Origin of the sequence: Senegalimassilia anaerobia JC110 (assembly GCF_000236865.1) — a bacterium.
In the GTDB taxonomy this organism is placed as follows: domain Bacteria; phylum Actinomycetota; class Coriobacteriia; order Coriobacteriales; family Eggerthellaceae; genus Senegalimassilia; species Senegalimassilia anaerobia.
Genome location: NZ_HE611017.1, coordinates 84,356 through 130,716, shown reverse-complemented (window position 1 = coordinate 130,716; position 46,361 = coordinate 84,356). Strand labels below are relative to the sequence as shown.

Annotated in this window: 48 protein-coding genes; 21 read left to right on the top strand and 27 right to left on the bottom strand. The window is 63.2% G+C overall.

Annotated features, from left to right (window positions below; translation table 11 throughout):
- Nucleotides 1–351 precede the first annotated feature (351 nt).
- Together SFHG_RS08875 and SFHG_RS08870 are read left to right on the top strand one after the other, a co-directional pair.
- On the top strand, nt 352–1,182 hold the full coding sequence (locus SFHG_RS08875) for a TrmH family RNA methyltransferase (protein ID WP_042436476.1): 831 nt from the start codon (nt 352–354) through the stop codon (nt 1,180–1,182).
- Between the two features lie 384 nt (nt 1,183–1,566).
- On the top strand, nt 1,567–1,770 hold the full coding sequence (locus SFHG_RS08870; protein ID WP_042436473.1) for a cold-shock protein: 204 nt from the start codon (nt 1,567–1,569) through the stop codon (nt 1,768–1,770).
- A gap of 449 nt (nt 1,771–2,219) precedes the next feature.
- On the opposite strand, the gene SFHG_RS08865 is transcribed toward SFHG_RS08870, so the two are convergent.
- Nucleotides 2,220–3,437 (bottom strand): MFS transporter, encoded by a 1,218-nt coding sequence (locus tag SFHG_RS08865; protein WP_187364766.1) that lies wholly within the window; start codon nt 3,435–3,437, stop codon nt 2,220–2,222.
- 243 nt (nt 3,438–3,680) lie between these two features.
- On the opposite strand from SFHG_RS08865, the gene SFHG_RS08860 reads away from it, so the two are divergent.
- On the top strand, nt 3,681–4,904 hold the full coding sequence (locus tag SFHG_RS08860) for a hydantoinase/carbamoylase family amidase (RefSeq protein ID WP_042436467.1): 1,224 nt from the start codon (nt 3,681–3,683) through the stop codon (nt 4,902–4,904).
- Nucleotides 4,901–6,175 carry a dihydroorotase gene (locus SFHG_RS08855; protein ID WP_187364765.1) on the top strand — a complete coding sequence of 425 codons (1,275 nt, stop codon included), beginning with the start codon at nt 4,901–4,903 and terminating at the stop codon, nt 6,173–6,175. The genes SFHG_RS08860 and SFHG_RS08855 overlap by 4 nt, the downstream gene beginning before the upstream one ends.
- Before the next feature lie 261 nt (nt 6,176–6,436).
- Here the strand turns inward: SFHG_RS08855 and SFHG_RS08850 are convergent, their stop codons facing one another.
- Nucleotides 6,437–6,763 carry a hypothetical protein gene (locus tag SFHG_RS08850; protein WP_052297911.1) on the bottom strand — a complete coding sequence of 109 codons (327 nt, stop codon included), beginning with the start codon at nt 6,761–6,763 and terminating at the stop codon, nt 6,437–6,439.
- Nucleotides 6,764–7,343: 580 nt separating this feature from the next.
- On the opposite strand from SFHG_RS08850, the gene SFHG_RS08845 reads away from it, so the two are divergent.
- Both SFHG_RS08845 and SFHG_RS08840 read left to right on the top strand, forming a co-directional pair.
- Nucleotides 7,344–8,648, top strand: a complete 1,305-nt coding sequence (locus tag SFHG_RS08845; protein WP_162096588.1) for a hypothetical protein — start codon at nt 7,344–7,346, stop codon at nt 8,646–8,648.
- 2 nt (nt 8,649–8,650) lie between these two features.
- The gene (locus tag SFHG_RS08840; RefSeq protein ID WP_042436465.1) at nt 8,651–10,102 is read left to right on the top strand and encodes a hypothetical protein; all 1,452 of its coding nucleotides are present in this window, start codon (nt 8,651–8,653) and stop codon (nt 10,100–10,102) included.
- 367 nt (nt 10,103–10,469) lie between these two features.
- Here SFHG_RS08840 and SFHG_RS08835 read toward each other — a convergent pair whose 3' ends face one another.
- Nucleotides 10,470–11,078, bottom strand: a complete 609-nt coding sequence (locus SFHG_RS08835; RefSeq protein ID WP_148514836.1) for an ATP-grasp domain-containing protein — start codon at nt 11,076–11,078, stop codon at nt 10,470–10,472.
- The gene (locus SFHG_RS08830; protein ID WP_052297909.1) at nt 11,051–12,832 is read right to left on the bottom strand and encodes a RecQ family ATP-dependent DNA helicase; all 1,782 of its coding nucleotides are present in this window, start codon (nt 12,830–12,832) and stop codon (nt 11,051–11,053) included. Before SFHG_RS08830 ends, SFHG_RS08835 begins: the two co-directional genes overlap by 28 nt.
- A gap of 329 nt (nt 12,833–13,161) precedes the next feature.
- Here SFHG_RS08830 and SFHG_RS08825 point away from each other — a divergent pair, with 329 nt between their 5' ends.
- The 5 genes from SFHG_RS08825 (at nt 13,162) to SFHG_RS10245 (ending at nt 17,726) form a co-directional block, all read left to right on the top strand.
- A complete protein-coding gene (locus SFHG_RS08825; RefSeq protein ID WP_148514835.1) occupies nt 13,162–14,166 on the top strand; it encodes a hypothetical protein in 1,005 nt (334 codons plus the stop codon).
- 281 nt (nt 14,167–14,447) lie between these two features.
- Entirely contained in the window at nt 14,448–15,434 is a 987-nt protein-coding gene (locus SFHG_RS08820) for a hypothetical protein (protein ID WP_042436462.1), read from the top strand.
- A gap of 269 nt (nt 15,435–15,703) precedes the next feature.
- Entirely contained in the window at nt 15,704–16,276 is a 573-nt protein-coding gene (locus tag SFHG_RS10250) for a TetR/AcrR family transcriptional regulator (protein ID WP_052297908.1), read from the top strand.
- A gap of 121 nt (nt 16,277–16,397) precedes the next feature.
- Nucleotides 16,398–16,877 (top strand): HsmA family protein, encoded by a 480-nt coding sequence (locus SFHG_RS08810; protein ID WP_042436460.1) that lies wholly within the window; start codon nt 16,398–16,400, stop codon nt 16,875–16,877.
- Between the two features lie 534 nt (nt 16,878–17,411).
- On the top strand, nt 17,412–17,726 hold the full coding sequence (locus SFHG_RS10245) for a helix-turn-helix domain-containing protein (protein ID WP_052297907.1): 315 nt from the start codon (nt 17,412–17,414) through the stop codon (nt 17,724–17,726).
- Nucleotides 17,727–17,877: 151 nt separating this feature from the next.
- Here SFHG_RS10245 and SFHG_RS11015 read toward each other — a convergent pair whose 3' ends face one another.
- The 10 genes from SFHG_RS11015 to SFHG_RS08755 all read right to left on the bottom strand — a co-directional run bounded on the left by SFHG_RS11015 (nt 17,878) and on the right by SFHG_RS08755 (nt 31,078).
- Nucleotides 17,878–19,455: a helix-turn-helix transcriptional regulator gene (locus tag SFHG_RS11015; RefSeq protein WP_042436457.1), complete on the bottom strand. Its 1,578-nt coding sequence runs from the start codon at nt 19,453–19,455 to the stop codon at nt 17,878–17,880.
- Nucleotides 19,456–19,616: 161 nt separating this feature from the next.
- Nucleotides 19,617–20,261 (bottom strand): flavodoxin family protein BilS, encoded by a 645-nt coding sequence (gene bilS, locus SFHG_RS08795; RefSeq protein WP_042436455.1) that lies wholly within the window; start codon nt 20,259–20,261, stop codon nt 19,617–19,619.
- A 259-nt stretch (nt 20,262–20,520) separates the two neighbouring features.
- On the bottom strand, nt 20,521–21,966 hold the full coding sequence (locus SFHG_RS08790) for an MFS transporter (protein WP_202898161.1): 1,446 nt from the start codon (nt 21,964–21,966) through the stop codon (nt 20,521–20,523).
- Between the two features lie 27 nt (nt 21,967–21,993).
- The gene (gene caiC / locus SFHG_RS08785) at nt 21,994–23,550 is read right to left on the bottom strand and encodes a crotonobetaine/carnitine-CoA ligase (RefSeq protein WP_042436453.1); all 1,557 of its coding nucleotides are present in this window, start codon (nt 23,548–23,550) and stop codon (nt 21,994–21,996) included.
- Nucleotides 23,551–23,731: 181 nt separating this feature from the next.
- Entirely contained in the window at nt 23,732–24,946 is a 1,215-nt protein-coding gene (gene caiB, locus SFHG_RS08780) for an L-carnitine CoA-transferase (protein ID WP_042436450.1), read from the bottom strand.
- Nucleotides 24,947–25,019: 73 nt separating this feature from the next.
- On the bottom strand, nt 25,020–26,168 hold the full coding sequence (caiA, locus tag SFHG_RS08775) for a crotonobetainyl-CoA dehydrogenase (protein ID WP_042436447.1): 1,149 nt from the start codon (nt 26,166–26,168) through the stop codon (nt 25,020–25,022).
- A 78-nt stretch (nt 26,169–26,246) separates the two neighbouring features.
- On the bottom strand, nt 26,247–27,239 hold the full coding sequence (aes, locus tag SFHG_RS08770) for an acetyl esterase (RefSeq protein ID WP_042436446.1): 993 nt from the start codon (nt 27,237–27,239) through the stop codon (nt 26,247–26,249).
- Nucleotides 27,240–27,312: 73 nt separating this feature from the next.
- Nucleotides 27,313–28,605 carry an MFS transporter gene (locus SFHG_RS08765; protein ID WP_042436444.1) on the bottom strand — a complete coding sequence of 431 codons (1,293 nt, stop codon included), beginning with the start codon at nt 28,603–28,605 and terminating at the stop codon, nt 27,313–27,315.
- A gap of 134 nt (nt 28,606–28,739) precedes the next feature.
- Nucleotides 28,740–29,528, bottom strand: coding sequence for an enoyl-CoA hydratase-related protein (locus SFHG_RS08760; RefSeq protein WP_042436441.1), 789 nt, complete (start codon nt 29,526–29,528; stop codon nt 28,740–28,742).
- Between the two features lie 440 nt (nt 29,529–29,968).
- Entirely contained in the window at nt 29,969–31,078 is a 1,110-nt protein-coding gene (locus SFHG_RS08755) for a tyrosine-type recombinase/integrase (protein ID WP_042436438.1), read from the bottom strand.
- Nucleotides 31,079–31,525: 447 nt separating this feature from the next.
- On the opposite strand from SFHG_RS08755, the gene SFHG_RS10680 reads away from it, so the two are divergent.
- The 10 genes from SFHG_RS10680 to SFHG_RS10230 all read left to right on the top strand — a co-directional run bounded on the left by SFHG_RS10680 (nt 31,526) and on the right by SFHG_RS10230 (nt 39,805).
- Nucleotides 31,526–32,716, top strand: a complete 1,191-nt coding sequence (locus tag SFHG_RS10680) for a helix-turn-helix domain-containing protein (RefSeq protein WP_042436435.1) — start codon at nt 31,526–31,528, stop codon at nt 32,714–32,716.
- A complete protein-coding gene (locus SFHG_RS08745; RefSeq protein WP_042436433.1) occupies nt 32,704–33,360 on the top strand; it encodes a hypothetical protein in 657 nt (218 codons plus the stop codon). Before SFHG_RS10680 ends, SFHG_RS08745 begins: the two co-directional genes overlap by 13 nt.
- Before the next feature lie 106 nt (nt 33,361–33,466).
- The gene (locus SFHG_RS08740) at nt 33,467–34,216 is read left to right on the top strand and encodes a ParA family protein (RefSeq protein ID WP_042436430.1); all 750 of its coding nucleotides are present in this window, start codon (nt 33,467–33,469) and stop codon (nt 34,214–34,216) included.
- Nucleotides 34,216–35,154 (top strand): ParB N-terminal domain-containing protein, encoded by a 939-nt coding sequence (locus SFHG_RS10240; protein WP_162096587.1) that lies wholly within the window; start codon nt 34,216–34,218, stop codon nt 35,152–35,154. The genes SFHG_RS08740 and SFHG_RS10240 overlap by 1 nt, the downstream gene beginning before the upstream one ends.
- A gap of 264 nt (nt 35,155–35,418) precedes the next feature.
- Entirely contained in the window at nt 35,419–35,778 is a 360-nt protein-coding gene (locus SFHG_RS08730) for a hypothetical protein (protein ID WP_042436428.1), read from the top strand.
- Nucleotides 35,775–36,131, top strand: coding sequence for a hypothetical protein (locus SFHG_RS08725; protein ID WP_042436427.1), 357 nt, complete (start codon nt 35,775–35,777; stop codon nt 36,129–36,131). The genes SFHG_RS08730 and SFHG_RS08725 overlap by 4 nt, the downstream gene beginning before the upstream one ends.
- A 158-nt stretch (nt 36,132–36,289) precedes the next feature.
- Nucleotides 36,290–36,823, top strand: coding sequence for a hypothetical protein (locus tag SFHG_RS08720; RefSeq protein ID WP_042436425.1), 534 nt, complete (start codon nt 36,290–36,292; stop codon nt 36,821–36,823).
- Between the two features lie 29 nt (nt 36,824–36,852).
- Nucleotides 36,853–37,173 (top strand): hypothetical protein, encoded by a 321-nt coding sequence (locus tag SFHG_RS10235; protein WP_052297905.1) that lies wholly within the window; start codon nt 36,853–36,855, stop codon nt 37,171–37,173.
- Between the two features lie 123 nt (nt 37,174–37,296).
- Nucleotides 37,297–39,006 carry a RecQ family ATP-dependent DNA helicase gene (locus SFHG_RS08710; RefSeq protein WP_052297904.1) on the top strand — a complete coding sequence of 570 codons (1,710 nt, stop codon included), beginning with the start codon at nt 37,297–37,299 and terminating at the stop codon, nt 39,004–39,006.
- A gap of 130 nt (nt 39,007–39,136) precedes the next feature.
- Nucleotides 39,137–39,805: a hypothetical protein gene (locus SFHG_RS10230; RefSeq protein WP_052297903.1), complete on the top strand. Its 669-nt coding sequence runs from the start codon at nt 39,137–39,139 to the stop codon at nt 39,803–39,805.
- Between the two features lie 216 nt (nt 39,806–40,021).
- Here the strand turns inward: SFHG_RS10230 and SFHG_RS11150 are convergent, their stop codons facing one another.
- From SFHG_RS11150 to SFHG_RS08640, 13 genes are all read right to left on the bottom strand, one after another.
- Complete coding sequence (locus SFHG_RS11150; RefSeq protein WP_238318319.1) at nt 40,022–40,534, bottom strand: hypothetical protein; 513 nt, start codon at nt 40,532–40,534, stop codon at nt 40,022–40,024.
- Nucleotides 40,535–40,658: 124 nt separating this feature from the next.
- Nucleotides 40,659–41,048 (bottom strand): YraN family protein, encoded by a 390-nt coding sequence (locus tag SFHG_RS08690; RefSeq protein WP_042436419.1) that lies wholly within the window; start codon nt 41,046–41,048, stop codon nt 40,659–40,661.
- Between the two features lie 116 nt (nt 41,049–41,164).
- Nucleotides 41,165–41,389 carry a hypothetical protein gene (locus tag SFHG_RS08685; protein WP_052297902.1) on the bottom strand — a complete coding sequence of 75 codons (225 nt, stop codon included), beginning with the start codon at nt 41,387–41,389 and terminating at the stop codon, nt 41,165–41,167.
- The gene (locus SFHG_RS08680; RefSeq protein WP_042436417.1) at nt 41,390–41,629 is read right to left on the bottom strand and encodes a type II toxin-antitoxin system HicA family toxin; all 240 of its coding nucleotides are present in this window, start codon (nt 41,627–41,629) and stop codon (nt 41,390–41,392) included.
- A gap of 111 nt (nt 41,630–41,740) precedes the next feature.
- Entirely contained in the window at nt 41,741–42,214 is a 474-nt protein-coding gene (locus tag SFHG_RS08675) for a DUF3846 domain-containing protein (RefSeq protein ID WP_042436415.1), read from the bottom strand.
- 126 nt (nt 42,215–42,340) lie between these two features.
- Nucleotides 42,341–42,775: a hypothetical protein gene (locus SFHG_RS10225; RefSeq protein WP_052297901.1), complete on the bottom strand. Its 435-nt coding sequence runs from the start codon at nt 42,773–42,775 to the stop codon at nt 42,341–42,343.
- Between the two features lie 128 nt (nt 42,776–42,903).
- Nucleotides 42,904–43,266: a hypothetical protein gene (locus SFHG_RS08665; RefSeq protein ID WP_042436411.1), complete on the bottom strand. Its 363-nt coding sequence runs from the start codon at nt 43,264–43,266 to the stop codon at nt 42,904–42,906.
- Nucleotides 43,267–43,277: 11 nt separating this feature from the next.
- Nucleotides 43,278–43,778 carry a hypothetical protein gene (locus SFHG_RS08660; RefSeq protein WP_148514834.1) on the bottom strand — a complete coding sequence of 167 codons (501 nt, stop codon included), beginning with the start codon at nt 43,776–43,778 and terminating at the stop codon, nt 43,278–43,280.
- Between the two features lie 116 nt (nt 43,779–43,894).
- On the bottom strand, nt 43,895–44,092 hold the full coding sequence (locus tag SFHG_RS08655; protein WP_042436408.1) for a hypothetical protein: 198 nt from the start codon (nt 44,090–44,092) through the stop codon (nt 43,895–43,897).
- 1 nt (nt 44,093) lies between these two features.
- On the bottom strand, nt 44,094–44,471 hold the full coding sequence (locus SFHG_RS10220; RefSeq protein ID WP_052297900.1) for a hypothetical protein: 378 nt from the start codon (nt 44,469–44,471) through the stop codon (nt 44,094–44,096).
- A gap of 139 nt (nt 44,472–44,610) precedes the next feature.
- Entirely contained in the window at nt 44,611–44,958 is a 348-nt protein-coding gene (locus SFHG_RS08650) for a YraN family protein (protein WP_042436406.1), read from the bottom strand.
- A 121-nt stretch (nt 44,959–45,079) separates the two neighbouring features.
- Nucleotides 45,080–45,787 (bottom strand): antirestriction protein ArdA, encoded by a 708-nt coding sequence (locus tag SFHG_RS08645; RefSeq protein ID WP_052297899.1) that lies wholly within the window; start codon nt 45,785–45,787, stop codon nt 45,080–45,082.
- A 135-nt stretch (nt 45,788–45,922) separates the two neighbouring features.
- Nucleotides 45,923–46,126: a hypothetical protein gene (locus SFHG_RS08640; protein ID WP_042436404.1), complete on the bottom strand. Its 204-nt coding sequence runs from the start codon at nt 46,124–46,126 to the stop codon at nt 45,923–45,925.
- Between the last annotated feature and the right edge of the window lie 235 nt (nt 46,127–46,361).

Here is a 46,361-nt window from a genome sequence, read left to right as displayed (position 1 = left end):
CACCGTCATCACCGCTTAGCCTTTTCGCCGGCCCCGCTCGCCCGTCCTTTTAGGGACCGGCCCGCGCCAGGACGTCGTGTCCGTCGTCGCAGGGCTCAAAGACCGGCGCGGTTGACCATCCCGCGCCGGCGTCTAAGCGCTTACCCGCGGCAGTGCGTGCGCATGCACTGCCGCACCTTCAAAAAACTTTTGTGCAAATTTTCGTGCGACGGCTATCTATTCGCCGCATTTATCAACTGCAGGTAAGGCTCCGTTGGCAACGCGACGGAGCCTTATCATATCTGAGATAATGAATCGATCGCCCCGTGTGGCATTGACTCACCAGCTTTTGCAGACGAAGGGAAACGCGCTATGCCGTATGAACACTTGACCAGCGCAAATGATGAGCGCTTGGCGCCGTATGCGCGTGTGCGCGATGCCGATTTGGCCGATTGGCCCGATGCGCCTGCCGGCTTGTTCATGGCGGAGTCGCGCGCGGTTATCGCGGCGGCTATCGAGGCCGGCGCCCGTCCTCGCTCCTTCCTGGTAAGCGAGTCCTGGGCCGGCGACGCCGCGCTGCTCGCTCGCCAGCTGCTCGCGCAGCACCCCGACTGCCCGGTGCTGTGCGTCCCCGACGCATTATTCTCCCAGGTCACCGGCTACAAGATCGTGCGTGGTCCCGTGGCGGCCTTCGAGCGCCCTGCGCTGCCCGATCCTGCGCAGCTGCTCGCTGGCGCCTGCCGCATTGCCGTGCTCGAGGACGTGGGCAACTACGCCAACATCGGCAGCGCATTCCGTGCCGCGCACGCGTTCGGCATCGATGCCGTGCTGGTCACGCCCTCATGCCACGACCCGCTGTTCCGCCGCGCCAGCCGTACGAGCCAGGGCACGGTGCTGCAGGTGCCGTGGACGCGCATCGGCACGCAGCGCCAATGGGCCGCCGAGGGCGTCCCGCTGCTGCATGCAGCCGGGTTCAAGGTGGCGGCGCTAGCGCTCGAGGACCGCTCGCTTGCGCTGGGCGACCCACGGCTTGCCGAGTGCGAGCGCTTGGCTATGGTGCTCGGCACCGAGGGAGCGGGCCTGTTCCCCTCGACCATCGCCGCCTGCGACTACACGGTGAAGATCCCCATGGCTCACGGCGTGGACAGCCTCAACGTCGCCGCCGCCAGCGCCGTAGCGTTTTGGGAGCTGCGCGCGAGGTAGTGCCGTCAGTGCCGTAGCCTTCTGGGGTTCCGCGCAAGGTAGGGCTGGCGACGGGCTGCTCGGGTCCTTGCATGCCGGCGGGCAGTTTGCCGGTTAACCCGTCGACAAGCCCGGTTGGCGCCTGCGCCCGCGATCGTTTCTGGCGCTGCGTCTGGATGCTGCCTGCGGCGAGTCCATCGGGGTCGCCCCTCCTTTCCGGCCGCCGATCGCGCTGCATTGACAACACAACGTTAAATCTTCCCGCCCTGCCAGATTCCCGGACGTTTTCTTTGGCTGTTAGCGTATGATGGAACGCGTGCTCTCGAGGTGAGGGCGAGTGTTGCCGCCATGCAACGCGCAGTGTTACCCCCGTGCGATAGCGCGGGAGAGAAAAGAGGATTTAAAATGGCGGAAGGTACTGTTAAGTGGTTTAACCCCGAGAAGGGTTACGGCTTCATCTCTCAGAACGACGGCGAGGACCTGTTCGTGCACTTCTCTGAGATCAAGATGGACGGCTTCAAGACCCTCGACGAGGGCCAGGCTGTTTCCTTCGACGTGACCACTGGTCAGAACGGCAAGCTCCAGGCAAGCAACGTGGTTCGTCTGTAACCCACCGCTTTCTTAAACAGGTAGCTGAAAGCCCCTGCGTGTGCTGCGCAGGGGCTTTTTTGATGCCCGGCCCGCATGCGTCGCATTGGGAACGGGTGCTGCGGGGCGGAAAGTCGATACGTCTGTGTTTAAATGGCGTACGGCGCAGTAGCCTGCAATCGTCCAAGCCTGTGAGCTGGGCGTATGAGGCTTTCCCGAAGCGGGCTAGTGCCGGATGCGAGGTTAAAACGCAGACGTATCGTCTTTTCGATCTTGCGACAGGGTATGGGCGAGCGCAACGGTGCCGGGCGTGTCGCGACAGCGTGACAGGGGGTCGGTGAGTCGTCGCGTTTTTCGTGCTAGCTGCAACAAAAAGGCGCCGCCCCTTGCGGGGACGACGCCTTTGCAAACTTGCAAGCGTGATCGAACTGGCATAGCGCACTCGGCGCGCCATGCCAGCTTGCAGCCCGTTACTCCAGGTCGGAGCCCTTCTTCTCGGGCAGGAAGAACATGGCGATGAACGCGACCACGTAGATGCAGGCCACGCAGCCGATGGCGAAGCCGAAGCCGTGGCCGGCGGCGATGATAGGGATGACAACCGGGGCCGACGCGCCGCCGATGAATCGGCCGGCGTTGTACAACGCGGTCTGCGCCGTGCCGCGCACCTCGGTGGGGAACAGCTCGGCGATCAGCGTGCCGTAGCCGCCGATCATGCCGTTGGCGAACATGCCCATGAAGAAGCCGCCGAACAGCAGCGCCGTGGGGTTGGTCAGCTGGCTGTAGATGATGATCATGACGGCGGCGCCGATCTGGAAGGTCCAGAACGCGGGGCGACGGCCGGCCTTGTCGGCCAGCCAGCCGAACACCGAGATGCCGATCATCATGCCGATGACGGTGACAGCGGTCCACATGCCGGTGGAGGTCAGGCTCAGGCCAAGCTCGCCGTTGAGATACTTCGGCAGCCAGGTCATGATGCCGAAGTAGCCGGCGTTCTGCACGGTGCACAGGATGATGATGATCACGGAATACTTGATGCGCGTGGGCGAATTGAACAGGCTGGTCAGGTTGCCGTGCTTTTTGCCGGAGGCCTTGTGCTCTTCGAAGATGGGCGGCTCGGGAACGAACGCGCGGATGATGATGGCGATGATGGCGGGAACGACGCCGACCGCGAACAGGCCGCGCCAGCCGAAGGCGGCGATGATGGGCGCGGAAGCCAGCGAGGCGACCAGCACGCCTACCTGGAAGCCCAGGCCGACGGCGGAAGTGGCCTTCGCGCGATTAGCGGGGCTGGAAACCTCGGAGGCGATGGCCATGCCCAGGCCGAACTCGGCGCCGATGCCCAGGCCCGCCAGGAAGCGGAACAGCGCCATCAGCTCGAAGTTGGGGGCGAAGGCCGAGCACAGGGTGAACACGCCGAAGAAGATGACCGAGTAGGTGAGCACCCTGATGCGGCCGAGCTTGTCGGCCAGCGTGCCGAAGACCAGGCCGCCTAGGAAGGCGCCCGCCAGCGTGATGGACGTGAGCGAGCCGGCGGTGGCGTTGTCAACGCCGAAGGTGGCGATGATGCCGGAGAGCGCGAAGCTCAAGATCATGAGGTCCAGGCCGTCGAGCGCGTGGCCGATAGCCGCGGAGAACACGGCTTTGCCGGCGTAGTGCTTCATCTCGGAAGCTTTTTCTTTGTGTGGCATAGTGATTTCCATCCCATTCCGCAAGCGGTCAAACTTTCAATGAAAATACTCTCATATCGAGTATTTGCAAGGGTTTATTGCAGAATTTACGTTCCTGAAATACAACGGCCGGGAGAGCGTCGGTTGCGTGGGCCCATCGCGGCGCATAAACCGTGCTTTCTGCCTGTGAAGTGCGGTTTCAGTGGTGGTCGCGGGTCGCTGCAGCGTGTTGGATTACTATGCCGATATGCGAAAGGAGAAGCTATGCGGCACGCTATCGAAGACGTTGAGTATGCAGAATACCTTTTCGACCGGTTCTACGGCATCGGCAGCTGCGAGTCGGGCGGCGTGACCCGGCTTGGCTACACCGAGGTCGAGGACGAGATGCACCGGGCCCTGTGCGCGCTCGGCGAGGAGAAGGGCTACGGCCACTTCGCCGATCAGGTGGGCAACACCTACCTGTACCGTCCGCGGTATAGCATGGACGAGCCCTATTGGCTGGTCGGCTCGCACCTGGATTCGGTGATCGAAGGCGGGCGCTACGACGGCGTCGCGGGCATCATCGCCGGGCTGCTGGTGATGGGCTGGGTCGAACGCGATGGCCTTGACCTGCCCATTCGCGTGGGCGCCATGCGCTGCGAGGAGTCCAGCAACTTCGGCAGGAGCACTATCGGCAGCGGCCTTATCACCAAAGAGATCTACAAGCACGACGTGGGCGAGGCCGTGAGCAAACAGGGCGAAACGCTGCACGAGGTGTTCGACCGCAAGGGCTACAGCCTGACGCCCGAGCGTATCCAGGGCATTCGCGAGTACCTTGAGCTGCACATCGAGCAAGGCAAGGTCCTGGAGGAATACGGCGACGCCGTGGGCATCGTGAGCACCATCGCCGGCCCGCGCCGCTTCAAGGTGCACGTGCACGGCAACGCGGAGCATTCGGGTGCCACGCCCATGGGCATGCGCTCCGACGCGCTCGCGGCGGCGGCCGAGATCATCTTGGAAGTCGAGGAGATCGGCAAATCCGAGGCCATGCACCAGTCCGTGGCCACGGTGGGCGTCATAACGAACCATCCCAACGCGCTCAACGTCATCCCCGGCGAGGTGGAGCTGGGCATCGACATGCGCGGCATCGACGTGGCCAGCCTCGACCGCATGGAGGCGCGCCTGAAGGCCGCGTGCACGCGCATCTGCGAGAAGCGCCGCCTCAAGTACTTCCGCGAGAAAACCTCCGACATCCCGCCCATCGAAATGTCGTCCGAGACCCAGCAGAAGCTGCTCGACGCGGCGAAGCGCCTGCGCATCCCGCATCGGCTGATGATCAGCGGCGCAGGTCACGACGCCATGTCGTTCGCGCACATCTGCGACACGGGCATGGTGTTCATCCCGTGCGTGAAGGGCATCAGCCACAACAAGAAGGAGTTCGCCACCATCGAATCGATCCTCGACGGCGCGATGGTGATGTACGAGCATTTGAAGGAAGAGGCGCTATGATCCTGGTGAAAGACGGCCGCGTCATCGACCCTGCGCGCGGCATCGACGATGTGCTCGACCTGGTGATAGACGGCGGCAAGATAGCGAAAATCGGCAAGTACCAGCGCTCGGAGGACTATGAGCGCATCATCGAGGCGAAGGGCTGCGTGGTGGCTCCGGGCCTGGTGGACGTGCACGTGCACTTTCGCGATCCGGGCTTCACGTACAAGGAGGACATCGAAAGCGGCGCCGCGTCGGCCGCCGCGGGCGGGTTCACCAGCGTGGTGTGCATGGCGAACACGAAGCCGCCCGTGGACAACGTGGAGACGCTCGGTTACGTGCTCGAGCGCGGGGCGCGCTGCGGCATCAACGTGCTGACGTGCGCGACCATCAGCCGCGGCATGCAGGGGCGCGAGCTGGTGGACATGGAGGAGCTTGCCGCCCACGGGGCCGCGGGATTCACCGACGATGGCATCCCGTTGATGGACGAGGCCCTGGTCAAGTGCGCGATGGAGCGCGCGGCGAAGCTCGACCTGCCGCTTTCGTTCCATGAGGAGGACCGCGCGTTCATCGAGTCGCCGGGCGTGAACCAGGGTGCCGTGTCGAAGGCGCTGGGGCTGGGCGGCGCGCCGGCGCTGGCCGAGGACGTGCTGGTGGCGCGCGACTGCATGCTGGCGCTGCACACGGGCGCGCGGGTGAACATCCAGCACATCAGCTCGGCGAACTCCGTGCAGCTGGTGCGCCTGGCGAAGGAGATGGGCGCGCATGTGACGGCCGAGGCCACACCGCACCATTTCTCGCTGACCGAGGACGCCGTGCTGGAGAAGGGCACGATGGCGAAGATGAACCCGCCGCTGCGAACGCAGGCGGACCGCTACGCCATCATCGAGGGCCTGAAGGACGGCGCGATCGACATCATCGCCACCGACCACGCGCCGCATTCCGCCGAGGAGAAGGCCAAGCCGTTCGCCGAGGCGCCCAGCGGCATCATCGGGCTGGAGACCGCGCTTGCCCTGGGCATCACGAACCTTGTGCGCAAGGGGCATCTGACGCTTATGCAGCTGATCGAGAAGATGAGCCTGAACCCGGCGAAGCTCTACAAGCTGGAGAAAGGCGCGATCGCGGAAGGCGCCGACGCCGACCTGGTGATCTTCAACGAAGGCGAACGCTGGCATGTGGGACCGAAGTTCGTCTCGAAGGCGGCGAACACCCCGTTTGCGGGAGAGGACCTTTACGGGAAGGTGAAGTACACCATCTGCGCCGGCAACGTGGTATACGAGGACGGCGAGTAAGGGCCCCCGGGTTGACGCGGGGTAAAGGTTGCTTGCTGTGAGGTTTCCCCCGGCAGCGCTGTGTGGCGCTGCCGGGGGATTTTTGGGGGGCGGCCAGCGGCGGGCGAATGTGTGCTTGCCCGGATAGCGCTTGCGGTGCTGCTCGGGGCTTCTTGGGGTTAGTAGTGGGGTTCGGTCTTAGACGATCAGCCGGTCTTCTGACCTGCTTGCATGCGGGGCATAGCTTTTGTCCGCATGGTGGCCGGATGTGACACGCGAGCTTTAGTTGCGATGATAATGTTGTTTCAGATGTTGAAGGTCGTTCGGGCTGTTTAGACGCCAGCTGTCCGATGCGATGATGCCTTGAATACGACTCCAGTCCCTGCGAAGATTCAATCCGTCGAGGAGATTGGCGCCAAGAAGTGCGTCTAGGCTTGGGTATTCGAACTCACCACTGCTGTGGGGCCCGTTACCGCAACGCTGGAAAGTAGCGCAATCGGCATACTTGATGATCATATAGCTGGGGCCGTCTTCGTCGAACCAAAGCTCGAACTCGGGCTCGCCAGGAATCAAGTTGTAAATCTCTTCGAACTCTTCAATGGGTATCATTGGCAGATTCCTTCTTTGGGGAATTACTCGTTGATTAGGTGCTCTTCGCTGTTGAATTAACGAGATCGTACTGAACATGCGCCTTTACAATCCTGTTCCGATTCTAGCAGTGGCGGTGATAGGTGTTAGCGTTGCTCTTGGTATCAAGTCACGAGCGGAGTCGCTATAGGCGGTGGGCTAGACCTCATTTAGCATTTTGCTCGTATCTCCTTTGTCGGCAAGAACTTGATGAAGCACGCGCTGCCAGTATCAATCTAAGCGTGCTCGGATTCGGCTCTGTTGACGCCATTCCGAAATGCGACCGAAGCCCCCCCCGTAAGCCCTGGTCACTTGGGATGTCATAGACGAAAGAGAGAAGCGGGATTCCTCTCGATAGCGCCCGGTGCCGCAACTGCCGCACTACCAGTGTATCGTTGGCCCTGGGTTATGCGCTGAGTGGCGACAAGTTCGGCGTTATGAATGAGGGCGAGTACGCGAAATACGGTTGCCATTGACCGCTGCAGCTGCTAGAACCTAGATAATTTCCTATGGTCAAATTGCTGCTCAGGGCTATTTCTCTTGGTGGGATAATGAGCTCAGATTGCAAACGTGGAAAGGCGGGGCGATGGGCTTGTTTGATAAAGGATTCGACCCAATAAAAGAGGCACAGAAAGCTGCGGTCGCTGCAGGAAAAGGAATCGCAAGTGCTGCCGAACAGGCATCGAATGCTGCGCAATGCGCCGCTAATCAGACGGGACAGGCTTTCGGAGACATCGCAAGCAAGGCAAAGGATGCCGTTCAGGGCATTGGTGATGTGATCAAGGACGGCCCAGAGTCGAAGAGCTTCAAATACAACAATGAATTTGCTGACGAGCGAAACGTTGACGCATCGGCCCAATCTCAAGGTCCAGCTCCGGAACATATGGTGAAAATGCTCGGCGATGTGGCTGAAGGAGCCGCAAATGCCGCAAGCGCTGCGGCAGCCGGTGCCCAAGGCGCCGTCGCCGCCGTTGCGGGCAAAGCAGGAGAAATCGCCGATGGGGTCAAGCAAGGCGTCGAGAATGCTAGGGCGAAAGAACCGGATGAGTACGAGCTCGCCATCATCGACTACAACCAAACCTATACCGATCTGGAATCGGAAGGAATCGAGCTCTACCAGTCCAGGCTGAGGAGTATCGACCTGCTGGACCTCGTTACCGACTTGGTGAACTCGATTGCGAATACGCCGAAGTCGTTCGTGGAGGATATCGAGGAGGTGTCCCACAGGAAGCGAAGCTTCAAGGAATCGGAGGCCTTCGCCCGCGAAGAGCTGGACTCGGCACGGAAATCGGCAGCCAGCGCCGGCGCCGGCGTTGCAGCGGGCATGGCCGTTGCCAGCATCGCCCCATCCGCCGCCATGTGGGTTGCCACAACTTTCGGCACCGCCTCCACGGGCGCCGCGATCTCTACGCTGTCGGGCGCTGCCGCGACGAACGCGGCGATGGCCTGGCTCGGCGGAGGCGCATTGGCTGCCGGAGGCGGCGGAATGGCCGGCGGTAGCGCTTTCCTGGCAATGGCAGGCCCCATCGGGTGGGGCGTCGCAGGCGCCACGTTGCTTGCCTCCATTGCACTCTTCGTGAAAAAACAGCACGAGATCGCCAAGGAAAAGCACGAGGAGCTCTTGTCAGTGAAGCGGAACACCGAGGCTCTTAGGGAGACGTCCGCAGCGATCGGGGCGCTCAGGGCAAAGACCGATGCCCTTCGTGAAGAGCTGTCCGGGTCCTTTATGTCCTCATGCCGCCTGCATGGCGCCGACTACCTTTCCATCTCCGACGACGAGAAGCTGGCCTTGGGCTCTTTGGTGAACAACGCGAAGTCCCTGGGCAGCCTCATCGTCGAGAGGGTGGCCACTCAGGACGGCGAATAGCCATGAATGCAGAGAAAGTAGTCAAGAGCACCCAGGAGCAGGCCGTCGCCGCATGGATCGGCTTGATCAACCAGATGAGAATCGACGACCTCATCGAGAGTCTCAACCGCCAAGATCAGAACCTCGATTCCGCAATGGAGTCCATGAACTGGGCGCTCGGGAAGATCGAGAGCCTCGTCGTTGCGAACAGGGGCGGCAACAAGGGCGTCCATGGGTTCATCGCCGAGGTGGCCGAATGCGGGCTGGAGAACGCGCAGAGCCTCGTCCATGGCGATAAACCGGTAATGGAATGGGTTAATGACAACGGCCCCGCCGACCTTTTGCGCAACGGCGTCGAGATACAGGTCAAGTTCGTGAACGCCGGCGGCAAGTTCTCCCTGGACGCTGTGGCTGCCCATTTGCAGAAGTACCCCGATTTCCTCGACAAAGACGGCATCTATCAGATTCCGAAGGACCATCTCGACGCGGTGCGCTTCCTGTATGAGATGCCAAAGGAGGAAGCGGCCAAGCTGGCGTCCTCGACCGGCGGCCCGTCTTACTCAACCTGGAGAAGCATCCATGAGTTCTTCGACTCAAGCGGGTTCAGCATCGATGACCTTGAAGCCTCCAAATTCGAGTACTCGGAAGTTCAAAAGAACGCTATCGCCGACAAAATGGCAGAGGAGAAGAGCAAACTCGCAGACGAGAGCGAGCGAATAAAGAAAGACATTTACGAGGAACACAAGCCCACGCCCCAAGAGGACGCGAAGGCCGCGGCGGCTGGTGCCGTTCTGGAAGCGGGAACGGCATTCGCCATTTCAATGAAGCGCCATCTCGTGAACGGAAAGCGTATCGGCGACTTGACCCAGGATGACTGGGAGGAAATCGCCATAGATTCCGGCATGGGACTCGTCAAAGGTGGCGTTCGCGGCGGAGCTGTTTATTGGCTGAATAACTACACGGCTACCCCCTCATCTGTTGCAAGCGCGCTGGTTACGGCATCATTCGGTGTCGCTGAATGCGCTTACGGGTTCCGCAGCGGCGAGCTTACGGAGATCGAGTTTATAGAAAACTCCGAAATCGCGTGCCTCGATGCGTCTGTGAGCGCGTTCTCAAGCTTCGTGGGCCAGGTTGCCATTCCAATCCCGGTTCTGGGCGCCCTCGTCGGCAACGCCGTAGGAACGACCGTGTACGAATTGGGAAAGGATTTCTATAACAAACGGGAGGCGGAGCTGCTCGCACACTATGCCCAGGAGCTGAAGGCCCTCGATACAGAGCTCGATGGCGAATACGCCGCATGCATCAGTGGCCTTCGTGAGAATATGAGCGAATACATTAGTCTTCTAGAAAAGGCTTTCTCCCCAAATGCCGCCATGGCTTTTTCTGGCTCCGTTGAGTTAGCGGTAAGCCTTAACGTCCCGGATGGCGAAATCCTGCACACGCTCGAAGAAGTCGATGATTTCTTCCTAAATTAGAATCAGTCAGCTTAAAGGAGCAAAGGCCGAGCGAAACTCAATCGCTCGGCCGTTTGCCGTCTAGAACGGACGAATCTCCTGTACTGCCATTGTGCCCGACAGCGAATGCTCGCTTAGGCTGACGAACGGCCATCGCCAATATAATCCTCTCGACAGAACACGACCGAGCCGGCGGAAGTACCCGGAGTGGCGGGGACTTCGCGCGGTACGGCCCTCGATGGGCGGCGTCGGCGGGTGGCGACTGTGGGCTCGCGGGACGGTGGCAAAGTAATCGACTTTACATTCTGGATGGGCCTGTCTTACAGGCTGAAAGAGATCGGATTAACTGCCGTCTCTGTTTGTGATAGCAATCCCGTTTACCGTGGCCCTATACCTTTACAGTGCCTTCATGCCCTTTGACATAATGAAACTGTTCTTTAATGGCGGAATGAGTGCTTTCGCACGAAAAGTCAGCATCCCCAATGCCGGTTTCATGATTGACGAATGCAAAACCGGACAGCATATCGATAGCATCGCTGCAGATGACCTCGAAGTTGTCGCTCTGGTAGTCCTTCCCCACAAGGTCGGCGGTCGATTCGACGACGCAGCTGGTGAAGCGCTTCTCCTCGACGGGCTTTACGAACAGGGGCCATGATTCGACGTCGCAGCTCACCTGGTCGATCGTGCTGCGCCAAACCCTGCGGCCGAGATACGCCTTAAGTTCTTCGGGGTAGTTGATGCTTGGGCAGTCAACGCCGAGCTCGCGCAGCCGAGCGCGAATGACCCCGACGCCGCCAACGACGACATCTCCCCTCGGCGCGCCTTGCAAGCTTGCCGGATCGTCGAAGACCTCGACTTCGAACCCCATGTCGCGAAACCCGAGATAGGCATCAAAAGCGCTGACGCTTCCCGGAACGCCGTTCCGTCCTTGAACATGTGCTTTTATGAAAATCACCTCTTCCAGTCGACTCAGTCCACCACCATCACGCGCAGGCATTTCTCTCCGGGCTTTTGCCACACGATTCCGCAGGCTATGAGCGCGTCTAGGGCGTGCTTCGCCTTGCTGCGGTCGGGGCCGGCGGATCCCCAGCATGGTAGGCTCTCGTATGGGTCGGCCTTGGCCCCAGGTTCGCTTTTCCCGCACGCTACCTTGAGGACAACTGCCCTGCGTGCTTCGCTGCCGAGCGCTTGAATCGTCGCAATCAAAGCATCGCTCAGCTCCTCGGGCACCTCTGGCATCTCGAGCGGCTTGACGGAATCGGGGACCCCGCCCGTCTCAATCACGGCGAGAATCTGGGCGCCATACGTTTGCGCGGCTTTTGCGGTCATTCCGTTGACTCTCAGAAGCTGCTCGAGGTTTCCCGGCCTTTTGCGGCAGATGTCCCGCAACGCGCGTTCGGTCGGAGCACCGCCGGCGCCACTGCCTTCCGCTATCGCAGCGCACGCGCTCTTCAGGCTAGCGAAAAGATCGCGCTCGTCGTCCGTCAGCGGCCTGGCGTCCTCGGCGCGCACGATGCCGCCGACGGGCGCTGCGCAGTTGTCGCATCTTCCGCACCCTCCGTCATCGGGGGGTTTCTCGCCGAAGTAGCGCAAAACGAGATCGCGCCGGCAGGTGTCTTCGTCCCTGCAGAAATCCCGCATGTCGAAAGCGAGCCCCTTTTGCCTGGAACGTTGCGGGTCGTTTTGGCCTTCGCCGCCCGCTTCCGCCATGAACAAGGCGGTTTGCAGGTCTTGCTCGTCCCATAGCATGATCGTGTCGGCGGGCTCTCCGTCGCGCCCCGCGCGGCCAATCTGCTGATAGTAGCTCTCGACCGAAAGCGGCATGCCGCAGCAGACCACGTAGCGCACATCGGGCTTGTCGATGCCCATGCCGAAAGCCGACGTCGCGACCATCACCGGCGTCCGCCCAGGCATGAACGCCTCTTGCGCCGCCTTCTTCGCATCGTTGTCCAGCTTGCCGTGGTAGAGCGCGGCGGGCACGCCTGCTCGCTTGAGCGCGTCGTGGATCCGCTCGGCCTCGGAAATCGTGACGCAATAGAAGATGCCGCACTCGCTTCCCCTCGAACGCGCGGTCCGCACGCACCACGATTCGCGCTCGTCGTGGGGCATGTGCACAACGGAAAGCGAAAGGTTGGCGCGGTCGAACGAGGAGACTATCTCCAAGGGGTTTTGCAGGCCAAGGGACCTGGCGATGTCCTTGCGGACCCTCGGGGTCGCCGTCGCCGTCAGCGCGACCACGGTCGGGCGCTGGTCGAACCGCTCGATGAACGCGCTGATCTCGCGGTAGTCGCTGCGGAAGTCGTGGCCCCATTCGCTGATGCAGTGGGCCTCGTCGACGGCGACGAGGGGGATCGCGAGGTTCTCGACGGCTGACAGGAAGGCCGGGTTCGACAAGCGCTCCGGCGCAACGTACAGGATCTGGAATTCGCCGCTTTTGATGCGGTTCCGAACCTTTTCCTGTGCCCGAAGGCTGAGCGTGTTGTTAAGGAAAGCCGGATGCAGGCCCAGTTCAACGAGCTTCCCCACCTGGTCGCTCATGAGCGAGACCAGGGGAGAGACCACGATGGAGGTGCCGCCGAGCGCGACGGCGGGGACCTGGTAGATGAGCGATTTGCCCGCCCCGGTGGACATGACGGCGAGCACGTCCCGCTTCCCCATGATGGACCTGATGGCCCTTTCCTGCTCCGGGCGGAACCCGTCGTGCCCGAAGCAGCGCTTCAACACTTCTTTCGCTTGCTCGAACGTTGACATGCGCTCTCTTCCTTGCTTGTTGGTTTGCAACATTATTGTAGTCGCAGACTTGGGCTGGCCCTTGCGGTCGGAAGTGTCCTTTCGCAAATATGGCAGCTTCTCCTTCTTCGCATCATCGCTTCCCGACCCGTTCGCGCTCCTCCCTCCCGCGCCCACCCGGCGCATTCGCGACCCCTATCTTGGCCGTGTGGCACGTGGGGGTGCTTGCTTTGGGCCGCGGGTGGCTTCGCGGGCGCATCCTCGCACGGCACAATACCCTTAAAAGCCGGCTTCGGCGTATGCGGCGCCGGAGGGGGAGCGGCTTGTGATCTGCGATGCGAAAGGGAGTGATGAAGATGATGAGACCCATGATGAGGAAGGTTGCGTTCGGGGTGCCGGCCATCGCGTTGTCGGCGGCGCTTGCGTGCACGATGGCCGGCTGCGGCGGCACCGAGGGCGGCCAGGGCGGCTCGGACAGCAACGCGCCCGCAGGTCAGACGGTTAACGGCGTGCAGACCGCTGAGGTCGCGGGCTTCACCATCGAGTCCGTCGGCGATGGCTCGTACTACCGCGGTGCCGCCGAGCGGCAGGACGGCTTCTGGCTGCGCGTGAAGATCACGAACAACAACGAGTCCGCAAAGGCGCCTTCCGCGTTCAGCGCTCGTGCCGCCGTCGGCGCCTTCGACGCGGGCGATGCGGTGTTCGACGCCTCCGGCGATCAGAGGCTCAACGCCGACACCAAGACACAGGCCGTTGAGCTGGGCGAAGGCGCGCAAATGGACGCCAACGCCAAGATCGAGCCTGGTCAGAGCGTCGAGTTCATCTACTTCTGGACCACCAAGGACAACTATTACGGCCCGATCACCGTCGAGTTCGACAGCTCCTCGTCCAGCGATTCCAATCCCAGCGTGATGCACTTCGACACCACCGGGCGCGAAAGCGACGAGTACAAGGCGGCGCGCGAGGCGGCGAAAGCCATCGAGGCGCAGGGCGGCATCGACTTCCCGTCGTACAGCATCATCCCCGCTGACGGCTGGAAGCTCGGCGACCGCATCGATGAGAAGTACGAGGGCTGCGACTTCAAGCATGGCGACGAGACCATCTCCTCCATCGACATGCGCACGTTCAGCACCTCCCCGATGATGGAAGCGGAGGCCAGGCAGGGCTTCAAGAAGAAGGGCGTGATCGACGAGGTCGAGATCAACGGCGTCACGTGGGTGCGTTACACCTCGGAAGCCGGCGCCGTATCGCTATTCGTCGAGGCGCCGTCCGGCAAGACGGTCTCGATGGTCATCGGTTCCAAGTTGACCTGGGACGATGCGCTTCCCATGGTGCAGAACGTGGTGCTGAAGTAGGGAAGCGGGCTGTGCGTGGCGCTTGGCGGGTGCTGGGCGAAGGCGGCCGGCCCGCCCCTAAGTGTCCGGGGTGGGTTGTGTGTTTTGGCCGCGGGGTGGCTTGCGCGCCCGGCATTTGGGCCGCAGGTCGCTTCGCGGCCTGCCCGGTGCGCGGCATACTCTTCTCAAGGGCCAAGGTCGGGGCCGGGTGCTTCGGGCCCCGGCGTTTCGAAACCTGACGTAGCGGTGGTCGCCGGGGAGGAGGCGGCTTTCGCAGCGAGATGCGAAAGGGAGTGGTGAACATGATGAAACCCGTAGTGAAGAAGGTAATGATGGGCGTGCCCGCCGTCGCGTTGTCCGCGGCGCTCGCGTGCACGATGGCCGGCTGCGGCGGAACCGAGGGTGGCCAGGGCGGCTCGGGCGACGGTACGGCCGCAACGCAGGCGGCGTACCAGTCCCAGTCGATCGACGTCGAGGGCTTCACCGTCGAATCGCTGGCGGATGGCACGTACTACCGCGGCGACGTCTACAAGGCGGACGGCTTCTGGCTGCGCGTGAAGATCACGAACAACAACGACAAGCCCATGAAGCGCTTCAGCTTCATCACCACCGGCGCTCCTGGCGGCTATGAGGCCGGCGACCCGGTGTTCGACTCGCACGACACGCTGAGCTACGACATCAAGAACCCGCCCGCCGAGCTGTGCGAAGGCGCGGAAACGGACGGCGACCCCGAAATCCAGCCTGGTGAGAGCATCGAGTGGGTCTACTTCTGGACCACCAAGGACAACTATTACGGCCCGATCACCGTCCAGTTCGACAAGAACGCCACGGGCGGCACCGACCCGCGCACCATGCGCTTCGACACCACCGGCAAGGAAACCGACGGCTACAAGGCCGCAGTCGAGGCCGCCGAGGCCATCAAGGCCCAGGGCGGCGTCGATTACGCTGCGTATAGCGTGAAGGCTGCCGACGGCTGGTCGCTCGTCGAGACCAAGGAGAAGAGCAGCGACGCCACGTTCAACCCCGAGGGCTCCACGAAGCGCTTCAGCACCAGCACGTGCTCGCGCGCCCCGCAGAAGGAAGCCGAGGCCCTGCAGGGCAACTTCGGCGGCAAGGGCGAGATCGACGAGGTGGACATCAACGGCGCCACCTGGACGCGCTACACCCAGACCGGCACGTACTACATGTTCACCGTGGCCCCGTGCGGCACCACGGTCCGCATGTTCATCGACAGCGGCATCACCTGGGAAGATGCCATGCCCATGATGCAGAACGTGACCCTGAAGTAGCTTTTCCGCCCGCGCTTCGGGCGGGATTCCCTCGAAACGGCCGGGACGCATTGCGCGCCCGGCCGTTTTACGTTCGCCCGCGTTCCCGGACACTTCGGACGCTTCGGACACTTCGGGGACGTAGCATCAACTGTCCGGGTTTCGCTCTTGCGCCAGCGCCCTCTATGGAACAGGTAACGATGCCGTAGAGTTTTGTGGAGTCGGGTTAGTATGATTCCCAAAACCCATCCGGTTTGCAGGTGCGATGGTTCGACTGCGAGGGGCGCCTTATGGCTCAGAGCATTGTTTCCCGGGAAGAACTGCTGGAGAACGCGTATCAGATTGCGGAGAGAAACGGGGTGTCGGCGCTTTCGGTGCGCGGCCTTGCCAACGCCACGGGCATCAGCGTGGGAACGGTGTACCGCCATTTTTCGGCGAAGGACGAGCTGACCACCGCCACCATCCAGCTGTACTTCAAGCACGCGTTCTACGAGCGCTTCTGCCACATCGACCCGCAGGTCGGGTTCGTCGACTATTGCCGCGAGATGCACGCGAGCATGCGCGAGGTCACCACGCACTTCCGCGAATGCTGGCTGCGCGGCATCGATGCGCTTCCCGCCGTCGAGAAGGCCGCCGCGCGCCTGCGCGAGTCTCAGCAGATCGAGCACATCCTCCACGGCCTTGTTCAGATCTACGAGCACGATGCCCGAATCTCGGCCGATTTGCCCGACGGGTTCGATGCAGAAAGCGTGTGCAGGTTCGTCATCGAGAACGTCATGGGCGGCCTTCATCACCGAAACGGCAACTGCGATGTGCTGTTTGGCCTGCTAGAACGCACGTTGTATGCAAACCGCACGCAGTAGCGCGCGGAAATGAACATCATGCCTTTGATGTTCACACGGCCGGACCTCAGTATGAATGGTGTCAAAGCGAACGCCCCATCGGGCGCTGCCCGCAAACCCACTCGCTTTTGGAGGTCTGAATATGAGTCCCATGCTTGCAACCGCTTCCGCCGTCATCTCCCTCGCGCTGGTCGCCTACACCATCGGCGTGTTCTCCGAGCGCCGCTCGGGCGAGCTTAAGCGCTCTCACCTGGTATTCTTCTGGCTCGGCCTGATCTGCGACTCCACGGGCACCGGCCTGATGTCCATCATGGCGCAGAACAGCGGCGGCGCCATGTCCCCGCTGCATCCGGTCACCGGCTTCCTGGCCATCGCGCTCATGCTGTTCCATGCCGCCTGGGCCACCTACGTCGTCTTCCGCGGCAACGAGAAGACGCGCCGCGGCTTCCATACGCTCAGCATCGGCGTGTGGCTGGTGTGGCTGGTCCCGTACTTCGTCGGCATGCTCATCGGTATCCCTGCGTTCCGCGTTTCTGACCCCGTCGCCCTTGCCGCTGCTGCCGGCGTGGTAGCCGTCCTGGCCTTGGCGCTGCTGCTCTCCTCGAAGCGTTCCCACGCGTAGGGGTTGGGTTTGCGCTGAGTCCCCAGGCGTGGGACTCGGTGCTGAAATCCTGCGAGCTTTCACCGAAGCCACCTTCCGCAAAAGCCGCCGTCCGATTGGCATGCGCGTTTCGCGCGCCGGTCGGGCGGCGGCTTTTCGTTGTCAAAAAGCGAAGTTGTGCGCTATAGTTTCACACGACGAAAACGTCCAGGCACAATCGTGGGGGCGAGCAACGGGCTTTGGCGGCATTCATGGAAATGCTGCTACGTGTCCTTCTCGATTTTGCGACCGTAAGCCGCTAATCTGGGCTTGTCGTCTCGCGGCGGATCGGTTTGTTGACTTACCGTCAGACCGGTGTCATGGACGTTACGTTTCGTCACGATACGGCATCAAAAGCGTTACAGCTTGCGTGGCGGATGTAGTATGTAGGGTACTATGTTTGCCTTATCAAACGAATGGCTTGCTGCCTGCAAGATATATCGGCAGCCGCGCAAGGCGGACGGGGCAAGCGGATATTATGAACGGTTGGCGAACGGGTCGCTGAAAGGGGGATTGATGGCAGATCAATCGGATGGCAATCTTGCCCCTAAGGGGAAGAAAGGGAAGTTGACCAATTCCCAGCTGCGCCTGCTCGGCTTCGTTGCGGCTTACGGCCCGGATGGTTGCTCCGAGACCAAGCAAGCGCTGGCGGGAAAGCTGCAAATCAGCTTGAAAACAGTGGATCGTGCGATACATCGCTTGCGCGAAGAGGGGCTTATCACGTCGCATGCTCGTTTCGGGGAAGACGGCACGCAGCTGAGCAACACCTACATCGCTGCCGCAATGGACGGTGAGGGCGATCACCAAGACTCGCAGAGTGAGCAGGAATAGGCCTTTTGAGCTAGCAGGCTCAAAAGGCCTATTCCTTATCAAGTCCTAGAAGGACCAAACTCCGAAAGCAAAGGAGATGCATGCTGCTTTGCCTTGCCCTATGCTGATTGATCAAGCTCAGGGTGACTTGCGCATTACGAGCGCCTTTGCCCTACTTCCCGAAAAATGCGCGGGTGAGGCCTGCTCGGGTTTGCGTGTCGGTCTTGCTGTAGATGCTTGTCAGGTGGCGTTGCACCATGCGCAGCGAAATCCCCAGGTCATCGGCTACTTGCTTGAGCGGGCGCTCGTCGGCGGTTACGGCGCGCAGCACTTCTTCCTCGCGCGGGGTCAGGCCGCTTCGGCTGATGAACTCGGCCTGCATCTCCTCAAGTGTCGGCGCGGCCGCGGCGGCAAGGCCCGCCTGGATGGCCTCGCGTTCCCCGACCGTGGACGGCAGGCGGAACAGCCCGGCGCCCACGAACGCAACGCTGACCAGCACGAACAGGATCAGCGACGCGATCATCACGGCCACGATGCCCGATTGCGTCAGCATCATGGAGACCCCCGACACGGTGAACGCGCACAGGTTGTTGGCGGCGCGGCCCATGCCTGCCCACAGCTGCGGCGTGTGCATGCGCGGCGCAAGCTGCAAGAACGTGGTGGTGAAGAACGTGACGAAGAACCCGGAGCTCACGTAAAACACGATCAGCCCGATCACGGGGCTTGCTCCGGCCTCAACGGCCAGGATCGATATGGTGGACAGCACCGTGACCGCGAACATGATGAACCCCATGTAGCGGCGTTCGCGGATGTCGAACAGGACGCCGGCGGCAAGACCGCTTGCTGCAAGGAACAGGCGCGGCCACGTCTCGACCGAGATTGAGCCCTGCGCGTTCGCAAGAGTAACCACGTTGTCCAGCGTGGAGAACATGCAGGCCAGCAGCACCACAAGCGCAAGAAGCCAGACAGCGCGGATAGCGGGCCTTGCGGCATCTGGGGTTGCTTGCTGCGGGGAGTCGGGGCTCGCCTGGCTTGGGCGATTCGCCTGGTCCGGGGAGCCGGCGTCCGTCTGCTCTGGGCGGGCCTTCTTCGGCTGGGCCACCAGCCTCGGCCTGATCGCTTGGTCTTGCTGTGTCTTTATCTCCGACGACTTCGACGCTACTGCTCCGCCAATTTGCTCGCTAGTGGCCCCGTTGTCCTTTTGATTTGCGGGTTCGCATCCTTGCTCTCCCGCCGCAAACACGGCAAGCGCGGCGATGCCGATGCACAAAACCGCCGTGCCCGCCATGCCCGCAGTCACGAACTGGTTGCTCAGGAACTGCAGCAGGATACCGGCGGCGTAAGCCGCGCCGGCCCCCTTGGCAAGCGACGGGCTTCCCTCGAAAGCGCGCGCCATGCTCCAATGCGCTTCGGCGCCAAGGCTTCCCAGCAGGAAGAACGCGATGCAGCCTGCGATTTGCATGGCAAGCGCGCTTTCCGCAGCGGCAATCGTGACCAGGGCTGCAATAGCTCCGACGGCTTCGATCGCCCGAAACGCGCGTCGTCCCCCTGCCACCTTCGCAATCAGCCCGTAAGCCAAAAAGCCGATGACGCTTGCGCCAAGGATCATCGCCTGGGCGCCCACAACCCTTTCGGCGCTGATAAGCAAGCCGATCCGGCTATCGAAGAAAAACTCGCTTCCCAAGAATGCGAACGTGAACAGCGCCAGCGCGGAAAGCGATTGGAAGGATTGTCTATCGACCGAGAACACGGCGCTCCTTGCAGTGCGGATGATTGGGTCTGCAATCGATTCTACCAATGCTCATGTGGCGCGCAGGTAAAAAGTTACAAGCGGCCAGCTTTTGCTGCGCGAGGGCAGGGAGGGGGACCCGTATGTGTGGAGGCGGTTGGTTGAGGTTTGATTGGCTTTCTCTACTGTTCGACTGCTTCGCTCACTAGATTTGCCAGCTTCTCCAAATCGTTGGCATCGGGGTGGGATAGGGCTTTGTCGAAGTTCTCGATCATGGCGTCGATGTTGGGCATGTGGTTAGGCTGTTCCTTCATCTTCACGTAGCGCTCGCGCACGGAAAGCGGCATTTTGCCCTGGCACATATAGGTCCCGATCACGGTGTTGCTGTCATCGACGAACGCCTTCGTTTTGTCCAGAATCGCTTGGAAATACGCCTCGCTGCCGCCGAATCCGGCGGTGCCGAACAGAAAGATCTTCCTGTTCCTCAACTGCCCCAGCAGCTGCTGCGTTTCCCGGTCCGCCACGCCTTGGTTCGTCCAAAAGCCCACGAACAGCGTTTCCGACGCGGGGATTGCGCTGTTGGCGCAGCTGCCGTCACCGTAGCTGTTGTCGCTGCCATCGAAGCAGCTCTTGTTGTTGCCGTTGGCTATGCTGCATTCGCTGTGATCGCGGTTGCCGTCGCTGTCGAAGCCGCCGCCAACGGCACCATTCACGCTCCCGAAATACTCGCACGTCCCTTCCGGCAGCGCTTCGCGAACAGCCTCCGCAAGCTCGGCGGTATTCCCCGTTCTGCTGCTGAACACGATCGAATAACCCTTGCCGCTCATGCCTGCCCTGCCTTCCGTTGCTTTCGAACGCTCTTGCTTTCCGAAGCGAAATCGTTTTTGCATTGATTCTATCCCTCGGCAAGCACCCCAGCACAACGTTGCCCGCCATCCTCTCCCAAAACGCAAAAAGCCCGCGGGGGATTCCCTCGCGGGCTTCGCAACCTCGGTCGCACGCCGCATGTCGCGCGTCTTCGCGCTCGCGTGCCCTTGCGGGCTCCGGCGCTCTCGTCGCACGCCTTGCGCGCACGCGGCTCTCGCCCTACAGCGAGCTTGTCTCGCCGAGCGATTTGCCGGCGGTCTCGGGCGCCATGAAGATCGACAGCACCAATCCCAAGATCACCAGGCCGGCGGCAACCAGCATGGTGGGCCCGATGCCGAACGCGGCCATGAAGATCGGCGTGCCGTACGTCGCTACGATCGTGCCGACGCGCGAGATGCCGATGGCCAAACCCACGGCCGTCGCCCTCACCTCGGTGGGGAACAGCTCGTTGGGGTAGAGCCACTGCAGGATGCCCGGTCCGCCGCTGAAGAACGCGTACAGGCCGAACGCGCAGATGATCACCGGCAGCGGCGCGGTGGGGAACAGGCCCAGCACGACCAGGCCCACCGCCATCAAGAACAGCGAGCGGATCAGCAGCGGTCGGCGGCCCATGGAGTTCAGCCAGAACATGGCCGGCAGCGAACCCACCAGGAAGAACAGGCTCAGCACGCTCTCGCCCAGGATCGCGCCCTTGCCGACGCCCAGGCCGAACGCGGTCATGATCTGCGGGCCGAACGTGTAGATGGCGTACATGGGAACCACCTGGCACAGCGTCAGGATGCCCAGGAACACGATGCGCGCGGCATAGCCCTTCGAGAACACCTCGGCGAAGCCGGCCTTTGTCTTCGGCGCCTCTTCCTCGCCCTCAAGGGTCACGTCGGCGCCGTAGACGCGCAAGACCACCTTGAGCGCCTCCTCTTCGCGGCTCTTGCTCTTAAGCCACAGGGGGGACTCGGGAACCTTGCATCTGCCGATCAGCAGGAACACGCAGGGGATGATGGCCGACCCGAGCATCAGCTTCCACCCGTTGTCGACGTCGCACAGGCAATAGCCCACAAGCGCCGCCACGGTGGCGCCCAGGTACCACGCCGCCGAGACCATGCCCATGGAGATCGCGCGATGGTGCTTCGGCGTGAATTCGGTGATGAGCGACGTGGCGATGGGGTAGTCGGCGCCCACGAACACGCCAATGAAGAAGCGGTATATCACCAGCTGCATGGGCGTGGCGTCGATCATGCTCAGGGCTGAGAACAACGCGATGGCGATGATGTCCAAGACGAACATCTTCTTGCGCCCGATGATGTCGGTCAGATAGCCGCCCACGATGCTGCCCACCAGGATGCCGAGCAGCACCGACGCGCCGATCGCCGCCGTCCAATGCGTGGTCAGGCTCATCTGCGCCGTGATCTGGGTCAACGCCACGCCGATCAGCGAAAGCACGTACCCGTCAAGGAAGGCGCCTCCGCTCGACACCAGCGTGATCTCGCGTAGAAACGGCGTCATGGCGGCTTCATCAAGGGTCTTCTTCCCGCCCTTCGCACCGTTCGTCGGCGCCTCTTGGGAGCCCCTGACACGGCCCGCGCCCTTCGCGGCCCGCTTCTCGCCGCCCTTCGGCACCCAGGCCGACGGCATCACGTCTCGCTTTTGCTCGATTACATCGTCCATGAGCGCCGTCCTTTCCGTTCGTTGCCGTTATTTCAAAAGCTTCTTCTCGATCTTCATGCTGCAGGTGCGGGGGAAGTCCTCGACGATCTCGACGATGGAGGGCACCTTGAACGCGGCCATGTTGCCCTCGCAGTACGCGATCACCTCGTCGGCGCCGATGGTCGCGCCGTCCTCGGGCAGCACGAACGCTTTCACCGCCTGGTCGCGGATGGGGTCGGGCACGCCGATGACCGCGGCCTCCTTGATGTCGGGGTGTTCCTCCAGAATGCCCTCGATCTCGGTGGTGGAGATGTTCTCGCCCGAGCGCTTGATCATGTTGCTCTTGCGGTCGAAGAAGAAGAACCAGCCGTTCTCGTCGTAGTAGCCCTTGTCGCCCATGCGCAGCCAGCCGTCGTTGGACAGCGCCTCGGCCGTGGCGGCCTCGTTGCCCAGGTAGCCGAGCATGATCGAACGCCCGGGGACGCCCTTCACGCAGATCTCGCCCACTTCGCCGGCGGGCAGCTCGTTGCCCTCTTCGTCGACGATCTTGGCCTCGTAGCCCAGGCCCACACGGCCGATGGAGGGCCAGTTGCGCTCGCCGGTGGGCGGGTCGGTCAGCACCCAGCCGACGGACTCGGTGGAGCCGTAGGTGTTCATGATGCGCACCCCGTAGCGTTCCTCGAAGGCCTCCTTCTCGCGCGCGGACACGGGTAGGAAGTACAGCATGTCGCGCAGGCAGTGGTTCTTCTCGTCCGGGTCAACCGGCTGCAGCATCAGCGTGCGCAGCATCATGGCCACGCACTGCGCCAACGTTGCGCGGTAGTGGCGAATCTGGCTCCAAAACCTGCTCGCGCTGTACTTCTCGACCACGATGAGCGTGGCGCGGGCGGTCAAGACCGGGGTCAGCGCCGCCAGTTGGAAGTTGGAGTGGCACGCGGGCATGGTGGAGAACATGCGGTCTTCGGAGGTCATGGCCGTCTCCCAGTCACCGTAGTAGCCGGAGTAGACCATGTTGCCGTGGGTTAAGATGACGCCCTTGGGATTGGAGGTGGTGCCGCTCGTGAACAGGATCTCGCACGGGTCGTCGGGGGACAGGTCGCTCGGGGCTTCCAGCTCGGTGCCCTCGGCGGCTACCAGCTCGGAGAACAGCGGGTAGTCCATGGCCTCCTCGCCCCCTTCGCTGCGGGCCACGATGATGCCCTGGTCAAGCCTGCCGCCGGCGTGGATGGCGTCGTAGAGCTCCACGTAGCAGGGCTCCACGACCGCACGGCGGGTGGAGCACATGTCAAGTGCGTACTCGCACTCGGCCTGCAGATACTGCTCGTTCATGGGAACCAGCACGGCGCCGATCTTGGCAAGGCCGAACAGGCACATGAGGAACTCGGGGCAGGTGTGCATCTGCACGGCCACGTGCTCGCCGCGCTCCACGCCCTGGCTCAGGAACATGTTCGCCGTCTGGTCGATCAGCTCGTTGAAGGCGCGGTAGCTGTAGGTGGCCACATTGCCCTCGCGGTCCTGGAAGATGAAGAAGTCCTTGTCGCCGCACTCGCGAGCGAGCTTGTCCCACAGGCTTGCGAGCGTTTCGTTGCCAACGATGTCGACCATGTCTTCTCTCCCTTGATCCCTTGACCGTTGCTTCCTAGCTTTGGCGCCGTTTCAGATGTCTTGCATTCGACGAGGGGCGCTCCATACCCCGTCGAATGCAAGGCCCCTATAGAAGCCGGGCCCTTCTCAGGGCCCGGCCGTCATTCCGAAAGGGGAGCCTTCCTCTCGGAACCTTCAGCTGTTATTCAGCGACCTTGACGACGCCGCTCTCGTTCAGCGCGGCGATCTGGTCGGCCGTGTAGCCGAGCTTGGTCAGCACGTCGGCGGTGTCGCCGCCCTGCTTGGGCATCGGGCGCCACACCTGGCCGGGGGTCTGCTGGAACTTGGGGAACACGCCCAGACCCTTGAAGGTCTTGCCGTCCTCGGTCTCCCAATCCATGAAGTCCTCGCGCAGCTTGAGGTGATCTTCCTTCACGAGGTCCTCGAACTCCATGACGACCTGAGCGGCGATGCGGTGAGCAGCGAAGTCCGCCTCGATCTCGTACTTGGAGTGCTCCAGGCAGTACGCCTCGAACGCGGCCTCGATCTCGGCAGCGTGCGGGTTGGCCAGCCACAGGCCGGAGGTGTCCTCCGGGATGTCCTCGGTGCCCCACAGGTGACCCAGGCCGATGGTCTCCAGGAAGTACTTGTTCTGGTCGACGCCGTACAGGCACACGCCCAGGAAGCCGTCGTTGCACTTGTACTCGCCGATGCCGCAGAGGTTCTGGTTGCGAGCGCCCGGGCGAGGCCACAGGATGCCCTCGTTCAGGTAGTCGACCAGGTAGTACTGGCCGATGGCCAGCAGCGTCTCGTACATGGCCAAGTCGATGCTCTCGCCCTTGCCCGTGCGGTTGGCCTTATGCAGCGCAGCCAGGGTGGAGGAGACGATCATCAGGGAGTTGAAGTAGTCGCCAGCGTAGGGGCCGGGGTTCATCGGCTGCTCCTGCGTGCCGTTCTGGCTCATGTAGCCGGAGTAGGCCATGACGGTCAGGTCGTAAGCGGCGCGCTTGACCATCTTCGGGTCGCCGGACTGGCCGAAGCCGGACAGGTGCACGATGACGAGCTTCGGGTTGATCTCCCACAGCACCTCGTCGGTGATGCCCTTGCGAGCCCAGGTGCCGCCCTTGGAGGCCTCGATGAAGACGTCGGCGTCGGCCAGCATCTTGAACAGGATCTCCTTGCCCTCATCGGAGAAGTAGTTCATGGAAACGGAACGCTGGTTGCGGCGCTCGGCCTGCTTGACGTAGGCGGTGTCGCGGATGGTGTCGCCCGCGCCGGTGTTCTCCAGCCACGTGACGTCGGCACCCCAGTCGGCCATGAGGTCGCAGGCCTTCGGCGCTGCCAGCTCGACTGCTGCGTAAACGACCTTGACGTCGTCCAGAACGCCGAAGGACGGCTTGTTGGTTTCAAGAGCCATGATGAATTCCTTTCGATTCGGCGGCGCGCTTTCCGCGCCGCCGTCTTTTGGATCCGTTTGCTAGCCGCGTGAGTTAGTCGCGGTACTTCTTCAGCTCGAACTTGGAGGCGGTGAGGATCATCATCTCGTCGGTGCCGCCGGAGACGCGGTCCACACGCAGGTCGCGCCAGATGCGCTGAGCGCGATGCTCGCCGGCCACGGCCACGCCCGCCAGGATCTGCATGCCGTCGTCGACGACGGAGAAGGCGGAGTTGGCGCAGTAGTACTTGCACATGGCGGCGGCGCCGGGGTCGAACTTGCCGTCGTTGTTGTCGGCCTCCCAAGCCGTTTCGTACAGCATGTTCTTCATGTTCTTCAGCTTGATGGCCATCTCGGCGACCTTGAGCTGGTTGAGCTGCTGACGGCCGATCGGCTTACCGAAGGCGATACGCTGGTTGGCGTGACGACAGGCATCCTCGTACACGGCGATGGACATGCCGTAGTCAGAAGCGCCGACCAGCCAACGCTCGAAGTTGAAGTCGTTGATGCCGCGGGAGAAGCCGTTGCCCTCCTTGCCGAAGATGTCCTTCTCCTCCAGCTCGACGTTGTCCATGTAGACCTCGCAGCAGGAGTCCATGCGCAGGCCCAGCTTGTGCAGCGGGGACAGGGAGACGCCCGGCTTGGACATATCCAGGAAGAACTCGGTGAACATCTCCGGATCGTCGGCGTTCTTGGCCATGATGACCAGGTACTTGACGCCAGCGGAGGAGGTGATGAAGGTCTTCGTGCCGTTCAGGTAGATCTTGCCGTTCTCACGCTTGTACGTGGTCTGCAGGGCGGCAACGTCGGAACCGGCGCCCGGCTCGGTGCAGGCGGAGTTCCAGATCTGCTCGCCGGTGCCCAGGGTGGACAGCACGGCCTCGATCTGCTCCTCGGTGCCCTCGCGGATGATGGTCTCGAAGCCCGGCAGCTGGTACAGGACGTAGGTCGGGGCGCCGTAGCGGCCCAGCACCTCGTACACGGCCATCATGGTGACGGCCGGCTGCTCCAGACCCAGACCGCCATGGCTCTCGGGGAGCATGATCAGGTCGAAGCCCAGCTCGCACAGACCGCGGACCCAGCGCAGCGGGTACTCGTGCTTCTCGTCGCACTCGGCGAAGTAAGCCTCCCAGTTCTCGCTCTCCATGTAGTCGCGGTAGCTGTCGACGATCAGCTCCTGCTCATCGGTCAATTTGAAGTCCATTGCATTCTCCTTGTCGATATCCAGAGCGGCCTTTTGCCGCGCTGTCACAATGTGGTGGGTAGTGCGTATCGGCTACGGTTAGCAGCCCATCTGCTGACGGAAGTGCTCCGCGCCGTGCTCGAGCGCCAGGTTGGCCTCGTCAAGCATCTTGGTGTAGTGCAGGAACGCGTGGATGACGCCTTCGAACATCTCGAAGCGGTGGGGGATACCGTATTCCTCGAGGATCGTCGCAAGTGCCGTGCTGTCGTCCTTCAGGGGGTCGTACTCGGCTGCGGCGATGTAGCAGGAAGGCATGTCGCGCGTAAGGTCGTTCAGGAAGAGGTTCGCGTAGGGGCTCGTCTCAAGCTCCGCCGTATCCTCGGCGTAGAGCTCCTTGTACCACTGCCACTCAGCCTCGGTCAGGCCGTCCCAGGGGCCGCCCAGAAGGCGCTGGGAGGCCGAATCCTTCAGGCCGTACCAGCCGTAGAACAAAAGGAGGCACTTGACGTAGTCGGAGCCTCCCAGCTCCTCGCGCAGGTACATGGTGGCGGCCAGGCTCAGGTGAGCGCCACCGGAGTCGCCGGCGAAGGACAGGCGGTTCCCGTCGATGCCGTACGCCTCGCCCTGCTCGTGCAGGTGCTTGGCGACGCAGGCGACTTCTTGAACCGCCACGGGGAACTTCGCCTCGGGCGAAAGACGGTAGTCCACGGCTGCCACCGCGGCGCCCGTCTTGCTTGCCAGGACGCGGCAGATGCGATCATGCGTGTCCAGGTTGCCCAGAACGAAGCCGCCGCCGTGCGCGTAGACGATCGCCGGCAGGGTCTCGCCGTCGTTCGCAAGGCTTGCGCGGTCCTTGGCGGGGTAGTACAGGCGAACGGGGATGTCCCCATGCGGGCCCTCGACCTTGCAGTCGACCTTCTCGGCCATTTCCGGGCCGCCCTCTACCCAGTAAGCACGCCCAGCGGTGTAGTTCAGGCGCATCTGCTCGAATCCGGCGCTCGTGTCGTTGGCGTTTCCTGCGAGCTCGTCTTCCTTGGCGAGCACCGCACGCATGCCCTCGTTGATTTTCGAGAGGACGTCGATCTTATTCATGTCTCTTCCTCGATTTTCTAGGGCGCCGCCTTGTGGGCGGCGCGCCTGAACGGCTGGGGTGGGTAAGTAAACGCTAGTTGGCGGACTCCGCCTCGGCGGCGGCGTTCTTCTTCATGGCGCGGCGCGTCATGACCAGGCAGATGCAGCCCAGCACGGCGAAGACGACCAGCGCGACGAAGATGGTGTTGAAGGCGTCCGCGCCCTGGGCGTCGATCAGGCCGCCGAACCAGGTGTGGACGAAGGTGTCAGGCAAAAAGCCGATGACGGACAGCAGGCCCGAAGCGGTGCCGAAGATGCTCATCGGGACCTTTGCCTCGGTAAGGGGCGAGGAGCCGATGGAGAAGGCGCCGTAGGTCACGAAGCCGAGCAGGACGACCAGCACGGCGATCGGGATGACCATGCTCGCCTCGCGAGGCATGATCATGAAGGCTGCCAGCACGATGACGCTTGCGGCGAAGAAGATCAGGATCGACTTCGAGGGGCTCTTCAGCTTGTCAGCGAAGATGCCTGCAGCCGGGCCGGCGATGAGACCGATACCATAGGTACGGATGAGGCCGACGACGGAGACGATGGCCACCGGAGCGGCGAAGCAGGTGGTCATGAACGGCGTGGTGTAGGTGACGCCCATGTACACCAGGTACACGAAGAAGTAAGCCAGGCAGGCCCAGATAACGCCGGGGTGCTTGATGGCCGTGACGACCTCGCTCAGGCTGAACAGCTTGGTGTTCTTGTCGATCTCGCCCTTGAAGTCGGGGATGAAGATGAAGGACAGCACACCGAGCACGGCGATGACGACGCCCAGGAAGACCAGCAGGATCTGGATGCCCTGGGAGGCATCGGCGATGGCGGAGATGATGGCCGTGTTGATCAGGCCGACGATCAGGCCCGCAGCGCCGTAGATGGAGTAGCTCACGCCGATCTTGGAGGCGTAGTCGGACTCAGAGCAGCACAGGCGGACGATCTTGAAGCGCGTGCCCCACCAGATCAGGATGGAGGTGATGCCGTAGCCGACGAACACCACGTAGAGCATCTGGATGGACGGCAGCATGGCGTAGATGAAGGTCAGAACCGCGGTGGCGCCGAAACCGACCCAGGACAGCGTGCGCATGCGCACCTTGTCCGCGATGATGCCGGAAGGCAGGTACGCGATGACCGCCACGATGGCGTAGCAGGACAGCAGCGCGCCCAGGTCGGCATTGGTGCAACCGAGGCCCTGCATCAGGGGCTCGTAGAAGACGTTCTTCAGGTAAACGGGCGTGTAGATGATGGACGAGCCCATGGAAACGAGGACGATGAGGAACCACTTGTGGAAACCGCTCAGGTCCTTGTAAGTGACTTCGCCCTTGCTCTTTGCGAGCAGAGACATTGTGGGATCCTTTCTTCGTGCAGGTTCGCCCGGTCCGTTACCGGGCGGTCGGTGCGGCTTGACGCCGGTGAACGCGAAGGGGAAGGAAGCTGTTCGGGAAGCCTTCCCCTTCGCAAGGAGAAAAGAAGCGGGAGTTACTTGCCCTGCCAGTTCGGCGTGCGCTTCTCGACGAAGGCTGCGGGGCCCTCGATGCCGTCCTCGGTCTTCTCGATGAAGCGATAGGCGGCGTCGCAGTAGCGCATTGCGTCCTCTTCGGACATCTGGGAAGCGGCATGCACGATCTGCTTCGTGAACTTCAGGGACAGCGGAGCGTTCTTGGCGATCGTGGAAGCGATCTCCAGAGCCTTGTCCATGAGCTCCTCGGCCGGCACGACGTAGTTGACAAAGCCGATCTCCTTGGCCTCGTCGGCGTGCACCAGGCGAGCGGTCAGCAGCATGTCCATGGCGGCCTTGCGCGGAACGTCGCGGGCCATGCGGACCAGGCCGCCGGTGGAGGCGATCAGGCCGACCTTGGGCTCGGTCAGGCCGAAGCGGGCATGCTCGGCAGCCACGACGATGTCGCAGGAGACGGCGATCTCCATGCCGCCGCCGGCAGCAACGCCGTTGACGGCGCAGATCGTCGGCTTCGGGCACAGACGATCGGTGATGCCGCCGAAGCCATGGTCGGTGACGGTCATGCACTCGCCGCCGCTGGACAGCTCGGAGAGGTCCTCGCCGGCGCAGAAGGCCTTCTCGCCGGTGCCGGTGACCACGATGACGCGGACGCGCTTATCCTTCTCCGCCTTGTTCATGATGTCTTCCATGGCGGCAGAGGTCACTGCATTGATAGCGTTGCGCTTCTCGGGGCGGTTGATGCGCATGATGAGCACGCCGTCCTCGCGAAGGTCGGTGACGACCTCTTGGGTTCCGTGGAAATCTGCCATTGCTCCTCCTTTTATATGGATTGCCTTGAGCCGTTTCGACGAATGCTGTGCGCCTCGTGTCGTTCCTTTGATTTTGATTCGGACGTTTCGCGAGATGCACGCTCGGCTCGATTTCGCATGCTAGGAGCCGGGGTAGGCGGAAACATCGCCACAACTTCGGTAAAGCGCTAATAGCAAGAAACAGGGGCATCATCAGAAACTTGCGAGGGGCGCTTTCCGGGTGTCATATGTGGTCGAAGCCCACAAAACGGCGAAAACCGCTTTACGCCCCTTGAAACGAGCAAAAAGCCCATTTAAAAGCGTACGTAGCCTCTCAACAGGGGCTTTTGCCGCATAGTTAAAAATTATCTATAGAGGATTGCAAATCCCCTGTTCAGGCATTGTTCTTTCGAGACGGAATGCTGTACATGCCCAGCATTCCGTCTCGATGGCCGAACGATTTAAGCAGCTCGCCCGTCTTGTTCCGCAGGCTTCTTGCCGAGAAAGACCGCTTCATCGAGCCTGCGTGCTGCGGGCATGTTCGACTCGTCGATAAGATGGCCGTAGGTGTCGACGGTGGTCTTGACGGACCTATGGCCCAGCATCCGCTGAATATACTTTAAGGACTCTCTGTTTGCAATGAGTATGCTCGCATAGGTGTGCCGCAGGTCGTGCAGCCTGATTTTCGGGAGTCCTGCCGCTTCTAATGCCGGTTGAAGTGTGATTTTGTTCCCGACGAAGGAGGTCGGGGGGTTGCCGTACCGGGACGGGAACAAGATCCCGGTTTGCGTTTTCAGGCGAAGCGGGGAGTCGACCCATGCGCGCAGCTCGCGCTCCAAAGAGGGGGGCATGTCGATGTCCCTGATAGCGGAAGCCGTCTTCGGCGTGTCGTACTTCCCGGCGTAGACAGACCTCCTGACGCGTATCTTGTGCTCCGTGAAGTCAACGTCTCTCTCGAACAGCCCCGCGAGCTCTCCGCACCTCATGCCGGTGAGCCCCGCGGTCATCAGGTACGGACGCCATGCGGGGTTGGCGTGCTCGAAGAGTGACTTGAGCTCCACCGGCCTTAGAAACGAGATGCTGTTCACGTTCCTGGCCTTGATCTTGACGAGGTAGCCTGGGTTGTAGGAGGCGTATCTCCAGGTGATCGCCGTGTTCATGAACTGCCGAAACGTGTTGATCTCCCTAAGCGTCTTGCCCGAAGACGCCCCGTTGTCGATGATCCTCTCGGCGATGAAGGAGTCGAGGTCGCGAGCCGAGATCTCGCAGACGTAGGCGTCCTTGAAAAACGGCACGAGGTGAGCCCTCAAGTCGCTTGTCATGTTGACCACGGTCGACGGCTTGTAGGCGGTGGGCAGCACGCGCGCTATGTACTCTTCCGCGGCTTGCTCGAAAAGAACCGCCTCGCAGTCGTGCTTGCGAGCCAGCTCCACCTCCATCTTCCGCCTCTCGAGGAAGATCCTCGCCTCGCTTTCCTGCGTGGAAACGCTCTTTGACCTGGTTTTCCCTTCGGAATCCACCCAAATCGCGTACCACATCTTCCCTCTTCGGGTCACATAGCCCTGAGCCATATCCACCGCCTGCCTTTCGTGATCGGTTTTGCCGGGAGGCGCTCGGCGCCCCTGGTCGACAAGATAGGGCATGCGGCGGGAAGGCCATGGGTTTTGAGAGCAAAGCTCTCGAGAGGCAAAACAACCTATCATAGCTGACGATGGTTCGATATGCAACATTTTGATGCAGGGCAGGTCGATTTCGATGATTTGCCAAAAAACGGGGAAATGAAAGAGTGAGAGCCGGGCGTTTACCAAGGACGCCCGGCTCTCAGATGCTTCGCGGCTTACCGACGCCGCGGGGTTCCGCGGGGAATGCCTCGCGGTCGGAGCGTACAACGAAATATCCACCACAAAGAAAGGATGTACGCTAATGTGCATTCTATCGCGAAGCGCGCTCTTTTTCCACCCCGAAACGGGGTTTCAGAAGCTCTCGCCACAGCCTGCCCACAAAGAAGGGGGCGTGCGATGAGCGACACCCTCGTGATGCCGACCCTGCTGTCGCAGGGATACGGCCAGATCGCCAAGATGGTCACCGTCGACGAGCGGATGACCTGCGAAGCCAAGTGCATCTACGCGCTTCTCGCCTCGTTCTCCGGCGGCGGCACCACCGCCTTCCCCTCGATCGATTTCCAATGCCGCGTGCTCCATATCTGTCGCGAGCGCTACTACAAGCACAGGCGCTTCCTCACGGCCTTGGGCTACCTCACAGTCAGCCAAGGCAAAGACGGGGGGAAGTTGTCGAACAACCGCTACGCGCTATCGTTCGCGCCGAAGCCCGACCCTGCCGAGCTCGCTAAGCTCAAAGAGGAGTGGGGGCCGAAGCTGAACAAGTACATATCGCCTGCGCTGCTCGAGTCTTTAGGCGCGTGCGAGGTTCCTCGGGAGGCCGATCCTGCCCGGGTTGGCGGCGAAAACGACTTTTCGCAAAACCCCAGGTCAGCGCCCGCAGTCGGAAAACCAGACCACGGGGCTGACCTGGACAAACAACAAAACCCCAGGTCAGCCCCGCAGTCGGAATTTCCGACTACGGAAAATCCGACCACTATTATTAACAGTGTAATTATTGGGGAAAAACAAGCCTGCCGGCCTGTTTTTCCCGCGCCCCCCGGCGCGGGCAAGCCCGCAGCCGAGAGCCGCCGCGCGCCGTCGAAGGCCGGCGGGCAGGCGGAACGCCGAGAGAAGGACCGTCACGAGCCCGAGGGCTTCGACGAGCTCGCCGCGTCATGGCCCAAGCCGGTGCGAGACCGGGAAGGCGCCGCGGAGGCCTACGCCGCCGCGCTGGCCTCCGGGCTCGACCCGGCCGGCATAAAGCGGGCCGCGGAGCGCTACTTCAAGGCCTATCGAGCCGAGCATCCCGAGGGGGAGATCCGATACGTCAAGCAGCTAGGCCCATGGCTTCTGGCCCAAGACGGGCTCGGCTTCTACGCGAGGCGCCCGAAGGCGAAGCGCGGGCGCCCTTGCAAGCCCGCGCCGTCTGGCGGCGGGGCCGATCGCAACCGCGCAAGGTCCGTGAAGCTGGCGGAGCTGTCGGCCTGCGAGCTGAGGGCCCGCCTGGCGGGAGACGAGGAGGCGGCGGACAGGGCGGCAGCCCAGCGAGAGGCGCTTCTGGCTGAGATCGAGCAGGAGGGGAAGGGGGGCGCGCCATGCAGGTGCTGAGGGACCTCACGGGCGGCTCTCGCGGAAGCTACGTCGAGTGCGAGCTCTGCGAAAGGCGCTACCTGCTGCCGCTGGGATGGGCCGGGACGTGCCCGAGATGCGGCGGAGGCCTCGTCGGCATGGGCCCGGGCGGGGAGGCCGTCGTGGCCGACTCGTCGGAGGTGATCGAGTCCGACCGCTCCGTCACCAGGGTGGTGCGAGAGCGGTCGGGCGCGCTCGGCGCGGCGCAGAGGCTTATGGACATGCGCTACCACCCGGTGCCGGGCCGCAAGGGGCGCTACGAGAAGGTCATGACCGGAGGGTGGACGCTCGCGCTCGACGTCGGGCGCGGCTCAAGCGGCCTGACGGCCAGGGACATCAAGGGGCGGGCCTGCGCCAAGGCGAAGGTGCGCACCGTCACCGACGTGGCCGTGGAGGAGCGCCGCATAGCCGAGAGGCTCGAGCAGCGAAGAGGCCGGATGCTCGAGTGGGCGCAGCGCAACGGCGCCCTGGCGTCCTACAGCGTCCACGGATGGTCCCTTTGGTTCAAGGCCGCGAAGGAAAGCGCGACAGACACCCTCCCGGAGGGAGGCCCCTACGCGCTGACGATGGACGGCGAGACGTGGGTGATGAGCCCCATCGACGAAAGCGTGGAGAAGATGTAAAGACATTGCACTGCGTGCGCCCAGGCACACGCAGTGCGCAAATTCGTGGTATAGTCGGGGCAAGGAATCGGCGGCCCTGCGGAGAAGGGCCGGGAAGGAGGCCGGGATGGCGGTCATCATGGCAAGCAACGAGAAAGGCGGCGTCGGGAAGTCGAGCGTGCTGATGGGCCTCGCCGCGGTCTTCGCCGCGCGCGGCAAGGGCGTGTGCGTGGTCGAGCTGGACAGGCAGGGGTCGATCAGCGGCTGGCTCTCGGGCCCTGACGGCGTCCGCCTCTCGGTGGAGGCCCGCAAGAGCGGGGCGACGGTGTCGGCGGCACTTTCCGACCCGGCGTCGGCCCTCGGCTACGTCCTGCCCACCAAGGAAGGGTTCTTCGTCCTTCCGGCCGACCGGAAGCTGTCGCGCGCAGGCGGGGAAGAGCTCCGCGCCCTCGTGAGCGAGCTCGAGGGGAGCTTCGACTACGTGATGCTGGATTTGCGCCGCGACGTCGAGGAGTCGCTCGAGAGCGTCGAGGGGCTCGAGGCCAAGGCCATCGTGCCGATGCTCGCCGACGCCGAGACCCTCACCGGCGTGAAGAAGGTCGTGGACGACCTCGACGGGAAATGCGACTTCAAGCTCGTTTTCAACCGCATCCGGGCGAACAGCGTGCGCGACTGGCTTTGCCGGGAATCGGTCAAGCGCGACGTGCCGACCGTTCCCGTGTTCGAGTCCTGCGTGCACGACTCGTGCAAAGTGGGAGAGGCCACCTACGACGGGATGACGGTCGTGGGATACGACAAGCGCAACAGGGCGTCCCGCGATCTGGCGGCATTGGCCGACGAGGTCGAGGCGTGGTGCGCCGGGACGGGGGCGGCGTGATGGCCCGCAGCAAAAAAGACCTGCTCGCGTCCTTCAAGGCGGGCACCGACACGGACGCGCTCGCCACTGCGGCCCAAAGCGACGTCGCGTTCCGGATGCTGCGGCTGGCCGACCTGAGCCCTCATCCCGACAACCGCCCGATCGACCGCGCCTTCGTAGAGGAGCTCGCCGCCAGCATCGAGTCCGACGGCCTCGGCAACCCGATCTGCGTCCGCCCGCTGCCCGAAGGAGGCTACCAGGTGGTCAGCGGCCACCACCGCGTCGAGGCGAAGCGGCTGCTGGCGGCCAGGCACCCGGACGACCCGCGGCACAAGGTCATAGAGGCCGTGGTGCGGGAGATGGGGGATGCGGACGCCGAGGCCATGCTCCTCGCGACGAACGTGTACGTCAACGCGATCTCCGGCGAGGAGCGCCAGAGATCGCTCGAGCGCCTCGGCCGGGCGGTCGACAAGATGCGCGCCGACGACCCGGCCCGCTACCGCGGGGTGCGGTCCGCGAAGATCATCGCGGACAAGGTGTCCGAGTCCGGCGGCAAGGTCTCCGAGCGCACCGTGTACCGCGACCTGGCCGCCGCGAGGGCCCGAAAGGAGGCGCTCGAGGCGCAGGGCGGCCTCGACCCGAAGATGGCCGAGCTGGCGCATCGCGGGGCGGCCAGGCCGGCCGACGTGATAGCGGCGTCGAAGCTGCCCGCAGCGGCGCAGCGCGCGGCGGCCGACGCCTATGCCGAGGGAGGCGCCGAGTCCATGCGCCGCGCCCTTGCGCAAGCGGATCCGGCCGTGCGCGCCAAGGAGGCCGCGAGGATCGCGCGCCGGGCGATCAGGGCGTTGAAAGAGCTCGAGGGGCCTGCTGCGGCGGGCAGCCTCGACAGAGCCGACGCCGAGGCTATCGGAAGGGCCGCCAGCAACGTGCTGCGGGCGCTCGAGAAGAGCCCTTCGTGACCGGCCGGCACAGCCCCGACGCGCAGCGCGGGGCGGTCGCGCGGCAGCGCCGTCAGGGAAGATGACGCGCGCTGCCGCCCGTGCGGAGCAAAGCTCGCCGAGGAGGGACTTGAGGCGCGACGACGGCCTCGGACGCTTTGCGGGACCCGCCCTCGCGCGCCGGTCGATGCGGCCGGGAGCGCATCTGATGGCCATCGGCCGGTGCGGGCGGCGCGTTCCCGACGCGTCGAGGCCGTCGTGGGCGGCGGAGAGAGGAGGAAAGCCATGAGAACGGGGAAGGACCCGCGGACGTATCGTCCCGAGCGAGCCTCCAGCGCGCCCGCCGCCTCGTTCCGCGACGATAGGCGGGCCGCGCGCCGCCTGCTCGCCGAGTCGACCTTCACGACCCGCAGGCTGCGGCGGGGAGTGGCATACGACGTGGACGAGGTCGACGTGGCCCTCGAGGCTCTGTCGAGGCTTTGGACCCCGTTCGCCCAGAAGGCCCGCGGCGTCTCCTTCTCGTCCCGCCGCGCCCGCGGCTTCGACGGCTACGCGTGCGAAGAGGTGGACGCGTTTCTCGACGGGCTGCTAGACGAGCTCGATCAAGAGGGCGAGGAGGACGCGAATAGGAAGGATGATCGATGATTTCGACGACGGAACTGGAGCAAGAGATAGCGCGCAGGGAGTCGAGGCTCGTGGAGGGCGAAAAGTTTCGCCGGGCGGCCCCCGTAGTCGGCATGGTGCTCGCGTTCGCGGCGATCGTGGTCGAGTTCGCGGCGCTGCTGGCCTCGGCTTCCATGGAAGAGGCCATCAGGGCGCCCGTCTCGGCGGCGACGTTCCTGGCGGGTACCTTTGGATTGGGGCTCGTGCTGCTGGGGGTGCTCCCGCACCAGGTCACGCTCGACATGCGCCGCGACCTCGCCCTCGAGCAGCTCGCCGAGAAGGCGGGCGAGGGGCGAGATGGACAAGGCATGTACAATATCGGGCATGTAGAATAAGCGGTTGGAGATACCGCTTCGCAGAGGGATCCGCCGCGGAGCGGGCCGCGGGAGCCTATCGGGCCGGCGCATCCCCTAGTGGGCTTATGCCGGCCCGGCGCCCGCTTCCCGCCGATGCGGACAACGCTTCGATAAAACAGGTCACTAGGAGGCCGGACATGGCACACACGCCGTACGAGAACGGGCTGGGTTTCATCGGGCCCATGGCGCTCGAGGAAGACATCGGCTGCACGAGGAACACCGCGCGCAAGCTCATCTTCTCCACGGGGAAGGCGGTGGAGGACGAGACCTGCCCCTGCTGCGGCCGCATCATGCAAGGATGCTGGCTGCCGGCAGAGGCGGCCGTGGACTTGCTGTCCGACCCGACGCTCGACGCGAGGTTCAAGCCGGCTTCGGGGAAGCGGCTGGTCGACAGGCTGTACAGGCCGAGCCGCCCGGCCTCGCTCCCGCAGCCCCCGGAGGGCGATCCCGAGCTCGACGCCCTCGTTAGGAAGACCGAGGCCCGCGCCCGCCTGGCCGGCCGCGGAAGGGAGGCTCGCCTGGCCGCCGCCCTGGCGTGCGCCGCCGAGTCCGATGCGGCCGCGGCGCGGCTGGAGTGGGTCGAGCGAGCCGTGGCGGCGCTGCCGGAGGACGACCCGGAGTCGCTGGCGGCGAAGGTGGCGGAGCTGAAGGCGGCCTTGGGATGCGCCTAAAGGGATTCTGAGGAAAGGAGTCGGCGGCTATGGTCCGCATAACGATTGCGTTCGCGGCGATCGCGGCGGCCGTGACGGTCTCATCCGCGCTCGCGGCGGCAGGGCTCGCGACCGCCGTCGCCCGGCGGCAAGGCGCAAAAGCCGGGGGAAGCCTGTTCGGCGAACCCCGGAAGGCCTTCGCGAACGTCTTGACGCTCGAGGGCTTCGGGCTGCTCGCGTTCGGCGCGGGGATGGCGTCCTGCGGCGTCCGCTACCAGGCGCTCGCCGCCATCGCGGTAGGAGCGGCGGCCGTCGGCGCGGGTTTTGCGGCGAAGGCGCTTTTCGACGGCAGGACCCGCGGCCGGCGTTGATCCCGGTCGAATCGGGCCGCCGAAGGAGACGCGCGGCAAACGCGGCCATGGAAGGCCGCGAGCATCTACCCTTGCTGGGTAACGGCCGATTACCGGCTGCCAGACGATCAGGAAGGCTTTGTCATGGGCAAGAGGATGCCGGTGTCCCAAGCCGCGAATGAGCACAAGGCGCTTTCGGCGCGGATCGGCGCAAGCGAACAGGCCATCGCCGACGCAGGCGCCGACCTGGCGTCCTACGAGGACGCCCTGGCCGTTCTTCGCGGCCCCTTCGGGCTCGAGGACTTCCGCCCCGGTCAGCGCGACGCCGTGCGCGAAATCATGGACGGCCGCGACGTGCTCGCCATCATGCCCACCGGCGGCGGCAAGTCGGTCGTCTACCAGGTGCCGGCCATCGCCATGGGCGGGATGTCCATCTGCGTGAGCCCTTTGATTTCGCTCATGAAAGACCAGGTCGACCAGCTAAAGGCCCTCGGCCTGCGGCCGGCCTACCTCAACAGCTCGCTCAACCCGCGCCAGCAGCAGATCGTGCTCGAGAGGGCGGCGGCCGGTGCCTACCAGATAATGTACGTCGCACCCGAGAGGCTCGACAACCCGGCCTTCCTCAGGATGCTGGGCAGCGTGCACGTGCCGCTCGTGGCGGTCGACGAGGCGCACTGCGTGTCGTCGTGGGGCCGAGACTTCCGCCCCGACTACACGAGGATCGGCGCGTTCCTCGACCACCTGCCGAACCGCCCCGCGGTCGTCGCCCTGACGGCCACCGCCACCAGGGCCGTCCAACAAGACGTCGTCTCCATGCTCGGCCTCCGCGACCCGGCGAAGGTCGTCTCCGGGTTCGACCGCCCCAACATATCGCTGTCCGTAACCAAGATCGGCGACGATGGGAAGCCTGCCTGGGCGGTCTCCTATGCGAAGGCCCGCGAAGAGCAGTGCGGGATCTTCTATGCCATGTCCAGGAAGGGAGTGGAGTCGCTGTGCGCCGAGCTTAGGCGCGCGGGCGTTTCCGCGGTGCGCTACCACGCCGGGCTCGACGAGCGGGAGAAGGCCGCCAACCAGGACGCCTTCGCAAAAGGCGAGGCCCGGGTGATGGTGGCGACCACGGCCTTCGGCATGGGGGTGAACAAGCGCGACGTGCGCTACGTCGTCAACTACAACATGCCGATGTCGGTCGAGGACTACTACCAGCAGGCCGGGCGCGCCGGCCGCGACGGGCTGCCGTCCGAGTCGGTCCTGCTTTGGAACAAGGACGACGTGGACCTGGCGATGTTCCTTGCGAGCAGGACGGCCGACGTCCCCGGTATCCCGCCTGAGCAGGCCGAGGAGGCCGCAAAGGAGAAGAAGCGCCTTGTCAGGAAGATGAGGGAGTACTGCAGGCTCCAGGGCTGCCGCCGCGACTACATCCTGAGGTACTTCGGCGAGAGCGTGCAGGGCGCTGGGCCGTGCGGCCATTGCGACTTTTGCGCGGGGCTTGCCCGAAAAGAGGCGGCCGCCCATACGCCGCCCCGCCGCCCCGACCGCGCCGACGCCGCCGGAAAGCCGGCGGCGCAGCTTACCCCTGCGCGCCGAGAGCAGGTGGAGAAGGCGCTGAAGTCGTGCATCGAGGCCCTCGGAAACGATGCCCGCGCTCCGCTGGTGCTCGCCATGGCGCTCGGCAGGAAGTCCCCCTACCTCGCCCAGAGAGGGCTTTACCGCGCCTCGGGGTTCGGAGCGGCGAGGTGCTCGAGGCAGCAGGCCAAGGCGGTCCTGGAGGGGATGCTGGGCAACGGTGCGGTCGTGCACCCCGGCGGCGACAAGAAGAAGCTGGCGGTCTCGAAGAGAAAAGGGCATGCAGGGTAAAGGGTTGAAGGTTTTCTGAATCGCAAGCCATGTTACATACAGGGGTTTTGTTGAACCGATGGTTGGAATCTAACGAAAACATCTATGAAAGACCGCGGCGACGGGAAGTCGCGGAAAGAGAGGATGCCGGATGCAGATGCCTGGCAAATGGGAAGACCCGTACGTGTTCGTCGAAGACTTTTACGCTCATTTCGCCGGGAAGAGGCGCAGAACGATGTACGACGCCGCGCAGACCATGAGTGGGCTGTTCGGGCTCGACTTCGGCTCCCCGGGAATCCGAATCGGCAGGCGGACGAAGGTCAGCTACCAGACGCTCAGGGCGTGGCTCGAGGCGGCCGGGGACGAGGACGAATGGGCCTTCGACGACCTGCTTCCACACGATCCGGCAATGTTGCCGTGGGGGTTCGCGGAGTGGTTTGCCGAGGGTTTGGACGCCTCGCTCGATATCGCTGAGCGCAGGGCTGAGGAGTTCGCCGATTTCGCGACAGGCGCGATCGGCCGTGAAGGGCTTCGCATCTGCCCCTACCCCGAACCCGATCTGCATGCGCTTATCCGGATGCGCGAAAGGCTGCCGGGGTTTGAAGCCGCCCTTCTCGCCAGGCTTGAGCTTGACCTGTCCGCGGATAACATCATGGTCGAATCGCGGATAGGCAGGCTGAACATGGTCACGGGTATTTTGGGATACGGGGAGGCCAAAAGGGTTAGAGAAAGGCGGATGGAGCATTTCACGAAATGGATCGCGAATGCTCAACGGCGGCTTTCCTCTGAAGAGAAAGCGCTGATATTTGAGGATCGATAGAGAGGAGCGCTACATGCCTCCCGGTAAAGCGGCGGCCTTTTTCGGGGTTGCCGGCAGCCGGCGGGTAAACACCTGGCATCGCCGCGGCATATGGCCTAGCGCTGACACGCCTTGCATAAGATGGGTAGATACGAAAATAGAGCCCGGCCTCTTGATGGAGGTCGGGCTCTGCGCCTTTTCGATCTGGGATAGACTGTTAACCGCAGCTGCGCCGCATCAGCAGAAGCCGTCCTCGTCGGCTACGGTGTAGAACGCGTACTCCGGCTCGATCGACGGGTCGTCGTACGCCTCCTCGATCTGTCCGACGGACATCTCCGCGACGTCGGCCTCCGTGAACGTCCCGTTGTCGGCGAGCATCCACGCCTTCCTGCGCCATTCGGGCTTCCCGTCCCAGTAGGACTCGAAGTCGGCCTCGGAGACGTAGCTGCCCATGTCGTCGAGGCGGTAGACGCCCTCGTTGGGCTCGAAGGCCCTTCTGACGAGCGGGCGGAGGGCGCGCTCGGCGTCGGCCAGGATCGACCTGATCGCCGTCGCGCCGATCGGCCGGCCGGTCTCGGCCCGGTACATCTCGACGGCATCCAGGAGGTCGTCGGTGTAGTGGCCCTGCGCCCAGTCGCCGGCCTGCTTGTCGTAGCGGTAGCATACGCAGTAGCGCTGGACCGCCTCGGGGCAGGTGTAGACGAGCGCCCATCCGGTCCGCTCGTCGTGCTCGAGCAACGTGTGCTTCATGTTCTGCTTCCTTTCGCCATGGTGCGTTTGAGTGTCGTTCGGCGAAAGGCCCGCCCAGGCTTTGCGCCCGGGGAGCCTTTCGCCGGCTCCCCGGTATTGCCCGCCGGGTCTCGAGGGTGTGCGCCTAACAGGCGGGTTCGACGCCGCCGGCGCCGATGTAGTGCCTGATCGTGGCGTGGTCGCGGTCGAGGATCCTGAAGCGCAGGCAATCGATCCTGCATGCGCTCCTCTCGACGTCGAAGCGCTCGCAGAAAAGCTTCGCCGCCCGGACCAGGCGGTCCGCGGCGGCCTCAACCTCCGCAAACTCGCCGCCTCCTGCGGCCACGTCCACGAGCACCGCGACGTCGCCGTCCTTCGCGACGATGTCGACCCTCTCGCCTCCGCAGCGCCAGTCCCTCGCGAGGATCTCATAGCCCCGCGAGGCAAGGTACCTCTCCGCGATCTCCTTCACCATCGGCTCGGTCGTCATGGCCGCCCTGGCCATCCGGTCCCCGGTCTTCAGGTCGTCTGCCATCTTCGTTCCTTTCCTAGATGTGTTTTTGCAAATAGAAAAGGCTCCCCGGGTCGCATCGACCAGGGGAGCCTTGTGGACTCCCCTGGTTTCGCTTCCCGGGGTAGGGAAGAGCTTATTTAAGCCAAGACGAGGATTCTCGGGTTGGCCGGCACGCCGGCCTCGTCGCAGCCCTCGATGTAATCGTCGACTGCGTCGCGAAACGCTTGCTCGACGCCTTCGAGCGTGTCGGATTCGTACTCCGCCAGCCCTTCGACGCCGTCGACGGTTCCGTAGATCAGCTTGTCTTCGATGTCGTATTTCGGCGTCGAGGAGAAGCCTTTGTAGACCAGCTTTTCGAACATCTAAAGCTCCTTTCTTACGGCTTCGATTATCGCATCCAGCACATATGGCTTCAACGACTTCGAACCGTTGTGCGGCACATGATAGGCAATGGGAGGCTTTCCTGGTTTTACAAATTTGATGCCGGAGCCCCTTCCTTGCCTGCATGTATAGCCCAGTGCCTCGAGAAGCTGTCTCGCTTCCCTGTGCGTCAGGCGTCTGCCCGACAAGAGAGCGCCGATCAGCTTCGCCGTCTGCGTCATAGCGCTTCCTTTCCTAGATGGTTTGCAAATAGAAAAGGCTCCCCGGGTCGCATCGACCAAGGGAGCCTTGATTAGCTCCCCTGGTTTCGCTTCCCGGGTCAGGAAGGCTGTCTACATCGAGGCCAGGCTCTCCGCCAGCCTTCTCAGGAGGAGCGCCTCCAGGCCCGATCCCGGGCCCATCGGGGCGCCGTCTCCGAAGTCGCGCATGACGGCCTCGAGCTCTTCGGGCTCGAGATCCCTGTCTGCTCCGGTGTCCGGGTCGTAGCCGACGGCCACGATCGGACCGAACAGCACCGTGTACAGGTCGCCCTCGCGGACGGCTCTGCAAGAGGTGGGCGCCATCATGGACAGATAGCGCATCTCCTGCATGCGTTCGTTGGCGTAGACGGCTCTGTTGGGGTGCTGGCCCTCGGCTATGCCGTTGTCGTTGACGTAGAGCGTGATGCTGGCGCCGTACAGGGCGTTGAAAGGCTCCACGAACCCTCCTTCGACGGCCGACCTGATGGCGGCGTAGGCAGAGCCTGCCGAATTGGTCTTCAAGTCGACTTCCCTGACGTCGTCGTAGCTGATGAGCGCTGCTTTCATTTCCTGTTTCCTTTCCTAGATGTGTTTTTGCAAATAGAAAAGGCTCCCCGGGTCGCATCGACCAGAGGAGCCTTGGTTAGCTCCCCTGGTTTTGCTTCCCGGGTCGGGAAGGCGAGATGCCCTGGCCTAAAGGCCGAGAGCCTCGCGGGCCGAGTCCATGGCCTCTTTTCGCACCGTGGCGGAATCGAGCTGCTTGAACAGCGGCCCGCGCCATGCCCTCTCGTGCGCCTTTCGGAGCATCTCCACCAGGGAGAAAGGGCCGTCAACCGGCCCGATCCTCACGGACCAGCTTGCGACGGCGTAACGAGACGGCTTTTCGACCGGCCCCATGTCGAAGACGTTGAGCTTGTCGCCCTCTTTCCTCAGGTGAGCCGGCAGGTATGCCTGGTCGTCGTAGTAGCTCACGAGCACGAGGTGGGCAGGCTTGCGCCCGTCGACCTCGGTCACCCGGAACGTCCAGTACGTCGGCCTCATCTCGTAGGCCGCCAGCGAGACCTTCTCGATCAGCTGGGCGGCTACCTCGTCGGCCTCTGCCTTGATGTAGTCGTTCATTTCGGACATGCCGTTTCCTTTCCGGTCGCCTCGCGGCGACCTGTCTCAGTCGCCGCGATCGCTCGCGGTAAAAAGGGTTTCGCGCAGCAAGGCGCGATGCAAGCAATGCTTGTCAGGACCTGTTGATCCGTCAACCCTTAAATGCGCCAGCTAGGGTAGGGCTCGGAGCTCCTGTACGCGATCTCCCCGCCTTCCCTGTCGAGGCGCTCGAAGCAGAACTCGTCGCAGTTGAACCATTCGACGAAGCTGCCGTCCTCGCACAGCTCGAGCACCGCCTTCGCTTCGTCGGCGAAGCCCCATTGCCGCCGGCCTTCGGGCCAGAACTCGTCCCAGCGATTCTCCGGAATCGGGGCCAGGGCCGTCAGATCGTCTGGCAGCTCGGTCTCGTCGAAGCCGTCGGCATCGTCGCCCACGACTTCCCTGATGGCCTGCTTCTTCTCTGCCAAGCTTCCCTTGTCGATCAGCAGGAGCAAATCGGAATGAGATACGTAGAACCCCATGTCGATCCCTCCTACCAGTTGACGGTGACGACGTAGGTGCCGGTTAGATCTCCCGGTCTTACGCCTACGGCAAGCCCCTGGTCTCCCAGCAGCCTCGCCAGCTCCTCGGCGTGAGTGAGTTTGAGCTTGGGCATCTCCTCGGCCCGCGCGCCGTCCTTGGAATCGACCCACGTCGCGAACGACACGCTGTCCCATCCTTTCTTGGCGTGGTGCTCGATGACCTCCATGTAGAAGGGGAGCGCCTCGGCGATGGTGTTGACCTTGCACTGGGGGTTGGCCAGCGCGTGCATCTCCTCGCCGAAAGTCACCCCGTCGGGCCTCGACGGCCTTGCGCGGGAGAGCGCCTCGTCCCATTCGGAATACCAGCCGCCCTCCTCGGCCTCTCGGCCGATGGCGTCCGCCAGATCGTCGATGACGCCGTCGGCGTCTGCGAACGTGCGGATGCCATCGTTTACGAGCGCCCAGTAGGACCCGATGGCCTCGGCCAGGCTCAATGCTTCTCCTCGTCTCATTTCCTGTTTCCTTTCCTAGATGTTTTACAAATGGAAAAGGCTCCCCGGGTCGCATCGACCAGAGGAGCCTTAGATAGCTCCCCTGGTTTCGCTTCCCGGGTCAGGAAGTGGGTCGGTTAGGCCTCATGCAGCTTGGTCGCCTCGCCGCCTGCCAGCAGCACGGCCCGAGCGGCGAACGCGCGGGTCCGCTCCTCGGCCTCGTCGAGTCCCATGGGGGTCTCGACCCATTCGGCGAGGGCCTGGGTTAGGTCGGCCCAGCTGTCGGCGTTGGTGCCGTAGGGCTCCTCGGCCTCGAGCCGGTACACGGCCGCCATCTCAGACCACCTCCGCGAAAGCGCGGCGGACGATCTCGTCTGACAGGGCCTCGATGCTCTCGGGAATGCCCTCGAGCATCCAGGCGAAGTCGATGACGCGGCCGGCGCCGCCGGGCTTCTCCGTGGGGTTGTAGCGGCCCCAGCAGGCGCCGTCCGGGTCGGTGGCCTGGACCTCGACCGCCCACCAGCTGTCCAAGATCTCGTCGATGTAGCCGGCCTTCTTCCAACGGCGCTGCATCGACCTTTTCTCGAAGCCGCCGGTGCACAGCGTGAACGCTGCGACGATCGTCTCTCCTTTGGCGTTGGGCTCGCCCCAGGTGCGCACGAGGCGCCTTCCGGGGACCCTCCAGTCGTCGGTATAGGGGATCTTCCCTTCCATCTTCCGTATCCTTTCCTAGATGTTTTGCAAATAGAAAAGGCTCCCCGGGTCGCATCGACCAGAGGAGCCTTGATTAGCTCCCCTGGTTTTGCTTCCCGGGTTAGGAAGGCGAGTGTCAAGCCGACGCCCGCAGATGGGCCTACTCCTGAGATACGCCCCTGTAGTGAATCAACCTTACCTCGTTGCCGAAGGCCTGGTTGAACTTGACCCACACGATGTCGAACCTCGGGGAAAGCCCCTCGGGGACCTCGTAGCGCTCCGCGGCCTTGTTCAGCCGTGCTAAGGCGCGGTCCCAGAGGGCATTGTCGGTGCTTTCGGTCGCCACCGCGAAGACGATGTCCCCACCGTCCCTTGCGATGATGTCGGCCCCGCCTCGGGGGCAGCTCCAGCCGCGTTCCAGGATGTCATAGCCTTTGGTCTCGAGGTATCGCGCAACTACCTGTGCCGGGTCGAACTTCATGTCTTTGCAACGCTCGTCCGTCGTCATTTCCTGTTTCCTTTCCTAGATGGTTTTGAATGCAAATAGAAAAGGCTCCCCGGGTCGCATCGACCAGAGGAGCCTTGGTTAGCTCCCCTGGTTTTGCTTCCCGGGTCAGGAAGTGGGCCTGCTAGGCCGCTTGATCGTCCTCGTCGTCGGCTCCGCCCCAGCCGTAGCCCCAGCCGTACTTGCTCTCGAAGTCATCGAGGTCGTACCAGCTGCAGTCCGGACCGTCGACGTTGTGGTCGATGTAGGACCGTTGGCACGCCGTGAGGCCTCTGCTCTCGATCATCTTGCCGTAGCGTTCGACGTCGAAGGCGCTCATGGCGTCGCCGTCGTTGTCGAGGGCGCGCGACAGCTCGTCGTTGTACTGGAGGAACTGCCATCCGAGGTTCTCCTCGGGGCTTTGGCGGTCCACCCAGAGCTGCCCCCACCGGTCCTTCTGCCATGCGAAGTCGAAGTCGTAGCCGTAGATCGGCAGGTCGTCGACCTGTTCGATGATGTTCATAAGCTCGAGGATCGTGGAGGGGTCGTCGACGTGGTCGCACCACGCCTCGACCTTCTCCTCGTCGTCTGCGCTCATGTACTCCATCTGGCTTGCCAGCAGGTTGAGCTCGTCGAGGGACGTCCACTCGACGAACGCCGCCGTGCACCCGAACGGGGTGCCGTCGTAGTCGGAGATGTATATCTCCTCGTGCAGCTCGTCGTAGAGGCGGTGCTCCTCGAGGAAGGCCTTGATCTCGGCCGGCTCCTTGGGAAGCTCGATCCATGCGTCGTGGAGCTCGCCTTCGTTGTAATAGCCATAGTTGCCGATGCAGACGCTGATAGTCCCGCTCATTTCCGTTTCCTTTCCTAGATGGTTTTGAATGCAAATAGAAAAGGCTCCCCGGGTCGCATCGACCAGAGGAGCCTTGATAGCTCCCCTGGTTTGACTTCCCGGGTCTGGAAGTGCCTTGCGGCTTCGTATCGGGGCTTAGCAAAGAAGATATGCAAAGCTGCTAGGGTCGAGTTTGCACTCGGGGCACCCTTGGCATGTGCCGAGGTCGTTGTATATGCAGCCTGATGAGCTGAACTCTTCCACGACCTCGCCTTGAGAGATGACTTTCGCCATATCGCCGTCGACGCGGTAGAGCGTGTCGGGCTTCTGGCTCGAATCGAGTCTGCATTGTGCGGTCATTTTCCGCTCCTTCCCGGCCTCCGCTTCCGCGGCGGCCATAACGATAGGTCGCCGCGTCCGCTTAGGACACGGAAAGGACGGACTGCGTTTGCAGTCTATCCAGATGTCAATGTGCGCTCCTTTACTGGCGTGATGCAGGATGCGCACGGTGCAATCAAATTATACCACTTGGACGCTCGACCAGGGCGTTTCGCTCCATGATCTGCTCGTTCTCGCTGGCGCGGTCGGTCACGGG

Coding starts and splice junctions, on each gene's coding strand:
- SFHG_RS08655 (WP_042436408.1), bottom strand. CDS start 44,092: ATGGCGGCCGTGTACCGGCTCGAGGCCGAGGAGCCCTACGGCACCAAC.
- SFHG_RS08660 (WP_148514834.1), bottom strand. CDS start 43,778: ATGAGACGAGGAGAAGCATTGAGCCTGGCCGAGGCCATCGGGTCCTAC.
- SFHG_RS08740 (WP_042436430.1), top strand. CDS start 33,467: ATGGCGGTCATCATGGCAAGCAACGAGAAAGGCGGCGTCGGGAAGTCG.
- SFHG_RS08810 (WP_042436460.1), top strand. CDS start 16,398: ATGAGTCCCATGCTTGCAACCGCTTCCGCCGTCATCTCCCTCGCGCTG.
- aes (WP_042436446.1), bottom strand. CDS start 27,239: ATGAATAAGATCGACGTCCTCTCGAAAATCAACGAGGGCATGCGTGCG.
- SFHG_RS08870 (WP_042436473.1), top strand. CDS start 1,567: ATGGCGGAAGGTACTGTTAAGTGGTTTAACCCCGAGAAGGGTTACGGC.
- SFHG_RS08725 (WP_042436427.1), top strand. CDS start 35,775: ATGATTTCGACGACGGAACTGGAGCAAGAGATAGCGCGCAGGGAGTCG.
- SFHG_RS08665 (WP_042436411.1), bottom strand. CDS start 43,266: ATGGGGTTCTACGTATCTCATTCCGATTTGCTCCTGCTGATCGACAAG.
- SFHG_RS08720 (WP_042436425.1), top strand. CDS start 36,290: ATGGCACACACGCCGTACGAGAACGGGCTGGGTTTCATCGGGCCCATG.
- SFHG_RS08730 (WP_042436428.1), top strand. CDS start 35,419: ATGAGAACGGGGAAGGACCCGCGGACGTATCGTCCCGAGCGAGCCTCC.
- SFHG_RS10245 (WP_052297907.1), top strand. CDS start 17,412: ATGGCAGATCAATCGGATGGCAATCTTGCCCCTAAGGGGAAGAAAGGG.
- SFHG_RS08685 (WP_052297902.1), bottom strand. CDS start 41,389: ATGTTCGAAAAGCTGGTCTACAAAGGCTTCTCCTCGACGCCGAAATAC.
- SFHG_RS08850 (WP_052297911.1), bottom strand. CDS start 6,763: ATGATACCCATTGAAGAGTTCGAAGAGATTTACAACTTGATTCCTGGC.
- SFHG_RS08690 (WP_042436419.1), bottom strand. CDS start 41,048: ATGGCAGACGACCTGAAGACCGGGGACCGGATGGCCAGGGCGGCCATG.
- SFHG_RS08855 (WP_187364765.1), top strand. CDS start 4,901: ATGATCCTGGTGAAAGACGGCCGCGTCATCGACCCTGCGCGCGGCATC.
- SFHG_RS08820 (WP_042436462.1), top strand. CDS start 14,448: ATGATGAAACCCGTAGTGAAGAAGGTAATGATGGGCGTGCCCGCCGTC.
- SFHG_RS08675 (WP_042436415.1), bottom strand. CDS start 42,214: ATGAAAGCAGCGCTCATCAGCTACGACGACGTCAGGGAAGTCGACTTG.
- bilS (WP_042436455.1), bottom strand. CDS start 20,261: ATGAGCGGCAAGGGTTATTCGATCGTGTTCAGCAGCAGAACGGGGAAT.
- SFHG_RS08865 (WP_187364766.1), bottom strand. CDS start 3,437: ATGCCACACAAAGAAAAAGCTTCCGAGATGAAGCACTACGCCGGCAAA.
- SFHG_RS10235 (WP_052297905.1), top strand. CDS start 36,853: ATGGTCCGCATAACGATTGCGTTCGCGGCGATCGCGGCGGCCGTGACG.
- SFHG_RS10230 (WP_052297903.1), top strand. CDS start 39,137: ATGCAGATGCCTGGCAAATGGGAAGACCCGTACGTGTTCGTCGAAGAC.
- SFHG_RS10250 (WP_052297908.1), top strand. CDS start 15,704: ATGGCTCAGAGCATTGTTTCCCGGGAAGAACTGCTGGAGAACGCGTAT.
- SFHG_RS08760 (WP_042436441.1), bottom strand. CDS start 29,528: ATGGCAGATTTCCACGGAACCCAAGAGGTCGTCACCGACCTTCGCGAG.
- SFHG_RS08680 (WP_042436417.1), bottom strand. CDS start 41,629: ATGACGCAGACGGCGAAGCTGATCGGCGCTCTCTTGTCGGGCAGACGC.
- SFHG_RS08645 (WP_052297899.1), bottom strand. CDS start 45,787: ATGAGCGGGACTATCAGCGTCTGCATCGGCAACTATGGCTATTACAAC.
- SFHG_RS10680 (WP_042436435.1), top strand. CDS start 31,526: ATGAGCGACACCCTCGTGATGCCGACCCTGCTGTCGCAGGGATACGGC.
- SFHG_RS08860 (WP_042436467.1), top strand. CDS start 3,681: ATGCGGCACGCTATCGAAGACGTTGAGTATGCAGAATACCTTTTCGAC.
- SFHG_RS08825 (WP_148514835.1), top strand. CDS start 13,162: ATGAAGATGATGAGACCCATGATGAGGAAGGTTGCGTTCGGGGTGCCG.
- SFHG_RS08650 (WP_042436406.1), bottom strand. CDS start 44,958: ATGACGACGGACGAGCGTTGCAAAGACATGAAGTTCGACCCGGCACAG.
- SFHG_RS11150 (WP_238318319.1), bottom strand. CDS start 40,534: ATGAAGCACACGTTGCTCGAGCACGACGAGCGGACCGGATGGGCGCTC.
- SFHG_RS08765 (WP_042436444.1), bottom strand. CDS start 28,605: ATGTCTCTGCTCGCAAAGAGCAAGGGCGAAGTCACTTACAAGGACCTG.
- caiA (WP_042436447.1), bottom strand. CDS start 26,168: ATGGACTTCAAATTGACCGATGAGCAGGAGCTGATCGTCGACAGCTAC.
- SFHG_RS08640 (WP_042436404.1), bottom strand. CDS start 46,126: ATGACCGCACAATGCAGACTCGATTCGAGCCAGAAGCCCGACACGCTC.
- SFHG_RS08830 (WP_052297909.1), bottom strand. CDS start 12,832: ATGTCAACGTTCGAGCAAGCGAAAGAAGTGTTGAAGCGCTGCTTCGGG.
- SFHG_RS08745 (WP_042436433.1), top strand. CDS start 32,704: ATGCAGGTGCTGAGGGACCTCACGGGCGGCTCTCGCGGAAGCTACGTC.
- SFHG_RS10240 (WP_162096587.1), top strand. CDS start 34,216: ATGGCCCGCAGCAAAAAAGACCTGCTCGCGTCCTTCAAGGCGGGCACC.
- SFHG_RS08840 (WP_042436465.1), top strand. CDS start 8,651: ATGAATGCAGAGAAAGTAGTCAAGAGCACCCAGGAGCAGGCCGTCGCC.
- SFHG_RS10220 (WP_052297900.1), bottom strand. CDS start 44,471: ATGGAAGGGAAGATCCCCTATACCGACGACTGGAGGGTCCCCGGAAGG.
- caiB (WP_042436450.1), bottom strand. CDS start 24,946: ATGGCTCTTGAAACCAACAAGCCGTCCTTCGGCGTTCTGGACGACGTC.
- SFHG_RS08755 (WP_042436438.1), bottom strand. CDS start 31,078: ATGGCTCAGGGCTATGTGACCCGAAGAGGGAAGATGTGGTACGCGATT.
- caiC (WP_042436453.1), bottom strand. CDS start 23,550: ATGGTCGACATCGTTGGCAACGAAACGCTCGCAAGCCTGTGGGACAAG.
- SFHG_RS08790 (WP_202898161.1), bottom strand. CDS start 21,966: ATGGACGATGTAATCGAGCAAAAGCGAGACGTGATGCCGTCGGCCTGG.
- SFHG_RS10225 (WP_052297901.1), bottom strand. CDS start 42,775: ATGTCCGAAATGAACGACTACATCAAGGCAGAGGCCGACGAGGTAGCC.
- SFHG_RS08710 (WP_052297904.1), top strand. CDS start 37,297: ATGGGCAAGAGGATGCCGGTGTCCCAAGCCGCGAATGAGCACAAGGCG.
- SFHG_RS08875 (WP_042436476.1), top strand. CDS start 352: ATGCCGTATGAACACTTGACCAGCGCAAATGATGAGCGCTTGGCGCCG.
- SFHG_RS08835 (WP_148514836.1), bottom strand. CDS start 11,078: ATGCCTGCGCGTGATGGTGGTGGACTGAGTCGACTGGAAGAGGTGATT.